Raw genomic sequence first — 57,671 nt, 5'->3', positions numbered from 1 at the left:
GTTGCCAGTATACCATCTGTTTCGGGTGGATGAACCTTCTCTTGCTCTGCGGGCTACTGCTTAATCATTATCTTTGCAGTCCAATGGACGAATTACTTATAAACTGGGAACAGAAGGCCCAGGAGCAGCAAAAGGCCAACAAGCAGTTCCTGCAGAAGCTGCAGACGAAAAGGGGAAGAGGTGTGGAGAAGCTATTGCCAGACCTGCATGATGAGGCTTTCAGTCATATTGATTGCCTGAAATGTGCCGGTTGCTGTAAAACGATCAGCCCCCGCTTTAAGATGCCCGATATCAAACGCATCGCCAAATATAAAGGCATGAAGGAATCCGCCTTTATTGACCAGTACCTGCGTATGGATGAAGACGGGGATTATGTGGTGAAATTCAGCCCCTGTCCCTTTCTTGATGCTGATAATTATTGCAGCATCTACGATGCCCGTCCAGGCGATTGTGAGAATTATCCCTACACCGACAGTTTTGATTTTATCAAGCGGCCCAACATCACTTACCTGAACAGCACGATCTGTCCTGCCGTATTTTATGTACTGGAAAGGTTGAAAAAGATCACGAAACTATAGCCGGTCATGGCTTCAGGTCCAGTTTACGCATGGCGGGCGAGATGATATAAGTGGTGATTACCACCCCCAATGTTACACATCCGCCGAATACCACAGAAGGCACCAACCCTATAAGGCGGGCGGCCAGACCGCTCTCGAAGGCGCCCAGTTCATTGGAAGATCCTACGAACATAGAGCTTACTGCTGCTACCCGTCCCCGCATGTCGTCAGGCGTTTTAAGCTGCAGGATGGTCTGACGGATGATCACACTGATGCCATCCAGCACGCCGCTGATCAGTAAGGCCAGGAAGGAGAGGACAAAACTCGTGGATAATCCAAATACAATAATACATAAGCCAAAACCGAAAACGGCCGCCAGTAGTTTAAGCCCCGGCTGATTGACCAGTGGCCTGTAAGCCAGGATGAACATAGTGGTCAGCGAACCGACAGCTACCGCCGCCCGCAGGAAACCGAATTCCAGCGAACCTACATGCAATACATCTGTCGCAAAGATGGGCAACATGGACACTGCACCCCCGAACAATACCGCAAACATATCCAGCGCCATTGCATTCAGTACTACTTTGGTCTTCCACACAAAACGCATCCCCTTTGTCAGTCCGTCAAAGAAACCTTCGCCCTGTGGTTTATAGTGAATAGGTTTAGGCTTGATCTTGATCAGGCTATACAGCGGCGCCAGGAAAACGCCTACTACGATGAGCATAGACCAATGAATACCAAACAGATATATGAAAAGGCCTCCCAGAGCCGGACCAGCCATCCCACCGATCTGCCAGGCGCTGCTACTCCAGGTAGAGCCATTGGCATACAGATTCCGGGGCACGATCAGCGCCAGCATAGAGAAGTTGGCGGGACTTAGAAAGGCTCTTGCAACACCTCCCAGAAATACCAGGAAGTAGATCATATTGAGTACCCATCGTATGGAAATGCCGGCTACCGCCCGGTCCCAGGTCAGCAGGAATAGCCCCAGACCCATAAGGATATAAGCAATTACACATAAAATCAATAAACCACGTTTCTCACGCTTGTCCACAATATGTCCGGCAAAAGGCGCCACCAGCACTGCCGGAATGACTTCCGCCAGCCCGATCAGACCCAGTGCAAAAGGATCATGCGTCAGTGCATTCACTTTCCACTCAATAATGGTGAACTGCATTGCTAATGCAAACACCATGGCAAAACGGATAACGAGATAATAGTTGAATTCTGGTAAACGTAGCGATGCGTAAGGGTCGTTCTTGATAGTAGTCTCCTGGTTCTCCACTGTGCAGTTTTTATGGCCGTCGCAAAAATAGAGAATTTGCCCGATTACCGGGTGCTCCAATCTGATAAACGGTAGTATAAAATCCCTCTAAGATGTTTATTTTTATGTAGCAAGTCCCCTCCGGAAATTGGTCTGGTTTTGGCATTTGTAAAGCTGCAAAATGTGGCAACCCGTTAAATGCGAGTTAATTGCATACTATGCTGCATCGCACTGTTTCTCAATCTTTTGTTAAAAGCAAATTGCCCTTCTGGTTGGATGGGCTATTTTATGCTATATTTGATGACGTTCAATTTTGGATTCTATGAGAAGAATGAAAGTGATTATACCAGTTGCACTGCTTACGATCTCAATGGGGGTTTTGGCTTTCAGCAAACTGCATAAAGAAGATCCTCCCGGCAGATACGAAGTGATCATGGGCCTGGTAGGACAAATACTAACCCAGGGGCACTATCAACCTAAGGAGATTAACGATACTTACTCCAAAGAAGTTTTCGATAAATATCTGAAGAGCCTGGACAGTGAAAAGAAGTTTTTCCTGAGGAGCGATATCAAAGGACTGGAGTCCGTATCTACCCACATCGACGATGAGCTGCAGGGCGCTCCGCTGGACTGTTTCAATGCCATCAATGCCATCATCAAACAGCGTGTTGCCGAAGCAGCTTCCATTTACCCGGAAATACTTTCCAAGCCATTTGACTTTACCAAAGATGAAAAGGTGACCCTGGATCCTGATAAGATCGATTATCCGGAAAATCTTGAGGAACGTAAAGAAGCCTGGAGAAAAGTACTGAAGTACCGCACGCTGGAAAAGCTGACGGAACTGCAGGAAACCCGCGATAAGCAGAAAGATAAAGCCGGCGAAAAGGTTAAAACCGATGCTGAACTGGAAGTTGAAGCCAGGGCTAAAGTAAAGACCGTATACGACCGTTATTTCGATCGTCTGAAGAACAGACAGGATGATAACGAGCGTTTCAGCATGTTCATAAATGCCATCACTACCACTATGGACCCACATACTGACTTCTTCCCGCCAGCTGAAAAGAGGGCTTTTGAAGAACAGATGGCCGGTAAGTTCTTTGGTATTGGCGCCCAGTTGAAAGAAGAAGATGGTAAGATCAAAATCGCCAGTATCGTAACAGGTAGCGCTAGCTGGAAAGATGGCCGTCTGAAAGCGAATGATGCTATTCTGAAGGTAGCGCAGGGCGATAAAGAACCAGTGGATATCACCGGTTACGCAGTAGAAGATGCCGTGAAACTGATCCGCGGTAATAAAGGATCTGTTGTAAAACTGACCGTGAAGAGTGTGGATGGTACCGTAAAAGTGATTGATATTACCCGCGATGAAGTAGTACTGGATGACACATTTGCAAAATCAGCCATTATCAATGGTCAGCATAAACTCGGTTACATCTACCTGCCTGAATTCTATGCAGATTTCAATGACAGGGACGGCGCCCGTTGTGCAGAAGACGTAGCCAAAGAGATCACCAAACTGAAAGCAGAAAATGTAGAGGGGATCATCCTCGATCTGCGTTTCAATGGTGGTGGCTCCCTGCAGGATGTTGTACAGATGGCAGGTCTGTTCATTCCGGAAGGTCCTATTGTACAGGTGAAATCCCGTAGCGGCGATCCAATGGTACTCCGCGACCGCGATAAAAGTGTACAGTATGGTGGCCCGCTGGCTATTATGGTCAACGAATACAGTGCTTCCGCTTCTGAGATCATGGCGGCTGCAATGCAGGACTATAAACGTGCCGTGATCATTGGTAGCAATACTTTCGGTAAAGGAACTGTACAGCGTATGCTGAACCTGGATGACTTCTACTCCAATAAGGAAATAGGCGCCCTGGGTGCTATTAAACTGACCCAGCAGAAGTTCTACCGGGCAAATGGTGGTTCTACCCAGCTGAAAGGTGTAGCTTCCGATATCCAGCTGCCGGATCCATATTATGAAGTGGCAGAACGTAAAGACGCCGATGCACTGGCATGGGACGAAATTCCGAAAGCTTCTTTCACACCATGGTACGATCCTGTTCCGGTGGACGCACTGAAAAAGAGCAGCGAAAAACGTGTTGCATCCAGTGAGGCGTTCAAGATGATGAATGACAATATCGTGACGCTGAAAAAGATGGAAAGCCAGGAGGCTTACTCTCTGAACCAGCAGACGTACAAAGCAGAACAGAAGACTAACAGTAATGCCCTGAAACGTTATGATTCAGTAAATGAAAAGGTGAAGGAACTGAACATCGTGAGCCTGAAAACAGACCTGGACAGGCTGGCCGCTGATTCCGCAAAACTGGCCCGTAACAAGGATTGGCTGAAATTCAGACAGAAAGATATCTACCTGGATGAAGCCGTAAATGTGATGAATGACCTGATTGCATTGTCTTATCCTAAATTACAGGGTAAACCTGCTAACAAATAATCATACGCCTTCAGTATAAAAGAAAAGGCGGTCTGTTTTAAACAGGCCGCCTTTTCTTTTTTATTAGTTGTCGGTGACTATTCTTATCTGATTATTCCATCTTGTCTTCCAGTAGCTTTATCAACGTTCTCAACTCATCCCTTTTATATCCTTCCTTCTCCTCCTGGAAACATTTCAGCAACTCTTCCAGCAGGAACTGTATAATTCTCCTGGTCGACTGTGGCTGATAGTAGGAGGGGGTCAGCGGAATGGACATCCGTTTCAGATATCCCTCAACGTCCTGGTGTGAATAGATCTGCCCCTGGATAGGGTCTATGAAGAAAAGTATCCGGTTATCCTCTGGTCTGGGCGTTTCGGTAAAGTCGTAGAAAGTATCGAAATAACCCAGTATAAATTGCCGTGGAATATTTACAGCGTATACCGGAAGGTCCAGCATGGCGCAAAGGCTCTGATATACGATACCATTAGTCAGCGGGTTACCCTTACGGGATTCTATCACCTGGTTGATGAAGAACTGGTTCTTACGTACATAAGCCACTTCTTCTCCTTTCAGTCCGAAGTAGTTATAGATCATGCTGTTCAGCACATTGATCTGCTCCAGCGGGGTAAGATAGTTATTCAGTTCCAGCCAGATATTCCTTTTGATCCTTTCAATTTCGGCTACGACATTACCGGGCTGCATATCCGGAAACTGGTATTGCGCTACCAGTATGGAGCCCTGCAGCAGGTCCGGTGATTCCGTCTTACCCCATAATTGCAGTGCCACCTGTAAATCTTTATAATGCACCCGGTGTATAAGCTGCTCGATCCTTTCCTGGATAGATTCATCGACCGTGTTTTCCCATAAGTTCTCAAGGTTGGGAATGATCTCTTTTCCAAACAGCAATATCTTGTTGGCAACAGTATCATACACCTCCTGGTCAGGATCATCCAACAGGTGGAACAAAGCATTTATTTCTTTGGTCTCGTGCATAAAATGAATGTACAGGTGTCCATTTATTCCGCCTTCTTCTTCCTCGGTGGTGCTTTCTTCTTTGGAGGATTGGCTTTGACATCTTCTATGATGGCTTTAGCTTCCTCCAGTGTTATGTCAGCGGCGGTGTCAATTTTTTCTTTTGGTATCTTATAATTCCTCAATCCCTGTTTTATATACGGTCCGTAGGGGCCTTTCAGTATCTGGATCTTCTCTTTTTCGAAAATTTTTATGGTACGCTCATCCTTAGCCGCTCTTTTTTCCACTATCAGCGGGGCTATTTCATCCAGCTCCACCGTGTATGGGTCCATTTCCTTTTTCAGGGAATAGAACTTCTTGTCATGTGCTGCATAAGGTCCGAACCTTCCAATGTTCACCAGTACATCTTCATCTTCAAACTTACCCAGGTTGCGTGGTAGTTTGAACAGTTCCATTGCTTCCTCTAAAGTAATAGTTTCTATACTTTGAGTGGACTTCATTTTTGCGAACTTCGGCTTCTCTTCGTCTTCCGCTTTACCGATCTGAATCATCGGGCCATAACGTCCCATACGCGCTACGATCGGTTTACCTGTTTCAGCATCGGTACCCAGCTGACGTTCGCCTTTCACTCTTTCCGCCTTTTCCAGCGTGTTCTCCACGTCTTTATGGAAGGGAGTGTAGAAGTCATTCAGCATCTTGTTCCAGATCTTCTTTCCGTGGGCCACTTCGTCAAATTCTCCTTCGATCTTTGCTGTGAAACCGTAGTCCATTACAGAACCAAAATACTGGTTCAGAAAGTCCGTTACGATCATACCCAGGTCAGTCGGGAACAGTTTTGATTTTTCAGCGCCTGTATTTTCCGTATCTGTAACCTTGGTGATCTTGTCAGCTTTCAGGCTCATGATGCGGAAGTCCCTCTTTATTCCTTCCTTATCGCGTTTCTCTACATAGCCACGTTTCTGAACAGTGGTAATGGTAGGAGCGTAGGTGGATGGACGTCCGATTCCCAGTTCTTCCAGTTTCTTTACCAGGCTGGCCTCTGTATAACGGGGTGCAGGACGGGTAAAACGTTCGGTAGCCTTCATTTCTTTCAGGTCAAGTACCTGCTTTACCGTTAATGGTGGTAAAGAGCCATCATCTTCATCCTCATCACTCAACTCTTCATCGTCTTTACCTTCCATATACACCTTCAGGAATCCGTCAAACTTCAATACTTCACCACTGGCTGTCAGCTCATCATGGTTGGTGGAGATGTCTATTTTGGCAATGGTCTTCTCCAGTTCTGCATCGCTCATCTGGCTGGCGATGGTACGCTTCCAGATCAGTTCATAGAGCTTTTTGGTATCACTGTCATCAACAGACGCATTTTCCATATAGGTAGGACGGATAGCCTCGTGCGCCTCCTGTGCTGATTCATTTTTGTTCTTGAACTTACGGTGCTGATGATATTTCTGCCCGTAGTTGGTGGTAATGGCGTTCTGAATATCTGCCAACGCCGTATCCGACAGGTTCACAGAGTCAGTACGCATATATGTGATTTTACCACTTTCATACAACTTCTGCGCCAGCAACATTGTTTTGGAAACGCTATAGCCCAATTTACGGCTGGCTTCCTGCTGGAGGGTAGAAGTGGTGAATGGGGCGGCAGGCGATTTCTTACCAGGTTTCACCTGTATATCCTTCACCGAATAGGCTGCGCCAATGCACTGCTGGAGGAACTTTTCAGCATCTTCAGCAGTCTTGAAACGGGTTGGTCCTTCAGCCTTAAAAGTAATATTTTTGCCTTGAAGATCTTTAGCAGTGAAGAAGGCTTCTACCTTAAAACTGCTAACGGCATTGAATGTATTGATCTCCCGCTCCCGCTCTACGATCAGTCTTACTGCGACAGATTGTACACGGCCTGCAGACAATGAATTCCGCATGCTCATTTTGCGCCAGAGCACAGGAGACAATTCAAAACCTACTATTCTGTCAAGAATACGCCTGGCCTGCTGGGCATTGACCAGGTTCATATCTAATAGACGGGGCTGTTGTACGGCTTTTTCGATGGCAGGCTTGGTAATTTCATGGAAAACGATACGTTTGGTGACCTCAGGATCAAGACCCAGTACCTCACATAAATGCCACGATATGGCCTCCCCCTCACGGTCCTCATCCGTTGCTAACCAAACTTCGTCAGTTTCCTTCGCAAGTTTCTTTAATTCCTTAACTACTTTCTCTTTATCCTCAGGTATTGTATACTTAGGTTTAAAGTTGTTGGGGATATCGATACCCATATCATCCTTCTCCAGATCACGGATGTGACCAAAGCAGGACTTTACCTCAAAGTCTTTGCCCAGTATCTTTTCAATCGTCTTAGCTTTCGCCGGAGACTCAACAATTACTAGATTTTTTGCCATGAATGCCGTCTTTATGAGCTACTAGATACGAAAATTCCGTATAAAAAATACAAATACGAATTTTGCAAGTATATAAAAGTAGGTCGAGAATAAAAAATAAGACTCTTTCAACGCATTGAAGGTAAATGTAATATTTTTGATAAAATCATTAAAAATGAACCGTTAACAGTTTAATACTTAAATTGCTGGATAAGAACGTTGCTAAACGCGAAGTTGCCTGACCATATAAAGATATGAGTGCAATACCTCCGCATCGCTTTTTCTGAAAACCGGTACACCATAATATATATTTAACCTTAGACTGAATGGATATAGTAATTATTGGCGCAGGGAATGTAGCGCATTGTTTTGGTCATTTATTGAAACTGCATGGTCACCAGATTCTGCAGGTGATCAGCCGTAAAAAGGAAAGCGCTGTTGAGCTGGCAGAATCATTGCATTCTACCGGCACAGACGATCTGCTGGACATTAATATGGAGGCAGACCTTTACCTGATGGCCGTAAGTGACGCCGCTATCCCTGAGCTGAACGACGAGCTGAGACTGGGAAAACGTTTTGTAGTTCATACTGCGGGAGCAGTACCCCTCGATGCCATTAAAAAGATCTCCCTCAATACGGGCGTGATCTACCCGCTGCAATCCCTCCGGAAGGAAGTCCGGAATTATCCTGCCATCCCGCTGCTGCTGGAAGCCGCCAACGATGAAGTGATGCGCAGGATAAAACCGGTAGCACAGAGTATAAGTTCTGATATTCAGGAAGTTAATTCGCATCAGCGCCTTCAGCTGCACCTGGCGGCTGTGCTGTGCAATAACTTCACCAATCACCTGATAGCCAGGGCCAAGCGCTATTGTGAAAAGGAAGGACTGGATTTTACTTTATTGCAACCTATTATAAAGGAGACCTTTGACCGGCTGGAGAAATTCCCTCCTGAATCCGTTCAGACAGGCCCGGCCGTTCGCAATGATGAAAACACTATGTCGCGCCACCGTGCCCTGCTGGAAAATGAGGAATACCTGAAACTGATCTACCAGGTCATGTCAGATAGTATTTATGATTTTCACCGCAGCTGACATATAAAAATCTGTGGTACTTTTGCCAAATTCAATCAGGAACTAAGGACCGGGAACCAGAGGTTTTAGAATATGCTGGCCCCTGATCCTTAGTTTATGGTTTCCTAATTTATTCTAAATGAACATTTTATCTCTTTTTAAACCTGTTTCCACCTTTGTATTTGATGTTGATGGCGTGTTGACCGATGGTACCGTGCAGTTGTTACCCAACGGGGAGCAGTCACGGAAGATGAATATCAGGGACGGATATGCATTACAACTGGCGGTGAAGAAGGGGTACCGGGTCGTGATTATCTCTGGCGGAAGATCTGAAAGTGTGGTCAGCCGTTTACAGGGCCTGGGGATAAAAGATATCTATACAGGCGTTTTAGACAAGCAGGAGAAATTACAGGATTATGTATTTGAAAACGACCTTCGCTGGGAAGAAATCATATTTATGGGAGATGATATCCCGGATTACCGGGCTATGCAACTGGTAGGCTTACCTGTATGTCCTGCTGACGCCGCTCCTGAAATCAAGAGTATCTGTCGGTATGTATCACCCATCAACGGGGGGAATGGCTGTGTGCGGGAGATCATTGAGAAAGTCCTGAAACTGAACGATCACTGGATGATGGATGAGGAAATCGCCAGCCGTTAATGGATGAGGCTACATTATATGTAACTGGAATTACTTTTACCGCAATTATTAAAGTATGAAATTGCTGATTGCCTTTATAAGGTTGATCCGATATCCAAACCTGATCTACATAGCACTGACCCAATTCCTGCTGCAATATTGTGTAGTAGCGCCGGTGCTGGAATATAACGGGGAAGGGCCTTCCCTTTCCTGGCCTTCTTTTTTCCTGTTGTCTCTTTCTACTGTATTGATAGCGGCCGCAGGGAATATCATTAATGACTATTTCGACATCAACATAGATATTATCAACAAACCTGAAAAGATGGTGCTTGATAAGATCATCAACCGCCGCTGGGCAATGGCCTGGCACACCATATTTAATATGGCGGGTGTGTCGATCGGTTTTATTGTAGCCTGGCAGATCGGTCAGATCTATCTGGGGCTCACCCAGGTGATCTGCTCCCTGATCCTCTGGTTCTATTCTACTTCCTTTAAGCGTCAGATCCTGATCGGTAATGTACTGATCTCTTTACTGACGGCCCTGGCTGTAGTGGTTGTAGGCTTTTATGAAAAGCAGATATATGAAAGCTTCGAAGCTATCATGTCGCCGGCAGGCAGAAAGCTGATACAGATCATCGGTGTATATGCCCTGTTTGCTTTCGTCATCTCCCTGGTGCGTGAAATAGTAAAAGATCTGGAAGACATGTTAGGCGACGCTAAAGACGGTTGCCGCACTATTCCCATTGTATGGGGAGTGGCACCCGCCAAACGCATCTGTTATATGCTGTTATTGGCCTTACAGATTTTGATCGTGCTGGTGGAAATAAGAATAGGCTTTATCGGATGGTGGCCGGCTATTATCTACCTGGTGCTGTTTGTACAGGTGCCCGCTTATTATATTTATACGCTGCTGAAAAAGGCCCATTTGCCGGAACACTATCACAGGATAAGTTCATTGGTGAAATGGCTGATGCTGACCGGCATCCTGTCTATGATCTTTTTTAAAATATTCCTCTGATGTATACCGGAAAACGTGTGATCCTGGCTTCGCAGTCGCCACGCAGAAAACAACTGCTGGAACAGGCAGGTATTCCTTTTGAAGTGAAAGTAGTGGATACGGCTGAGACCTTTCCAGCTGATATGGCCATTCCGGAAGTGCCCGTGTATATTGCCAGGCAGAAATCTGCAGCTGTAGCGGCTTTGTGTACTGCGGATGATATCATCATCACAGCAGATACCGTTGTTGTTTTAGATGATACTATTATAGGCAAGCCCAAAGACCGTGAAGATGCCATCCGCATCCTGTCAGCGCTGAGCGGCCGTATACACCGGGTTATCACAGGAGTGGTGATCAAACGGGAGCAGGAAGAATTGTCGTTCTCGAAAGAAACTGCTGTACATTTTAAACCGCTGACCACTGAACAGATCACCTACTATGTAGACACCTACAAGCCTTACGACAAGGCCGGTGCTTACGCTATCCAGGAGTGGATTGGAGCTGTGGGCATAGATCGTATTGATGGTTGTTTCTATAATGTGATGGGATTGCCTGTAAGCAATGTAGTGGAAGCGCTGGAATCTATCGCCGTTAAAAATAATTAATCAGGGATGACGTACAGTTATATTGTGCGTCATCTCCATCCAATTGATTTACTTTTTCTTCTTCTCTGTATTTTGTTTAACCCTGTACTCCACGATCCTTGTGATCAGCGCGAATGGTATAGGCTCATCCAATGGGAACTGTACAGAACCTTTTCCCTGCTTATACGCTGATAATTCTTTTTCAAACGCTTTAATACCTGTTGGTGCTGGGTAGAAACCAATATGATTTTTAAATGCCGCAAAATGCACCAGGTTGCCTTTCAGTACGAAAGTTGGTATGGCATATTTGATAGCTTCTGTTGCCTCCGGCGCAGCCTTATGAATAGTAGCGCGGATTTCCTGTAGCCGGGCCTGTATATCTTCGGGAAATTCAGCAATGTAGGTGTCAATGTCTGGAGCGGCGTTTTTCATGAGATGGGGTATTTAATGCAAATATACAAAGCACCGCTATTGGGAAAGACCTATAGACTTCAAAAAATAAGAGGGTATCAGAATGAACTGATACCCTCCGCGTATATGGCTGATTAATGAAGACTAACGTCCGAGTTCCTCTTCCAGCACCAGCAGGTTCACATCCTTGTTCTTCAGCCAGGCGGCGTTTTTCATCTTCTCAAGGTTGATGACACCTACTACATAGCTGTATGTAGCAGACTCATATTTCTCAGAGATGTTGTAGAAGTCTGCAAGATGTACCTGGTCAGCAGTGCGGTAACGCAGATATACTTTCAGTTGTACATCATTCGTAAAGGCTGGCTGATTGGATTGTTTGATCTTTTTATACTCGTAGCGGTAGTTATATAACAATGCAGAGATGTCTGACAACACAGCACTACCAGTAGCAGTACCGCCTGCACCTTTACCCACAAAGAACTGTTTATCGGTGAATGCGCTCTCCAGCAGGATACCATTGTATTCATTGTATACATCATACAACAGGTTATGCTCCCTGATAAGATGTGGCAGTACATATGCATTCACATGTCCGTTCTGCCTGCGGCAGTTACCGATCAGCTTAATGGTACAGTTACGTTGCTTTGCGAATTGTATATCAAAATCATTCAGATGATGGATACCATAGTTGAATACTTCTTCCGGTTTTACGAAAGTACCGAAGGCATGTAATAACAGGATCACGATCTTGAACTTAGGATCAAATCCTTCAATATCCAGGGTAGGATCTGTTTCTGCGAACCCTTTGTCCTGTGCCTGTTGCAGCGCAGCTTCAAAGCTCAGGTTCTCTTCAAATATCTTGGTGAGAATATAATTCGTAGAGCCGTTGCAGATGCCTTCCACAGCATTCAGCAGGTCATTGTCATAGTATTCTTCCAGGTTACGGATGATAGGAATACTTGCGCAGCTGGATGCTTCGTAGAGGAAAGGTACTTTGTTTTCTACCTGCAGCTGGTATAATGCCGGCAGGTTTTCCGCGATCATACGTTTGCTGGCGCTCACTACTGCCTTGCCATTACGCAGCGCTGTACTTACTATTTCAAATGCAGCTTCAGTGTCATTGATCAATTCTACCACTACATCAATGGTAGGATCATTGAGAATTTCATTTTTATCAGTGGTAAAGTAACTGGCGTCAATAGGACGCGATTTGTTGGGGTCTTTGATACATATCTTTTTGATACGGGCATTGATACCTTTAGTTCTGTTGAGTACCTCGTATAACCCTTGTCCCACACAACCAAATCCGAAAATACCTAAATTGATGATCTTGTTTTCCATGTTCTATACTTAGTGCTTATATACTTCCTTTAATGCAGCAGGTTGATAAAAAGCAAACTGCATTACTTGTAGTGAATAATTGATTTTGTTACTGTAGTACCGTGATCTGTTTCCCTGCAGGCAGGTTCAGTTTGTCCAATGCCTGTTTCAGATCGTTGATCAGATCTTCAGCATCCTCGATACCTACAGACAGGCGGATACAGGAATCCTGCAGTCCGGTCTTCTTCCGGAATTCTTCCGGGATGTTGCGGTGAGTCATTGTTGCCGGATGATCCAGCATACTTTTTACTCCTCCGAAGCTCTCCGCCAGTTTGAATAACTTGGTGCTGTTCACCACGCGGATAGCATTCTTTATGTTATCGCTCTTGAGAGAGAAGCTGACAAGTGCGCCGTATTGTTTCTGCTGTTTACGTGCGATATGATGATTTTTATGTGTGCTCAGTCCCGGGTAAAATACCTTATCCACGGCAGGATGTGTAGACAGCCAGGTGGCAACGGCCATCGCGTTACTGCATTGTTTATCCAGACGGAGGCAGAGGGTTTCAATGCCCCTGATAGTCAACCAGGCCTCAAAGGGACTGAGTATACTACCGGAAATGTTCTGGTTAAAGCGCAGCTGATCTGCCAATATTTTTGAATTCACTACTACCAGTCCGGCAATGACGTCGGTATGACCTGCCAGGTATTTGGTAGCGCTGTGTATCACAATATCGGCGCCCAATGGCATGGGCTGCTGTATCAATGGTGTACAGAGTGTATTGTCCACCACCAGCAATACATTATGCTGTTTAGCTATCTTGCTGATGGATTTGATATCAGATATGCGTAAAGTAGGATTGGTGGGAGATTCCAGCCATATCATCTTTGTGTTGGGAGTGATGGCCGCCAGTACTTTATCGGTATTGCTGGTATCTACGAAGTTTGCTTTGATGCCAAAGCGTTCAAACATGTGCTGGAACATCTGGAAAATACCGCCATAGGTATCTTCTACTGCCATGATCTCATCGCCGGTTTTCAACAGTTTCATCACTGCATCAATAGCAGCCATACCACTGGCGAAAGCAAAACCTGCATGCCCTTCTTCCAGGTTGCAGATGATGTTTTCCAGCACCTTGCGTGTAGGATTATTGGCACGGGAAAATTCAAATCCCTTGTTGATCCCCGGAGATTCCTGCACAAAAGTGGAGGTCTGGTAGATGGGAACGGAAATGGCGCCCGTCAATTCATCCACCGGGATGCTATGTAATAATTGAGTAGCTATTTTCAATCTTCAAAGCAATTATACTGTTATTATACCCTGGTTGGCATATGCACAATCAGACATTCTTTGGTCAATAACTACCAGAATAAAGGGCATAAAAAAAGCCCTTCCGTCGTTGGAAGAGCCTTCAGGTATTTTATTACGATGAATATCAATCTCTGCCAACTTATCTTCCCTCGGTTATCATATAACCGGGGCCGGAATTAGCACCTTTCCCTGCATTACTGCAGGTTGGTTGCTAAGGCATCGCAGGGCCAAGTCCCTCCGCCTTTCTGGATAAGTCATGTGTAAGAACTGGGTGCAAAGTTAAAGGTACTTTGATGAGATTTCCAAAAAGGAATATTTTTAATTTTTTGAACGTACTTGTTTTTTCATTAATTTGTTTCCCTTTGATTGATTTTTAATCACTCTGTTAACCAACCATTTATGACCATTGTGAACGTTGATCCGCTTCTCGCAGAAGAGCTATTTCAACACATCTGGCAGTTCCGCTTATTTACCCAATCCGGTCTTACAACACTGGAGGGCGAACCTTTACACATTGATCATCCCGGTCAGCACAACCGGCATGCAGGACCCGATTTTACTGCAGCACGCATCCGCATCGGGGATACATTATGGGCAGGCAATGTGGAACTGCACCTGAAGACGTCTGACTGGTTCCGGCATGGACATCAGTATAACCTGCAGTACCGTAATGTTATCCTGCATGTTGTATTTGAGCATGATATGCCGGAAGGGACGACGAGAGGTATTCCTATCCTGGAGCTGCAACATGCTATTCCCAAGTTACTGTTACAGCGATATGAGTCCCTGCGGCAGTCTGCAGCGCTTATACCCTGTGCCGGATCCCTGGCGGATGTACCGGAACTTGTCTGGATGGGTTGGAAAGACCGCCTGCTGGTGGAGCGGCTGGAGCAAAAGGCAGACCTGCTGAAGGCCTGGCTATTACAAACGCAGTACGATTGGGAGGAAGTATGCTTCCGTGCTATGGCCAGAGCGGCCGGTATGCCTGTGAACGGGGAAGTATTCCTGCATTTAGCCCAGTCCCTGCCCTATAAATTACTGCTTCGTCACCAGCATGACCTGTTCCGGTTGGAGTCATTGCTGTTCGGACAGGCAGGAATGCTGGATGAGATAGCCCCGGATCTTTATATGAAGGGACTACAGCGAGAGTACACTTACCTGCGGCACAAATATCGCCTTACACCATTAGATGCTCAGAACTGGAAATGGCTGCGGATGCGTCCTGCGTCTTTCCCAAGTATGAAGATCGCCTTCCTGGCCACACTGCTTCATAAGATCCCACACCTGTTCTCCCGGATGCTGGATGCCCCGGATGTAACCAGCCTGGAAAAAATGCTGCAGGTCCGGCCGTCCGATTACTGGCTGACGCATTACAGGTTTGGTAAACCCGTCAACCGGACGCAGTTGCCTGGTACCCGCGCCATACACAATATTCTGGTCAATACCGTATTGCCACTGTTATACCTGTATGGCAGGGAGAAGGGGGACAGCCGCTACCAGGAGAAGGCCATCAATTTTATGGGCCAGCTACCCGCCGAGGAAAATCATGTTATGACTGTTTGGAATACGTTGAATATCAAGGCAGATTCTGCCGGAGAAAGCCAGGCCCTATTACAGCTGAAACAATACTACTGTAATGAAAAACATTGTCTGAAGTGTGCTATCGGGACCAGGTTACTTCGGTCTGACCTTCAGGTCCACTTTTAGGCAGGGCAAAGGCAGGGCAAAGGCATGGCAAAGGCATGGTAAAGGCGTACTAACAATACGGAATCATCCGCGTCGATGAGCTTCGGAGGAACGATGTATTTGTAACCCGGATGCCACCCAGGGGAAAGGAATAGGGCGCCCGCCGGAATGGGAACTGATGCCACGGGAGTCGCGAACAGCCCGCCATTTTCCCATCACCGACGATCCTGTAACCATTTCCCTGTTACGGCGTTATATATACATGGGCGTGGGTTTACAGACAAAAACAAATTTACACATGACAGAAAAAACGTGTAGGTTTGTAACAGCAGGCATACCAATATAATGCCCCTTACGTTTATATAGCATAGCCCGGCGGCTATACTCCCTTAACTAAACAAATCTATACAGGTGAAAAGACTATACTCATCCTTGCTACTACTGGTCATGGCGGGTAGTTTGTATGCCCAGGAGTCAAAAACAACGGACGGACTTTCCAAAAAAGAACAACGGGAACAGCGGAAATTAAAACGCATTTCATTGTTCAAGCAACTGGAAGAAGGAGAGAACCTGTATCAGAGAGAATTCTCAGCAGGCGCCAGGATAAATACCGACGGCTGGACCGGGTTATTTGAATTAGGTTACCGGAAGAGCAGAACCAAGGTGAATTATTTTCAGATTGAATTTGGTGAGAAAAAGAACCCTAAGGAAGATAAAAAGGCCGGACAACCCAAAGGTGTTGACCCTTATGGATTTATCTATTCAGAGAAACCCTACATATATGGCAAGCAGAATAACTTCTACCAGGTAAAACTGGGGGTAGGACAGCAAAGGCTGATCGGTGGGAAAGCCAACAAAAATGGAGTGCTCGTGAACGCGATCTACTATGGTGGCCTTTCTGTGGGTATGCTGAAACCTTATTATCTCAATATCGTAGATCCCAATACCGAACAAGGAATACAGGTTAAATATGGCCAGAACCCCTTATATGATCAGGCATTCCTGGATAGGGCGTCTATTATAGGTGGAGCAGGCTTCGGCAAAGGCTGGGGAGAACTCAGCATCGTTCCCGGTGTACACGCAAAAACAGGTCTGCGGTTCGACTGGGCCCGTTTCAATGAGGTGGTAAGCGCCCTGGAAGTGGGTGTGAATGCGGAATATTATACCAAGGATATCAATATTATGATAGACCAGGGTAGCAAAAAATTCTTCTTCAATGCATATATAGCTCTTCAGTTTGGAAAGCGTTGGGATAAGAAATAGCTGAGAAGTATTAAATTTGTGTCCTAAAGAAAGGATCAGAGATGGAAGAAACACCGATTACAACCGCAACGCCATGCAGCACAGCACCTGCTGCCGCTGCTCCGAGAACTAAAAAACCGGACTGGCTGAGGGTTAAGTTGCCAATAGGAGAGAGTTATAAGCAGGTACGTAACCTGGTTGATACACATAAGTTACACACGATCTGTGAGAGCGGAAATTGCCCTAATATGGGTGAATGCTGGGGTGCCGGCACCGCCACTTTTATGATCCTGGGGAATATCTGTACCCGCAGCTGTGGTTTCTGCGCAGTAGCTACCGGCAGGCCGGAAGCTGTGGATTGGGATGAACCTCAACGGGTTGCAGAAGCGATTTACCTCATGAAAGTGAAACACGCTGTGATCACTTCTGTGGACAGAGATGAGCTGAAAGATGGTGGTTCCATCATCTGGGCTAATACAATTAAAGCAGTCAGGTCACTGAATCCGGATACCACAATGGAAACATTGATCCCTGACTTCAGAGGACAGTGGGAAAACCTCCAGCGCATCATTGATGTAGCCCCGGAAGTAGTATCCCACAACCTCGAAACAGTGGAACGCCTCACCAAACAGGTACGTATCCAGGCAAAATATCACCGCAGCCTGGAAGTGATCCGTCGCCTGAAAGATGGAGGCATGCGTACCAAAAGCGGTATCATGCTCGGTCTTGGTGAAACTAAAGAGGAAGTGGTACAGGCTATGCAAGACCTGTACGACAATGGATGTGATGTGGTGACACTCGGACAATACCTTCAACCTACCCCAAAACATCTGCCGGTTGTCCGTTTCGTTCACCCTGACGAGTTCGCAGAATTGCGTGAAATAGGATATAATATGGGCCTGGATTATGTCGAATCAGGACCATTGGTAAGATCCTCTTACCATGCAGAAAAACATATTCATAGTGGACGCACAGTGAAATAGAAGTTAAACTGTTGTTTAAATTTACATCAGTGGTAACATGTTTGTGATTGCGAGTCATTATCTTTGCCGTGCAATTACGGGACGGGCTAGCTATAATTCCCTTTAACAGGAATTATAGCTAGCCCGTCTGTCAGCTTTTATCCCAAAAATTGTAATCTACCGTTAACAACCTGAACCTACCTGTTTGCAGTTTGTGCATATGCTAAGCTGTGCCCGTCGTTTGCCGAGATTCACTTTAGCATCGAAATCCAAAATAGATCATTATATATACCGGACAATATCGTCGTTGTCCTCCGATTGGTGTAAAGAAGAATCTGATTGTCAAAACCTTTTATGAAAAGAGTATTTTATCTGACCGCCGTACTAAGTGCCGTGCTGTACAACGCACCGTCTTATGCGCAAAAGGTCTCCGATTCATTGCTTCCTCAGGCATCCCTACAGGCTTGCATTCAGTATGCGCTTAACCATCAGCCCGTTGTAAAACAGGCCAAACTGGATGAAGACATCACTGAATATACCATTAAAGGTAAGCTTGCGGACTGGTATCCTCAGGTTGGGCTGGACTACAACCTGTACCATTATCTGAAGATACCGACTTCCTATTTCAACGGTAACTATGCGCAGATTGGCGTAGCCAATACCTCTGCTGCACTGTTCCAGTGGAACCAGAACCTGTTTACCCGCGACCTCCTGCTGGCTGGCAGGACCGCCCGCGATGTCCGTAAGCAGGCCAAACAGAATACAGAAAGCTACCGGATCGATGTGGTGGCCAATGTAACCAAGGCTTATTTTGATCTCCTGCTTACACAGAAACAGGTCGATGTGCTGAATGAAGACATCACCCGCCTGGAACGCAGCCTGAAGGACGCCTATAACCAATACCAGGGAGGGCTGGTGGATAAGACCGACTACAAACGGGCTACCATCTCCCTCAACAATACCCGCGCTCAGAAGAAGACAGGAGAAGAGCAGCTGAAAGCCCGTGAGGCTTACCTGCGCCAGCTGATGGGATACCCAGTCTCCGGCCCATTACCACTGGTGTATGATACCGTCCAGATGGAAAAGAATATACAGCTGGATACGCTTGTTGCCGTGACTTATGAGAATAGGATAGAAATGCAGCTGCTGCAAACACAAAAGGTATTACAGGAAGCGGAACTGAAGTATAATAAATGGAGTTTCCTGCCTACTGTGTCAGCTTTTGCGAACTATAGTTTCAACTACCTGCACCCTGATTTTCCGAAATTATACAGCAACAACCTTCCAAGTTCCCAGATAGGGCTGAAGGTGTCCCTGCCTATCTTCCAGGGCTCTAAACGTATCTACAATATCCGCCAGTCGGAATTGCAGGTAAAACGTATAGACCTGGATGTGGAAAACCTGCGGAATCAGATCAACACCGAGTATACACAGGCGATGGCTACCTACAAGGGCAATTTTAACCAGTTTTTAGTGATGAAGGAGAATGTGGACCTTGCCCAGGAAGTGTACAACCTCATCGAACTGCAATACCGGGAAGGCGTGAAAACCTATCTTGAGGTGATCACTGCTCAAACCGACCTCCGCTCAGCGCAGCTCAACTATTATAACGCGATGTACACTGTACTGTCGAGCAAGGTAGATCTGCAGCGCGCACTGGGAACAATAATAACTAACTACTAATAAGGAAACTGGCCAGGCCTCCAGCCTGGTCATTGAAAGGACAAATATTTTCAGATGAAAACAAAGCAACACATTCTCCTCATTGGCGCTACAGGCTTATTTTACCTGGCTTCCTGTAAAGGCCCGGCTCAGAAAGCAGCCATGGTATTGCCTCCTACACCGGTAAGCGTTGTCCCTGCTGCTATGGGCACCGCTATCTATTACGATAAATATCCCGCTACTGTAGTGGCACTGAACCAGGTAGAACTGCGTGCACAGGTAACAGGATATATCACCGGCATTTTCTTTAAAGAAGGTGAAGTGGTACAGAAGGGAAAACCGCTCTATGAAATAGACCGCCGTAAATACGAAGCATCTTACCGTCAGGCAGAAGCAAGCATTGCCCAGGCAAAAGCTAATCTTACCAAGGCGCAGAAAGATGCAGACCGTTACCATAAACTGGCAGAGCAGGACGCGATTGCCCGTCAGACACTGGATAACGCGGATGCCGCACTGGATGTAAGCCGTAGCCAGCTGGCCGCAGCAGAAGCATCATTGCTGGCTGCACGTACAGATCTCGACTACTCCATTATAAAAGCGCCTTTCACCGGCCGTATAGGTATTTCACAGGTGAAACTGGGTGCACAGGTAAGTGCCGGAACCACATTGCTGAATACAATGTCTTCCGAAAACCCTATCGCAGTTGATTTCGTGGTAAATGAAAATGATATCCCACGCTTTTCTGCGCTGCAGGGTAAAACAGTAGGCGCCGGTGATTCTACCTTCCGCCTGCAGCTGCCTAATGGACAAGCTTATTCTGAACCAGGCCGTATCGCTGTCATTGACCGTGGTGTGGATAACCTGACAGCTACCATTAAAGTACGTATCGAATTCAATAACCCTAAGGGCGAACTGAAAGAAGGTATGAGCAGTGTAATGAACGTCCTGAACGATCAGTCAGGCGAGCGCGTAATCATTCCTTACAAATCAGTGGTGGAACAGATGGGTGAATTCTTCGTATTCATTGCGAAAGATACAGTTGCCGAGCAGCGTAAAGTACATCTCGGTCCCCGTATGAGAGACAGGATCGTAGTAATGGACGGTGTACAACAGGGTGACCTGATTGTAACCGAAGGTCTGAACCGTTTGCGTGATGGTGGTAAGATCGATACCACGACGGTGAAGAAAGCTCCGGATGCTGCCGCAGCCAAGAAATAGATAACAGTTTGAGTTTGAATCAATAGAAGAAGAAACATGATTGCAAATACTTTTATACGCAGACCGGTTACCGCAATAGTTATATCTGTTGTGCTGGTGCTGGTAGGGTTGCTGGCCATGAACAGCCTGCCGATCGGTCAGTACCCGGAAATTTCTCCTCCCACTGTACAGGTAACCGGTACCTATATCGGTGCGGATGCCCAGACAGTTGAGCAGACAACGGCCACTCCTGTGGAAGTACAGGTGAACGGTACGCCCGGTATGACCTATATGACCAGTAATAGTACCAACAGCGGAGCCATGAGCTTGACTGTTAACTTTGAGGTAGGTACAGATATCAATATCGCGGCACTGGACGTCCAGAACCGTGTGGGTATCGCACAGCCAACCCTGCCTCAGGAGGTACAACGTCTGGGTCTTACAGTAAGAAAGCGTAACCCCAGTATCCTCATGCTGGTGGCTTTATACTCTCCTAACGGAACACACGACGTAACATTCCTCGATAACTATACCAACGTATACATCAAAGACGCCTTGCTGCGTGCGAAAGGTGTGGGTGATATCTTCACCCGTGCTGACGACTTCAGTATGCGTATATGGCTGAAACCCGACAAGCTGGCTCAGATGGGTGTAACAGCTGAGGAAGTAAGAGCGGCCATCACCGAGCAGAATGCGCAGATCTCTGCAGGTACCGTAGGTGCTCCTCCGCAGAAAACCGGACAAACATATGAGTATACCATTTTCGTAAAAGGCCGTCTCATTACTGCCGAGGAATTTGGTAACATCATTATCAAAACCCGCCCGGAAGATGGTGCAGTGGTGTACCTGAAAGATGTAGCCCGCGTACAGCTGGGTAAATTCAGCTATAGCAACAACTCATACGTGGATGGTAAGAGAGCTTCCTACCTGCTGGTATACCAGGCTCCGGGTAGTAACGCGATCGAGACTGCGGAAGCCGTGTATGAAACCATGGCTCAGCTGAAAAAAACCTTCCCTAAAGATGTGGACTATGTGGTACCATTCGAATCAGTTTCTGTAATCGAGGTATCCATCCACGAAGTAGTGGAAACACTGCTGGAAGCCCTGGCGCTGGTGGTAGTCGTGGTATTCCTCTTCCTGCAAAGCTGGAGGGCTACCATTATCCCGGTACTGGCGATCCCGGTGTCTATTATTGCAACGTTCATCTTCTTCATACCACTCGGATTTACCATCAACACCCTGACCCTGTTCGGTTTCGTGCTGGCCATCGGTATAGTGGTGGATGACGCCATCGTGGTGGTGGAGGCCGTCCAGCATAATATGGACCATGAGCAGATGACGCCTAAGGAAGCTACCTATGCGGCAATGCAGGAGATATCCGGACCGGTAATAGCCATTGCGCTGATCCTGGCTGCGGTATTCGTACCGGTAGGATTTATACCAGGTATCGTAGGTCGTCTGTACCAACAGTTTGCGATCACTATCGCGATCTCCGTACTGATCTCCGCTTTTGTGGCACTGTCACTTACACCAGCCTTATGTACGCTGATCCTGAGACCAATGCACCTGGATAAGGATTCCAAGGGTCTGAATAAATTCTTCTTCAAGTTCAATACATGGTTTAGTCATGTAACCAGCCGTTATTCACTGGGTGTGAAGAAAAGTATCCGCGGAGCGCGTTATGTGCTGATACTCCTGATCTGTATCGTGGTAGGTACTGTGATGTTATTCAGGGGCAAGCCGACAGGCTTTATCCCTACGGAAGATGATGGCCGTATATACATCACTTTTGACCTGCCGGAATCAGCTTCTACTGAGCGTACTATATCGGTAATGACACAGATGATGCATTCGCTGGATAGTGTAAAAGCGATCGGGCACTACGCCGCCCTCGGAGGTTTGAACGTAGTAAGCTTCGCAACCAAATCCAACAGTGGTACCATCTTCTGTCAGCTGAAACCATGGGATGAGCGGAAGGATAAATCACAGCAGATATTTGCGCTTGTAGCACAGTTGCAGGCAAGACTGTCAAGATTTAAAGAGGCCAATGTGGTAGTAATTCCTCCTCCGGCTATCCCGGGTCTGGGTTCTACAGCAGGTTTCTCCTTCATCCTTCAGCAGAGAGCCGGTGGTGGTGACATTAAAGAATTTGAAGGCGTATTGCAGAAGTTCACAATGGCTATCAACCAGCGTCCTGAAATAGCAAGGGCGTTCTCCTTCTTTACTGCGCGTACTCCTGGCTACCAGTTGGAGATAGACCGTGAAAAAGCCAAGAAAATGGGAGTGCAGATATCGTCTATCGCTACTGCGTTACAGACATATCTGGGTAGTGCCTATGTGAATGACTTCACTATATACGGACGTAACTTCCGTGTAGTAACACAGGCTGACTCCACTTACCGCGGCGATATCAAGGACCTGTCCCAATATTTTGTACGTAACTCTTCCGGTACTATGGTGCCGCTGAGCTCACTGACATCATATAAAGTGATAGAAAGCGCTCCGGTAATCTCCCACTATAACCTGTTCCGCTCCGCGGAAATAAACGGTAGCCCTGCTCCGGGGTATAGTAGTGGTGACGCTATCAAGGCGCTGCAGGAAGTGGCCGCACAGGTACTGCCTGAAGGTTATGGATATGAGTTCTCCGGTTTGAGCCGTGAGGAGCTCCTGTCAGGTTCGAAGACGGTTTACATCTTCGCCCTGTCTATTGTATTCGTATTCCTCTTCCTGGCAGCCCTTTATGAAAGCTGGACCGTACCGTTCTCCGTACTGCTGGCCGTACCTATCGGGGCCTTTGGTGCGATCACGACGCTGACCTTCCTGCCCGGCATCACTAACAACGTATACGCACAGATCGGTCTGATTACGCTGATCGGTTTGTCGGCAAAGAACGCGATCCTGATCGTGGAATTTGCGAAAGAGCGTGTGGACAGGGGGATGGAACTGGTAACAGCGACGGTGGAAGCGGCCAAGCTGCGTCTGCGTCCTATCATCATGACCTCTCTGGCCTTCCTGTTAGGCATTATGCCGCTGGTAATAGCCAGTGGTGCAGGTGCGGAATCACGTAAAACAATGGGTTGGACAGTGTTGGGAGGTATGTTTACCGCTACCTTCCTGGCCATCTTTATTGTACCGGTATTGTTTGTAACAATCACCCGCCTGGCTTACGGTAAAGAAAAACTGAAAGCTATGCAGGAAAATTATAAAGCAATGCAGCATCACGATGTATAAACGGAAAACTATTGCATAGAAAAGAAAAGGCGTCCGCTTTTAGCGGGCGCCTTTATTTATTTAGTACTGTTTTGGGCTTTATTTCATGGTCATGGCAAAGAAGATCACTGATGCCAGAATAGATGCGGCGATCATTACCAACAGGGCAATGAGCAATATCTTCCAGCCTACATGTACTCTCATCTGGTGAGGAGGAGGTGCAACATTTTCGAAATGGACATCTTTTCTTTTTGCATACCAGGTAGAAGTAGCAACAGGCGATCCGGTTTCCGACGCAATCTGTTGCATGACTGCTGTTTTCAGGTGAGCAGGGGGCAGTGCTGCTTCTTTGAAAGCCAGACGTTCAAGTTTACGTTCCACTTCCTCCTTTTCGGTCTGTATTTCCGGAAAAATATCCAGATAGAATTCGTATTCGGATTCTTCTTCCGGTGTAGCAAATCCGAGAAGTACTTTTTCCAGATTTCCATCTGATATGTAGCGCTCGTAGTCCATAGTTGTTATGAGGGTATTTTCTCAAGTTAACGCATCCGCCTCTGGCGGATGGAGAAATATGCTTATTTATCCGTTCTGCTAATTTGGTGAAAAACTCAGAGAAAAAGTTATCCAAACTAGCGAAATGGTTAACAGTAGTAAAAAATATAAAAACCGGTCTGAAAAGAGGTTTTCAGACCGGTTTTTCATTGACTGGTATTATTTTAATTAGTTTTTTTCTTGTTGAACAAGTTACCGAGGGTATTCTTTACAGCCTGTCCTGCCTGTTTGCCAGCATCCTGTAAGGGCGCTGATTTAGTACCGGTAGTATCTTTCTGGCCGGTCAGCTGCTTGGTAATTTCATTCTTTACACCTGCAATGGCGTTGTTCTTTACAGACGTGAGGGTATCCTTCAGCGCTGTTTTCACTGTATCCACCTTATTCTTTACAAGTGTGGATGCCTGATCTTTCAGGTTGTTCAGTGTGCCTGAAGCAGTTTCCTGCAGGTCTGTCTTGTATGTTGGTTTCATGATATTACCACCCAGCAATACATTCAGGTGAACGCTGTCGCTGATATTAACAGGAATACCTTTACTGCTTGCTTTTGATGCCAGACCGGTGATCAGGGCATCACCCTGTTTGCCGATCATGCTGCGTGGGAGGGTCATCTGCAGCGTATAGTCCAGTGATTGGTCGAAGCCATGGGAACCGCCTACAAGCATGCTGATATTGCTGAAGTTTACTTTGAACGGATTTACCTTCACGCGGCCATTTTCAAAAGCGAAATAGGTCTTGAGATCCTTCAGTGAAAGATTTTTCAGCTGGCTCACATTCAGTGTATTGGCCAGTTGCTCCACCGGCGCAAATTTCTGCAGCGCACCTTCCAGTACCAGCAGGTTACCGTCGCCGGTCAGGCTGCTTAACAGTGGCATCATATTCTGTCCCAGTTTACCGGAAAGTTCCAGCTGGGAATTGATCTTACCATTCAGGAATTTAGCCACCGGCATGAGAGCCTGTACGGTATTGAAGGCGTTGAAAGCCTGCTGAACGTCTACATTCTGCACATTATAGGACATGTTGATGTCCGGGTTGGTTTTACTGTTTTTGGTACTATAGCTACCATTCACTTCCATAGCACCCTGTAAAGCGTTTGCTTTGATCTGCTGCATGGAAACGGTTTCATCTTTCAGTAACAGGTTACCTGACAGGTTGGACATATCCAGCTTATCGTAATGTACTTTATCTACCTGTGCCTGTAGTGCGAAGTTCAGGTTGGCCGGAACAGCGAAAGGAGCGCTGGCTGTATCAGCAGGTGTTGCTGCAGCAGTTGTTTCGGTTGTGCCCATCCATTTGTCCAGGTTCACTTCATCAGCTTTAACGGCCAGTTTACCATCCAGCGGCTGATTTTTCAGCACGTAGGCCAGCATATTATTCACTTCACCATTCGCCTGGAAATTAGTACCCAGGTATTGTCCGTCGAACTTAGACACAGTCACATTCTTCGGGTTGAACTGCATGGAAAGGGTGTTCACCTTTACACCATCAGGATAATCCTTGCTGCGGTACAACAGGTTGCTTACCAGGACGTTTCCTGCTGCGTAGAATTTATCATAAGCCTGTTTCTCAATAGCGCTCATATTTCCTTTTGCGCTGATATCTGCATCCACAAGACCACTCAGCGCTGTGCCATCTTCCAGTTTCACGAACTGCGATACTTTGGAGAGATCCAGTTTACCCTTTGCTGCACCGTCCACATACATATCGGAGATCGGCGTTTTCACCAGCAGGCGCATATCCAGCGGGGTATTGTCCATTTCCACGTGCGCAGAAGGCATGTCAACAACGGTATGATCGGGAACGCCATCCGGGTTCTTTACATTCAGTTTTACCTGGATATTCTTTACTGGTTTAGGCAGATCAGGATATTGGAAGAAACCATCCTTTACTGCCAGGTTAAGGCCAAAAGCAGGCATCTGGGTAGCGCTGTAGGTACCTTTTACGTAACCGTCAAAAGCAGCAGTACCCTCAGTTTTGATCTTGTCAAAATCCTGCATGAAAATAGCCGGTACAAGAGAGAGGATGTCCTTGAATTTGGTAGACGGCGCCTTCATGGAAAGGTCCATGCCGTAAGTGCTGTCGTTCACCAGTTTAAAGAAGCCCTGGAAAGCCAGTTCCAGGTTATTCAGTGTAGCCTTTCCTTTCTGGAAGGTGTAGGTGCTGGTTTTGTTATCTACCTGTATATCAGCGTCCATTGTTGTTTTGGTACGCAGCAGGTAGGGGATGAGACCATAACGGAAGGTAATACCTTCAGCCTGGGTGTTGGTCTGCAGGGTGAAAAGGTCCTGTGTAAAGTCTCCTTTTCCCTGATGATCAAGCCCTTCTATGAGTAATGCCATATCGCCTTCCTGGTCGTCATAACGGATAGTGGCATCTTCGATACTATATTTCTGAAGGTTCAGGGCGAATTTAGAGGAGGCGGTATCTGCCGGAGTCGCCTGTGCGGTATCCGGCTTCATGATATCCCAGTTCACCAGTCCCTGTTTATTGATAATTGCGTGTACTCTTGGTTCCTGGACACTTACGTTGTAAATATCCATTTTATCTCCCTTGATAACGCTCATAAGGTTCAGCGCAAGGTCGATCTTCTTTACTGCAAACAGTGTATCGCCGGCAAAGGGAGCACGGTTCACAACGCTCAGGTCTTCCAATGCTACGGCCAGTCTGGGGAAATGTCTTATCAGGCTGATATCCACGTCTTTAAAGTCGACGTCTGCAACGAGTTGCTTGTTCAGCTCCGTCTTAACGAGAGACATGATCTTGCCTTTGAAGAAGTATGGGATGGCAATTGCTGCTATAACCAATACCAGCAAGAAGATTCCTACGATTTTGAGGATTTTTTTGAACATGTTTTAGATAAATGTTTTTTACTATGTATGAAGGTAGCAAGGAAAACCCGTATTCGGAAGTTGATTTAGGTTAAATTTACCCCCTGAAAATAATATATTCTTGATTATGACGCCGGAACGTAGGGAAAGGTTACTATCCGTATTAAATAAAAGACAGGCAGGGTTGACCGTAGTACTGGAAAATGTCCAGGATCCGCATAACATTTCAGCTGTAATGCGTACCTGTGATGCCGTGGGTATCCAGGAGATTTATGTCCTGAACAACAAAATCGCCCGGCATAAGAAATGGGGCGCCAAGAGTTCTTCCAGCGCTGCCAAATGGCTGACCATCCACCAGTTCTCCGATACGGCGGAATGTGTAGCCGCACTCAGGCAAAAATATGATAAGATCTATACCACCCATCTTGCTGCAGATGCTGTTGGCCTGTACGAAATTGATTTTACTGGTTCAGTAGCCCTGGTGTTTGGGAATGAACATGAGGGCGTGAGTGAGGAGATCCGTGCACAGGCAGATGGGAATTTTATTATTCCACAAGTAGGGATTATTAAGTCGTTAAATATATCTGTAGCGTGTGCCGTGAGTATTTATGAGGCATTGAGGCAAAGGACGATTGCAGGGTGTTATGAAAAGAGGAATCTGCCGGATGGGCAGTTTGAGGAGCTACTGGAGAAGTGGGGATTTGAGGAAGAAGAATAAACATCGATAACTATCATATATTCATAATAATAAAGGCGCTTATGCATGATGCATAAGCGCCTTTATTATTATGAATATATCTTATCTGGCAACTGTTTCGGCTTGTACAATAGCCAGCTTCGCCCGTTTTACTTCTTCGAGGTAAGGTTTCCTGTGAGTTTCCATAAATTGTTTCTTGGCATCGCGGAGGGAACTTACACCACCTATAAATTTGAGGGTCCTGATGTAATACCATGCGAGATCTATCTGCCCTGTTAAGAAACCTGATCTTGCACTTGCGGGATAGAGGTGATGGTTATTATGCCATTCTCCTGCAACGATTCCCGGCCACCACTGGTTAATGGACCTGTCTTTTGTATTGTAGTCAAACCCGGGTACCTGTTTATCCTCTCCCTTGGCATGCCCTTCGTAGTTAAAAGTTCTTACACCTACGCCCCATACACACGCGCCGGCCAGCAGTGCTGCTACCAGGTAAAACCCGCCAATAACGTAGAAAACAGCGATCCAAAACGCCCAGTTTGCAAATGTAGTAATGACCGTCCTTAGGGGGTGTGCTATAGATCCCCATTTAAGATAGCTGGTATAGCTATTGGCTTTTACACCTGTATGGCTTAACATGGCCGCTACTTTATTGTAGTCTTCTTCACTTAAGTTTTTAGCTATAGGCTGATGGTTGGCATCTGCCAGGAAGCAGTATAAAAAGCCTCCTTCTGCATTATAAGGATCACCCGGTTCATCTGACAATGCATGATGCACATGATGCGATACAATATAAACTTCTTCTGCCAGCATCTTAATGACGAGGTTAGCCGTAAGAAAGCGCCAGAATTTATTGCTGAACTGGTAAGCCTGATGGGTACCATAGCGATGATACCAGACAGTGCCGTGTGTTCCTATGAAGATCATCCCATACACGAAAGCGGCCAGTAAGTACCAGATGTTAAAATCCTGTACTTGCATCACAGTAAAAATAATTACGAACGGAGCAAGAAGAAGGATACAGAGCCAGGAGAAAAACGGTAGCCAGTTTTTACGTGAAGCCGCAATATTAGTTCTGCGGAAAAATTCGATAAGCAGTTGTTTAACAGTTGGCTTCACAAGTAAACCATTGCTGTCTTTCCAGCCATAGCTGGGAACAGCCAATACATTTTCTATAAATGACATACTTTTCAAAATAAACAGTTGTAAATGATTTTCATAGGATCCATCAAAAGGAAAAAAGGAGACTAATGTGAGAGCTATAAAGGAAAGAAGAATAGTTATACTAAAGAGTAAAAAAATAATTCAAATGCAAGATGCTCTAATCATTGAATCTGACTCAAGATAAGGTATATATTGGGAATCTATGTGTTAAAGTTATCAAAAATGAGTAATAGAACAGACAAGGCCGGTGGTTGGATACTGCTTTGGGGACAGTTTATGGCATTTCTGCTTTTTGGGTACTAAATCTTTATCCCACTCTTTTCCTGCATTTCCTCAAATATATGCTGGATACAAACCTTTACAATAGCCTCTATCTCATCTTTCGTTAAAACTTCCGGATATTTTTTAGTGATGAGGATCAGGCCTTTGTAGCTAACAATGTATTCATATTTTTCGAATTGCACGTTGATCAAAGATTCTATGGAGAACGATGTGTCCCCATTGCGCTTGAAGTCGATAAGTGAATATTGCAGAGAAAGACTATGAATCAGATCTTTATTGTGACTGGCCTCAAATTCAAGTATAAAAGCAGGGAACCCTGATACAGCGTTATATGCAGTTTCATTGAATAACTTTCTGTTGATGACAGGTGTTTCCTGTGTTTTCCAGAAGAGGTCATTAAACTGTTCATGCTGATATTTAAATAGTAGAAATAGTTGTCCTATTGAATTCGCATATAGCTGATTGATATCAATACTGTCACGATTGGTAGTTTCAGATTTTTTATTTTTCAAATGCTTCCTCCAGATATCAATTTGCTTTTGCAAATCGTCATTTTCTAATACTGATTGTCCTTTTGCTGCATCTATGTTTAAATTGAGGCTCCAGATTAGTTGCTGAGAAATATATTCTACCAGAGGTCCCGGATCGCCGGCATCAGCCTCGCCTAACGTCCGTAAATAATTTTTCTTATCAGCAGACTTAATCACCACAGGAGGCAGATTATGCTTCAACAAAACATAATTCATCAACAATCTCGACAACCTCCCATTACCATCATCAAAAGGATGAATTCGCACAAAATTATAATGTAACATCGCTGCCAATACAACGGGATGCATCTCATTCTTTTCCTCTTCTTCCCGCAGCCATGTCATTAGTTCTCCCATCTTTATGGGTGTCTCTTCAGGAGATGCATAGTGGAAGATCTCACCGTTTGGCAAGCGTACTGAATTAGGATATTCTTTATAGTTCCCCACTTTGATCTCACGTCGTGTGTACTGCCCATCCGGTGTAACAGCCTCTTTCCAGAATGGGCGTACTAATAACAATGAATGCAGATTTTTAATAACAGTCTCATTAAGTGGCCTTTCATGATCAGCAGCTAATGCTCTTATCAGCTCATAAGCAACATCATGGCCTTTCATTTCCTCATATTCTCTTAGCTCATGATTGCCTGTTGTTCTGTCGAAGATTAGTAATAACTCAGTTTCGCCATATGTAAGCGTATTACCTTCCAGATGATTGGAGTTATAGTTGAATTCCAGCCTGAACTTTTTGTCAAGCCTTTGCTGGTATTCAGTTTTCATGGGGAGAAGTTGTCGTAACTGTTCTGTAAGTTGCGTTACTTTTTCAACACTGGATGTCATCTGCCATAATTTGTTTAAAATTAGTCAAATGAGATAAGCCAGAAAAATCCATTCTACTCAATCCCATAGAGTACTCATTCATTCTATTCACTATTATCCTTAAATTACTACTGATATACCCTAAATGTTAACTCAAAACCCAATCTCCATGAAAGCACTATCCATGTCCTTACTTTTCGTTTTGGCATCATTGGTATTTTCATCATTTAAGCCGTTGCCTGCGGCCATGACTACAAGCACAGCGAAACCCGCTGCTGATGGCACACTCGTTGGCTACCAGATCGATGGTACATCGTATGCCTATTTCATTTCGGCTGATCTTTCTGCCACTTCTCCTTATCCGATCACGCAGATCTCCGTGTCCCGTTTATCGAATGGGGAATCATTACAGGTAGCAGGATTTTCCGGAAGTGTTGTACATGCACAGTTTACGCATTACAGCATTAGTGGAACGGCTACGGTGACATTCGTCGACAATGGCACAACGGTGACAAAAAATCTGACAGGATTTATTGAAGGTGGCATCATTGAATAAGCCTTCAAAGTTGTAAAAAGAAAAAAGCCGCCTCAACTGAGACGGCTTTTCTTATAATGATGTTTGTTATTTCATCATGCACTGCAGGTTACACAACCTTCTTCCATGGTACATACTGCACCTTCCACAAACTCAACTTCATCCAGTTTGGAATCAACAGTTGCTTTAGCACCTTTCACGTCAGCTTTCTTTTCCACCATTGGTTCCATCTGCTGACCACCTTGTTTTTCAACGGTGAACTGTACTGCCTGTGCAGCAGCCTGAGTACGCAGGTAGTACATACCTGTTTTCAGACCTTTCTTCCATGCGTAGAAGTGCATAGAGGTCAGTTTAGCTGCAGATGGAGTGTCAACGAACAGGTTTAGTGACTGAGACTGGCAGATGAATGCACCACGGTCTGCCGCCATATCGATGATAGTACGTTGTTTGATCTCCCATACTGTTTTGTACAGATCTTTGATCTGAGTTGGGATTTCAGGAATATGCTGAATAGATCCGTTGGAAGTAATGATCTTGTTCTTCATATCATTATCCCACAGGCCCAGTTCTACCAGGTCTTTCAGCAGGTGTTTATTTACTACTACGAACTCACCGCTCAGTACGCGACGGGTGTAGATGTTTGAAGTGTACGGCTCGAAACATTCGTTGTTACCCAGGATCTGTGAAGTAGATGCTGTAGGCATTGGTGCCAGCAACAGGGAGTTGCGGATACCATGTTTCCTGATCTCAGCTTTCAGTGCCGTCCAGTCCCAGCGTGAAGATGGTGTTACGCCCCACATATCGAACTGCAGGATACCTTTGGAGGCAGGTGAACCTTCGTAGGTTTCATAAGCGCCATCTTTTATAGCCAGGTCTTTGGATGCATTCAATGCAGCAAAGTAGATGGTTTCAAAGATCTCACTGTTCAGTTGCTTAGCTTCTTCACTTTCGAACGGATAACGCATCAGGATGAAGGCATCCGCCAGACCCTGTACACCCAGACCGATAGGACGGTGACGCAGGTTGCTGTTACGCGCTTCGTCAACAGGATAGAAGTTGTTATCGATGATGCGGTTCAGGTTCAGCGAAGCCTGATATGTTACTTCATATAATTTCTCATGATCGAATTTACCATCTATCACGAAGCGTGGTAATGCCAGTGAAGCCAGGTTACATACAGCCACTTCATTTGCATCGGTATATTCGATGATCTCTGTACACAGGTTGGAACTCTTGATAGTACCCAGGTTCTGTTGATTGGATTTGCGGTTGGCAGAATCTTTATACAGCAGATAAGGAGTACCGGTTTCGATCTGTGCATCCAGGATAGCAAACCACAGGTCCTGTGCTTTTACTGTTCTACGTGCACGGTTTTCTTTCTCATATTGTGTGTAGAGCTTCTCGAAAGCTTCTCCCCAACATTCATGCAGTCCTGGTGCTTCATGAGGACAGAACAGGCTCCAGTCGCCATTTTCTTCCACACGTTTCATGAACAGGTCAGGCATCCACAGTGCAAAGAAAAGGTCTCTTGCACGCATCTCTTCCTTACCATGGTTCTTACGCAGATCGAGGAATTCGAATACGTCCGCATGCCATGGTTCCAGGTAGATCGCGAAAGCACCTTTACGTTTACCACCGCCCTGGTCTACATAACGTGCGGTATCGTTAAATACGCGCAGCATTGGGATGATACCGTTGGAAGTGCCGTTGGTACCGCTGATGTAAGAGCCTGTAGCACGGATATTATGAATGCTCAGACCAATACCACCAGCGCTCTGGGAGATCTTCGCAGTTTGTTTCAATGTATCGTAGATACCCTCGATGCTATCATCCTGCATGGTGAGCAGGAAGCAGCTGGACATCTGAGGTTTAGGTGTACCAGCGTTGAAGAGGGTAGGTGTAGCGTGTGTGAACCAGCGCTCACTCATCAGGTTGTATGTCTTGATAGCAGAGTCGATATCTGTTTTGTGGATACCAACAGCCACACGCATGAACATGTGCTGCGGACGTTCTGCTACTTTACCATCCACTTTCAGCAGATAAGAGCGCTCCAGTGTTTTGAAACCGAAATAATCGAAAGCAAAATCACGGTCATAGATGATGCTTGAATCCAGGATCTCAGCATTCTTTCTGATGATCTCATATACATCGTCAGCAATCAATGGAGCAGGTTTACCTACTTTAGGATCGATGTATTCATACAGCGTCTTCATTGTTTTAGAAAATGATTTCACTGTATTTTTATGGAGATTGCTCACCGCAATGCGCGATGCAAGCAAGGCATAGTCAGGATGTTTTGTAGTAAGCGACGCTGCAGTTTCGGCAGCAAGATTATCAAGCTCGCTGGTAGTCACTCCATCATATAAACCCTGTATCACTTTCTTAGCTACATCTATGGCGTCTACGTATTCCGCATTCAGTCCGTAGCAGAGCTTTTCGACACGAGCAGTAATCTTGTCAAACTTAACAGCTTCTTTGTGGCCGTCGCGCTTAATTACAAACATGGGCAGGTGAATTTAAGAGGTTGAGTAATATGAATTATGGTTAGCTGGCAAATTGTGCAGTAAACTGCAATTATTATGCCTTTATTAGAAATCTTCGTCCAGGCTGAATGTTTGTGTATCCTTGCCAGACATTACACCCGCTTTCTGGTAATCGCCCACTCTCTTTTCAAAGAAGTTGGTCTTACCCTGCAGGGAGATCATTTCCATAAAGTCAAACGGATTTGCCGTGTTATATATTTTAGCATAGCCCAGTTCACTTAACCAGCGGTCAGCAACAAACTCGATGTATTCAGACATCAATTTGCTGTTCATGCCGATCAGCGCTACCGGTAATGCTTCTGTAATAAATTCTTTTTCGATGGAAACTGCATCACGGATGAGGGTATGTACCTGCTCCTGTGGCAGTTTATTTTCCAGCATGCTATATAGCAGACAGGCAAACTCACAGTGCAAACCTTCATCACGGCTGATCAGCTCATTGGAGAAGGTCAGTCCCGGCATTAATCCTCTTTTCTTCAGCCAGAAGATAGAGCAGAAACTACCACTGAAGAAGATACCTTCCACAGCTGCGAAAGCTACCAGGCGCTCAGCGAAGTTGCCATTCTCGATCCAGCGCAGCGCCCATTCTGCTTTTCTCTTTACAGCAGGCACGGTTTCGATGGCATGGAACAGACGATCCTTTTCTACCGGATCCTTTACATAAGTATCTATTAATAATGCGTACGTTTCCGAGTGGATGTTTTCCATCATGATCTGGAAACCATAGAAGCAACGTGCTTCAGGTAACTGTACCTCACTCATGAAGTTAACAGCAAGGTTCTCGTTCACAATACCATCACTTGCTGCAAAAAAAGCTAATACGTGTGTAATGAAATGACGTTCTCCATCATTGAGGTTATTCCAGTCCTTCATATCTGCACTCAGATCAATCTCCTCTGCTGTCCAGAAACTTGCCTCATGTTGCTTGTACTTCTCCCATACCTTCGGATAGTTGATAGGCAGCAGTACAAATCTGTCTTTGTTTTCCTTTAAAAGCAGTTCATTCTCTAAATTCATCACTCAGTAAATTTTATATGGTTAACGTATACAGATAGAAAGGACATGACAGAGATATTATTCTCACGTTATTATAATATTATACCCTTTCGTGATACCCTTTGATACGTGCATGTTCCGACCGAATTTCATGTGCCTGCTGGTTGGAATTCCTGCCTGGCTACCGGGGTGTTCGTATAAATCCCTGGAGACTTAACAATCGCGCCGTGAACTGATACAAATGTACACATCAATGAAAACCCACCCTTTTTTAGTTTTTAACAGCCTGTGGAAAAACAGCTGATGAATTTCGAAGACATACTATGATAGCGCACTCAGGCGAAACGGAAATATTGATAAATACATAATCCCCAACTTCCGTGCACAAACTCATATAAGTAACGGTTTTGGGCTGAAAGTTTTGTTAAATCCGCTATCTAAATTGACTTTCAGCCATTTATTGCACATATTTACAAATAAATCATATTTCTCTGATGGCATCTCATGTATTAAGTCTCCGCCATATTATAAAATCTTATCATGATACAGTGGTGCTGGATATCCCCAATCTCGAACTGGACTATGGGGTGTATTGGTTATTAGGAGGGAACGGGGCCGGTAAAACCACCTCCATGAAAGTCATGGCCGGATTGATACCCTTCCGGGGAGATATCCTGCTGGAGAATGGCATCAGCTGTAATAAACAACCTGTGCAATACCGCCGCCTGGTGAATTACGCTGAGGCCGAGCCGCTGTACCCCGGGTTTGTGACTGGTAGCGACCTGGTATCCCTGTATGTGAAAACCAAGGGGAAGGGCTATAAAGATGTACAGGAAGTGATTGATCTGCTGGGAGTTGCATCCTTTATCCATCAGCCTGTGAGCAGCTACTCCAGTGGTATGTTGAAAAAGGTCTCCCTGCTGCTGGCCTTTACTGGCAAACCTAAGGTGATCCTGCTGGACGAACCTTTAATTACACTTGATACACAATCACTTCCACTGTTATACACATTGGTGGATGAATTTTACCAGCAATACGGCGTCACTTTTTGTATCACCTCCCATCAGCCGGTAACTGCCGGATCGATCCATCTGAAAGTGGAAGGAAAAAATATTGTGAAGGTCTAACTACTTATCCCCGATGGCTTTATCCAAGATATTCACAATACGCTATTATGCGAAAAACACAGGATTTTTCCTGGTGATATTCTATTTCTTTTTTGGTATTGTTCCCGGTGGACAATTACTTTCCTATCACCAAACGCTCATAAAAGGCTTTACCGGTAATATGGACTTCCTGGCCCTGGTATGCCTGGCCTGGTTGTTATATAACCTGAAATGCATTGCGTTTGTCGTTAATGTATTATCCACAAAAGAACATACTTTCCTCTACGGCACCCTGGGAGTGCTGGAAGGTCCGACTAAATGGCGTACCTGGCTATGGCTGCATATAACCCTCTATGCACCCGTATTGATATATAGCTGTATTGCTGCGGCGATAGCCATACAGTTACATTTTTATCCCTCAGCTGTTATTATGGGCCTGTTTGATATCGTCATGATCCTTGCACCGCTATGGCTCTATGATCATAAGATGAAACATCCCGGTACGGTATCGTTCCTGGCCAGGTGGCAGCAATGGCTGAACAGGACTATCAGAAAGCCTGTCTGGTCATTGTATGGCTATGACCTGTTGAATAACAATATGAAGTCCCTGGCGATCGCGAAAGTGGTATCAGGCCTGGTGGTCATTGCTACCTGTTCGCTGATGGGGAAAGCATATGACGAGCGTTTCATACTGGTAGGGTTCCTGGTATGTATCTTATCCCAGGTGATACTGATATACAATCACAGGCGATTTGATGATCTTTATCTCTCCCTGCTGCCACAGTTACCTGTACCGGTGTGGAAAAGATACCTGCAGACTGGCTTACTGTATTTAGTACTGTTACTACCGGAAAGCATTCTGCTGGCGTATAAAGTATGGCAACAGGCAGCGCCGGCGCATATCATCATGCTGGTAGCTACCGGTGTATCGGTTCTAATGCTGTTACGCAGCTTATTGTATTTTCCACGTATGGACCAGGACAAATATTTCCGCTGGGTGCTGATCATCATCGTAAGCCTGCTTTTTCTGGGACTGGCGCGTTTATATTGGTACGGAATTATCCTGCTCCAGGTGCCTGCCTTTACTATTTTTTACAATAGGTATTACCGTTATGAGGCTCCCCTGGAAAAGGTGGATTAGGCCCTCACTTTCAAAGTGAAAATATGGGTATATTCGTCCGGAGATCGTAAACAGGGGCACAGGACACAAACATATTTTAACCATTGACTATGGGTTTTTTATCAAAAATCTTTGGTAGACGCAACGATGCCGGTACTGAAGAGCAGTTGCCGGTTGTGCACATAGCTGATGATGATGAACGTATGAACTGGGCTATCGAAAAAGCCAATGCTACTTTACATTATTTCCAAACCTGCCTGCTGGAGCCGGATCCGGAGCAGCAATACTTTTCCGTAAAGGTGCTGATCGACGATGGTGTGAACCGCGAACACCTCTGGCTGATCTCTCCCAGCTTTGATGAAGAAGGTAACCTGTATGGAATAGTTGGGAATAGGCCGGTCTATGTCAATTCTGTTTCGGTCGATCAGAAGATCGGTATCGATCCCCGTTTTATTTCCGATTGGATGATCATTGAAGACGGACGGCTGATAGGAGGGTATACTATCCGCGCCATCCGCGATGGCCGGCCTGTGCATGAACGGCCTGAATTTGACCGGCAGGTGGGCTTATACATTGATGAGGGCATTGATTACTTTGTACACGATTTTTCCACGCCTGAAGGAGCCATTCTATGCCTGGAAGATGCCTACGATGAACAGGATATAGAAAAGGCCATTGCCTGTAAGAACTTTGAAGAGGAAGCCAGATTGCTGTTACTGAAAATGAATGACAGATACAGCGGAAGGGAAGTATTAGAAACTACTGCCGACATTTTACGCGCATCATTCATCAAAAGTCTTAAAAATGATGGATTCCCGGTTTTTAAAGACCTGCGCCGCGCTTACCCTTATCGTAAAAAGATCACGGACAATCTTTACCTGATCACAGAAGTCTGCATTTTCCCTGATGGAAAAAAAAGCAGGCAGGAGATCTACACGTTTAAAGGTGAAGATGGTTGGAGAGTACTAAATATAGTAGAATAAAATATACAGGTCCAAATAATCCATGTCATGATGAAGAAGATCCTAAGTCAGAGCTTTTTGTTTTTATTCGTTGCTTTTACAGCAGTTGCACAACAACCATTGAATGTGGGTGTAGTTGGTTTATCGCACGACCACGTACACCTGCTGATGCATCAATGGAAAAAAGGCCAGGTAACTATTGCAGGTATTGCCGAAGCAGATGCTCAACTGATAGCGCGTTATAAAAAAAGCTATCAGCTGCCTGATTCCCTTTTTTACCCTGATCTGAATGCCCTGCTGGCGCATAAACACCCTGATGCAGTATTGGGTTATAATCCGGTGGCAGAACATATTAACATCGTAGAAGCCTGCGCGCCTAAAGGCATCCCGGTGATGGTGGAAAAACCACTGGCCACCACGGTAGCCCAGGCGGAAAGAATGGCGGCGCTGGCAAGGAAGCATCATATTCCCCTGCTGACCAACTTCGAAACTACCTGGTACAATACCAACCAATATGTGTATGATATGGTGAAAAAACAGGATGCTATCGGTCCTGTGCGTAAAATGGTGGTGCACGACGGTCATGAAGGTCCGCGGGAAATAGGTTGCAGCGAAGACTTCCTGCGTTGGCTGACTGACCCTGTAAAGAACGGGGGAGGAGCGCTGATGGACTTCGGCTGTTATGGCGCTAACCTGATGACCTGGCTGATGGATGGCAAAGCGCCGATCGCCGTTACAGCGGTAGCCCGCCACATTAAACCATCTGTGTATCCCAAGGTGGAAGACGACGCGACCATCCTGCTGGAATATCCTGAGGCTACCGGTATCATAGAGGCGTCCTGGAACTGGCCGTTCAGCATCAAAGACTGGGAGGTTTTTGGTAAATCAGGTTACCTCCATGCATTGAATCCCAGCGACCTGCAACAGCGTAAAAAGAGTGAATATCAGCCGGTTAAAGTGCCGGAAGCAGCCTATACCGACAATATTACGTATCTTGCAGCTGTGCTGAATGGTACCCTGAAGCCCGGAAATGATCTGTCTTCTCTGGAAAACAACCTGATCGTTGTCCGCATTCTGGAAGCTGCCCGTACTTCTGTAAAGGAGGGAAAGCGCATTGTTCTTAAGTAAAGAAGATACCTGGAGCGGGATTTTCCGTCGTTCTCCGGCATCTGTCCTTATCCGGATTTTCAATGGATAACTCATTGCATTCCGGCTCCGGGGAGCCGCGTGTTTGCAGCCCCGGGTTACGAACATGCAACTGCAGGAGGAGCTGGCTTAATGAGCGAGCCTGAGAGAACAAGCAGAGAAGAAGCAGAGAAGACGGAGAGAACAAGCAGAGAAGAAGCAGAGAAGACGGAGAGAACAAGCACGCTTGCAGGCTAACGACGAACAAGGGACGAAGAAGCGACGAAGAAGCGTCGAACAAATGTTTTCTTTAATAATAAACAGCCACACCGTTGTCGCGAGCAACCGTGTGGCTGTTTGATAATATTACTATCCACCGTAACACTATTAATAAACACCTATGTCCAACACATCACAGCAAACCCGGTCTGCCAAAGACCGCGCCTGGATCATTACCCTAACTATCCTTTTCGGCGTAATGGCCATCCTCCTTTTTTACACTATCATCTGCATCTGGCCCTCCGGTTATGTGAGCAGTAAAGATCCCTTCAAGCTCTTCGGAAGTGTCTATACCATTACCGCTGAACACCGTTTCCTGTTGTTGATGGTACTGGGCGGAGCCCTGGGCGCTAATGTCCACCTCATTATCTCCTTCACCGCTTTTGTGGGTAACCGCACATTTGTGACCACCTGGATACCCTGGTACCTGTTAAGACCATTGATCGGAGCCGGTATGGCGATGTTTTTTTATATGTTGCTGAGAGGAGGTATCCTGACCTACAGTCCGCCGGTAGCGCCAGAATTGCCTGAAAATAATCAGACTACGGAAACCGTTTCCACACCGGCTGTTACAGAAGGAGAGGTGAGCGCCAGTGCTGTACCGGAAGAATCTACCACTCATGGTGCTACTACACAGGATTCCACAGCTGTGGACTCCGCTGCTACAGCTTCCGATTCCACCGCGGCAATACCTGCTGCGGAAAAGAGCGAGGCTACGGAACAGCGTGACAGTGTGCCGCTAAACCCTTATGGAATGATGGCTATAGCCTGCCTGGTAGGCCTGTTCTCTAAAGAAGCATCTGAGAAACTGGAAGAAGTGTTTAAAACCTTGTTCAACGTCAAGGAAAAAGTGCAGTATAAAGATCCGCTGCCGGCCGATAAGAATGGCAATGGGAATGGCAATGAGCAGGTAAGTGAGCAGACAGATGCTGCTGACACAGACCTGGGTGACCAAAAGACGGAACCAACTGAAGGGGTATAAGTCCTGATACAGATATGTTTCGATATAGTCCCGTACAAGCTTCGTTTCTCCTATGTCCAACTTACGTTCATCTTACGTTCAAAGACCTAGGATGAACGTAAGATAGACATAGGAGAAACGAAGCTTGATACTAGTCAAAACGATATCAGGACATCATTATATTCTCTTTTCTTTACGTACAAATTTCCGGTGGATGATCTCCTGCACCGGTATTCCCTCAATCTTACTCTCCAGCCAGGAAATAATATCCAGGTACAGGAAGGACCGCCTTTCGTAAGGGTTCTGAGACAGCTGTACCAGTCTCTCCTTGAGGTCGGCAAAGGCGCTGCGCAGGGCTTTGGGATGCGCGTAGATATTCCGCCGTAAGAATTTTAATATTTCCTCCATCATCTGGCCAAGGTCTTTGTTCTTGGCGATGAAATGGTAAACAGATTTGATCAGGTATTCCACCAGGCTGTAGTTTTCCAGCTCATAATGGGCTATCAGGTGAAGAATGCGCGCAAAGCATTGAATATCAGCACGCAGGTTGCCTATCCGCAGGTGGATGATCTTATTCAGATAATCGATTGCCTTGTTATTATCCCCGCTGCCGAAGTACAGGCAGGCTATTTTGTAGTAGAACAACAGTACCCTGTGCTGGTCTATCTTCAGCTGATGCTCGGCGATCTCTGTTTCCAGCTGCGGCACGAGGGATAATCCATCACTGAAAGTTCCTTCCAGGAAGTAACGGTTAATACGCGCCGTATATACATACACAAACGCAGAGGTCTTGGTATTCTCATTGAAGCTTTCCTGGTTCTCTGCAATGAAGGTTTCCAGCTCATCCAGGTCCCGCATGAACTTTTCATGGTTCATGGTATAAAAAAGGGCAGTCAGCAGGTTGTGCATAGCCTTGATGTACAGTTCCACATCGGTCCGCTGCAGGGAAGGGTATTCCTTGAACAGGTCCACCCATTTCTGGGTGTAGCGGTAGAACATGACAAAGTCCTGGAGGATGTAATAATACCAGCTATAGGCCTGGTAAAGGTGGATCTTCTCGTAGAAGCTCATATCGTTGCCACAGTTGGCCGGTAATTCCTGTTCGAAGAACATTTTTACCATGGCGGCATCTTTGGCATCCCGGGCATGACCTAGTTTCAGGTACAGGCCGTACATCCGGAGGGCCAGCGTGGAAAGACGGCTGATATTGCTGAGGCGGTGTTCTATCTGGCGGGACTCGGCGCTCAGTTCGTCAGCCCGGTTCTCCAGGCTGCGGGTAATGTGCCGGCTCTCGATCTGTTTTTCAAATTCTATAATTTCATAGCTTAGCATGACCTCTTCCTGCTCAATTGCCATGGCTTTGGCCCGGGAAAGGATCTTAAGGCTCTGATTATAAAGCCCTTTACTGTACAATACACGCGCATAATCCAGCTGCTCCCGCAGGTCTATCAGTGGATCTTTCTGCTTGTACAACAGGCGGAGGCTGGTAAGCAGTTGCTTATAAAGGTGAGCTTTAACATTACTAAGCTGTTGCTTTTTGATAGCGGGTATCTTCTTGAGGATCAATTCTTCATCATACTCCTTTAATTTGTCCAGCGTGTTGAAAAGTTGAATGAAGAGAACGTCCTCCTTAGTGTTATTTTTATTAAAAGCAAGTTGAAAATTACGCTTTTCAGCTTTTGTGAGTGTTTTAATTAATATAAAGAGGGCGTCGTGCTGGTTGTTGGACATCGTTAATAATGTGTTATAATTGACTGACAATCAAAAATATAATCGATGTCAGGCCTAGTTATATATCGTAATTAAGTCAAATTTAGCTATGTGGTAATTAACATTGACTATTAGCTTTGAAGGTACAAACAAACTAGGAAGCACAAAATTATCAATTTCGCCGGTGTCAGTGTCTGATGATCTTAACACAAGGCGTTTCAAAATGTAAAATTACGGATGGGAAAAACATTATTTGACAAGATCTGGGACAGCCATGTGGTGGTTAGCAAAGCCGGTTTTCCGGATGCAGTATACATCAACACGCATTTTATTCATGAAGTGACCAGTCCTCAGGCCTTTGACGGACTGCGCAAAAGGGGCATTCCGGTTTTCCGTACTGCTAAAACCAGGGCTACGGCAGACCATAATGTACCTACCATCGACCAGCACCTGCCTATTAAAGAGGCCCTGAGCCGCAAACAGGTAGAAATGCTGACCACCAACACCAAAGAGTTCGGCGTGGAACTGTACGGTCTGGGACATCCTTACCAGGGTATTGTACACGTGATCGGGCCCGAACTGGGTATTACCCTGCCGGGAATGACCATCGTATGCGGCGACAGCCATACCAGTACACACGGCGCTTTTGGCGCAATTGCCTTCGGTATCGGTACTTCCGAGGTAGAACAGGTCCTGGCTACCCAGTGTATCCTGCAATACCGTCCAAAACGCATGAAGATCGAGGTGAATGGCAAACTGAAGAAAGGCGTGGTGTCCAAGGATATTATCCTGTACATCATCTCTAAAATATCCGCTTCCGGTGCTACCGGCTACTTTGTGGAATATGCCGGCGAGGCTATCCGCAGCCTGAGCATGGAAGCCCGTATGACCATCTGTAACATGAGCATCGAAATGGGTGCCCGCGGTGGTCTGATCGCTCCTGACGAAACTACTTTCGAATATATTAAAGGCCGTGAGTTTGCGCCAAAAGGTGCAGAATGGGATAAGGCGCTGGCTTACTGGAAGACGCTGTACACCGATGCAGATGCTACTTTCGACGAAGTGCTGACCTTTGACGCGGCTGATATCGAGCCGATGATCACCTACGGTACTAACCCGGGCATGGGTATCGGCGTAACCCAGCATATTCCTACGCTGGAAAGCATGGAAGAAAAGGAAAAGCCATCCTTCAAAAAATCCCTGGATTATATGGGCCTGGAACCAGGCGCCGGACTGCTGGGTAAAAAGGTGGATTATGTGTTCATCGGCAGCTGTACCAACTCCCGCATCGAAGACCTCCGTATGGTGGCTGACTTCGTAAAGGGAAAGAAAAAGGCTGATGATGTGGTGGTATGGATCGTACCTGGTTCCAAGCAGGTAGAAGCACAGGCGAAGAAAGAAGGAATCGACAAAATATTTGAAGCAGCAGGCTTCAGCTTACGTCAACCAGGTTGCTCTGCATGCCTGGGCATGAACGAAGACAAGGTACCTGCCGGCATGTATTGCATCTCTACATCCAACCGTAACTTCGAAGGCCGTCAGGGACCCAATGCCCGCACCTTCCTGGCCAGCCCGTTGTCAGCAGCTGCAGCAGCCATCACCGGTAAAGTAACAGATGTAAGAGAACTGGTATAATCAATTGAAAATGTCCTGGAACGCAGAATTATATAAGGAAAAGCACGCTTTTGTATTCGAATACGGCAATAGCCTGATCGAATGGCTGCAACCGAAGGAAGGGGAGAGTATCCTGGACCTGGGTTGTGGTACCGGCGAGCTGACATCCCAGATAGCAGCTTCCGGCGCCAAAGTAACGGGACTGGATGCTTCATCTTCTATGATCGCCAGTGCGCAGGAGCATTACCCGGATATCACCTTCAAAGTGGGGGATGCTACTAACTTCTCCCTGCCTGAAACCTTCGATGCTGTGTTCACAAACGCTACCCTGCACTGGATACGCCAGCAGGAAAAGGCGCTGGACCGCATCTGGCAGCACCTGAAACCCGGAGGGCGGCTGGTACTGGAAATGGGAGGTAAAGGGAATGTGGACGACATCCTGGGAGCGCTGGAAAAAGCCCTGCATAACAGGGGCTACAGCTACAAACCTTTCTGGTATTTCCCTTCTGTAGGAGAATATACTTCCCTGCTGGAAGAATATGGATTCAGCGTGAAGCAGGTACTTTTCTTTGACCGTGAAACTGAATTGGCAGACCCTGACAATGCTATTGTAGAATGGCTGCAGATGTTCGGGACATACTTCCTTGAACAGGTGCCGGAAAATGACAGACTGCCCGTTCTGCAGGATGCACAGGAAGCCTTACGCGCTACCAACTTCCGCAATGGCAAATGGTCTGTGATGTACAGGCGCTTACGTGTAAAAGCAGAAAAAATTAATTCGGATCTTTAACTTGTAAAATGAAAGACCTTCCTGGGAAGGCTATTAAATAATGAGTAAGACTTTTCAACATCTGGTTTCCACCGCAGTTCCTATTGCGATAGAAAATATTGATACTGATCAGATCATCCCTGCCCGCTTCCTGAAAGCAACAACAAGGGACGGCTTTGGAGAAAATCTCTTCCGTGACTGGCGTTATGAGAGCAACAATGAGCCTAAAAAGGACTTTGTGCTGAACAATCCCATCTACAAAGGTGAGATCCTGGTAGCAGGTAAGAACTTTGGCTGTGGTTCCTCCCGTGAGCATGCAGCGTGGGCTATCGGCGACTATGGTTTCAAAGTAGTGATCAGCAGCTTCTTTGCAGATATCTTCAAGAACAATGCACTGAACAACTTTATCCTGCCTATCCAGGTGACTGACGAGTTCCTGGACAAGATTTTCAGCGCTATCGAAAAAGATCCTGCTGCCAAACTGGAAGTAGACCTGGAAAAGCAGACACTTAAGATCGCTGCTACCGGTGAAGAAGCACGTTTCGACATCAATCCTTACAAAAAGACTTGCCTGATCAACGGCTACGATGATATTGACTACCTGCTGAGCCTTCGTAAAGAAATCGAATCCTACGAAGCCAGCCGTGAGTTTAATTTTTAACATTTTACTTCAGCCGTTTCGCCGTACTTTTCGAAGGCACGGCAGGCCGCTGTGGTGTGCAATGAAGTAAAACATCAATCCTAATCAACTGTAAACTAAATGGGCGTAGACAAAAAGATACTGGTAATTCCCGGTGATGGTATCGGACAAGAGGTGACTGCCTGGGGTCAAAAAGTACTGGAAACAATTGCTGAAAATTACAAGCACAACTTTGTTTTTGAAGAAGGCATAATGGGGCATGTTGCAATCGAAGCTACCGGTAACCCACTGCCTGACGAAACACTGGATAAAGCCCGCAAATGTGATGCGATCCTCTTTGGTGCTATCGGTCATGCCAAATATGACAATGACCCTACACTGAAAGTACGCCCTGAGCAGGGATTGCTGAAGATCCGCAAGGAACTGGGCTTATATGCCAATCTGCGGCCTATTAAGTTGTTTGATGAACTGCTGGAAGCATCCAGCATTAAGCCGGAAATACTCCGCGGAGCGGATATCCTGTTCTTCCGTGAGCTGACCGGTGATGTATACTTTGGTGAAAAGAAACGTTCGGAAGATCGTAATACTGCTTCTGACCTGATGATCTATCATCGTTATGAAGTAGAACGTATTGCCCGTAAAGCATATGAAGCTGCCCGCACCCGCCGTAAAAAGCTGTGCTCAGTAGATAAAGCGAATGTACTGGAAGCCAGCCGCCTGTGGCGCGAGGTGGTACAGGAAATCGCTAAGGAATATCCTGACGTGGAAACAGAACATATGTTCATCGATAACGCTGCCATGCAGCTGGTGAAAGATCCTAAACGTTTTGATGTGGTACTGACAGCTAACCTGTTTGGAGACATCTTAACCGACGAGGCTTCACAGATCGCTGGTTCCATGGGGATGCTGGCGTCTGCTTCTGTAGGCGACAGTACAGGTTTCTATGAGCCTATCCACGGTTCCGCGCATGACATTGCAGGTAAAGGCATTGCCAACCCGCTGGCGTCTATCCTGTCTGCTGCACTGATGCTGGATATTTCTTTCGGACTGAAAACAGAATCACTGCGTGTGATCAAGGCTGTAGAAGCAACATTGAAACAAGGCTTCCGTACCATGGATATTGCTAACAAGCATACGGAAAATCACTTCGTGATGGGTACAGATGCAATGGGTGCAAAAGTGCTGGAGAACTTAAATTAATTCTGCCAACGCAATTGCCAACTAAAGTAAATTATCCAATAACACAATTAATTTAAGATGAGCGATAAAAATCGTGTATACGTCTTCGATACTACTCTCCGTGATGGTGAACAGGTGCCTGGCTGCCAGCTGACAACTGTTGAAAAGATCGAGGTAGCTAAAGAACTGGAAGCGCTGGGAGTAGATGTTATTGAAGCCGGGTTCCCTATCTCCAGTCCCGGTGATTTCCAGAGTGTGGTTGAAATCTCCAAAGCGGTAAGCGAGCCGGTTATCTGTGCGCTGACCCGTGCCAATACGATGGATATTGATGCTGCCGCTGAAGCGCTCCGTTTTGCTAAACGTAAACGTATCCATACTGGTATCGGTGCTTCCGATATGCATATCAAATACAAATTCAACAGTACCCGCGAAGACATCCTGAAACGCGCTGTAGATGCTGTGAAGTATGCCCGTAAGTATGTAGATGATATTGAATTCTATGCAGAAGATGCAGGCCGTGCTGACAATGAATACCTGGCAAAAATGATCGAAGCAGTGATTGCTGCAGGTGCTACCGTAGTGAACATTCCTGATACGAATGGTTACTGCCTGCCTGACCAGTATGGTGCTAAGATCAAATACCTGATGGACAATGTATCCAACATTGATAAGGCTATCATCTCCGTGCATTGCCATAATGACCTGGGTCTGGCTACTGCCAATACCATTGCTGGTGTTATGAACGGCGCACGCCAGGTAGAATGTACTATCAATGGTATCGGTGAACGTGCCGGTAACACTTCCCTGGAAGAAGTGGCTATGATCCTGAAAACACATCATTCACTGGGCTACCACACAGGTATCAATTCAAAACGTATCTATGGTATCAGCAACATGGTTGAGACCATGATGCGTATGCCTGTACAGGCTAATAAGGCTATCATAGGCCGTAATGCTTTCGCACACAGCTCCGGTATTCACCAGGATGGCGTGCTGAAACACCGTGAAAACTACGAAATCCTGAATCCTGAAGATGTAGGTATCCCATCCAATTCAATCATCCTGACTGCACGTAGCGGCCGTCATGCATTGAAACATCACCTGGAGCGCCTGGGTTATAAACTGGATAAAATAAACCTGGATGAAGTATATCAGCGCTTCCTTGTAATGGCCGATCAGAAGAAAGACATCAATGATGCTGATCTGCAGGAACTGATGGGCGATGGCGACGATAAGAACTATGATGATAAAGCGATCAAGGTAACATTGCTGCAGGTAGTATGCGGAGATCCGCTACGCCCAATGGCAACTGTGAAACTGAAGATCAACGGTGAAGAGAAAGAAGCCAGCTCCGCAGGTAATGGTCCTGTAGATGCCGCTATCAATGCTATTCACGAGATCATCAAAGATCAGATTGATATTGACGAGTTCAACATCCAGTCTATGCGTGGTGGTAGTAAAGATGTGAGCAAAGTGAACATGCGTGTGAAACACAATGGCCAGGCTTACTATGGCTATGGTTATTCTACCGACATCGTGAATGCTTCTATGCATGCGTATGTAGATGCATTGAACAAGATCTATTAAGCAACATTGATATGAATGAAAGGTCCTGTCGACAGACAGGGCCTTTTTTATTTGATGTCTTTAAAAGCAATATTCATCAGGGGATAAAGCTTGTAATCTTTCAGATAATAGTGCCACCATTCTGTAGGCAGTGGCGCAAACCCATATCGTTCCATTGTACTGCGTAATAATGTTCTGTTGGCCGCTATCGCGGAATCGGGTTCGGCATAGTCATGATGTGCTTTTACGGTGAAGTCATCGTAAGCGCTGGGCATAGGAACCGGTTTGCCGGTACGCAGGTCCACAATAGTCAGATCGACTGCCACACCACGGTTATGTCCTGAGCCTACATGTGGGTCTGCCGCATAACGGTCGTCTGGTACAATTTCCCACATCATCTCTGTTACACTATAAGGCCGGTAACCGTCAAATATCAGCAATCCCAATCCTTTTTTATTCAATTCCAGCTGTACCGCCTTTAGTGCTTTGGCGGCGGGCAAACGCAGGTATACAGCGGCATAGGGGTACAATACCTTGTGTGTGAAATTGTCGGCGGTAGCATAGCGGATGTCCTTGCGGATACCGGGGATATAGCTCATGATATTGACGAATGCCTGGTTGCTGTCGGCAGATACCAGTTCTTTATACAGCGCGTCGGTATTTACCACTGCCAACCCGTATTTATTTAAGGGGATCTTTTGTGCATATGCTGAGTAAATATTGTTTGTCAGTATGACATATAAGAACAAAATAGCAGCCTTTAAGAAAGTTCGGTAATTGATTTTCAACCTTTTTTTATTTAAATATTCATAAATATGGTAATAAAGTACAAATTACTGGTAAAAAAGGATAGCTTTTGCCTTCTTAAAAGGGTTATTTTAGAACCCTTAAATCAGACAAATTATGAACCTGTTTAGATTAGACAACAAAGTGGCTGTGATCACCGGCGGTGGCAGCGGCATAGGACAGGCAATTGCGAAGGTATTTGCAGCGCAGGGTGCTAATGTGCACATCCTTGAGCTGAACGAGGACGGAGGTAAGCAGACAGCGGCAGACATTGCTGCGGCAGGAGGGAAGGCACAGGTACATGGCTGCAATGTAGCGCAGCAAGCGTCTGTGACTGAGACAATGGACAAGATCATTGCTGCTGCGGGCCGTATCGACATCCTGGTGAACTGTGCAGGCATAGCACACGTTGGTAAGCTGGAAACCACTACGGAAGAAGATCTGGACAGGATATATAATGTGAATGTGAAAGGTACATACAACTCTATGTTTGCGGTGATAAAACAAATGAAGGAACAGAAAAGCGGTGTGATCCTGAACGTGGCGTCTATCGCGTCCAGCGTGGGTATCCCCGACAGGTTCGCCTATTCCATGAGTAAGGGAGCGGTACTGACCATGACCCTTTCAGTAGCGAAAGACTATATACAGGATGGCATCCGTTGTAACTGTGTGTCTCCTGCACGTGTACATACACCTTTCGTTGACGGATTTATAGCGAAGAACTACCCCGGTAAAGAAAAGGAAATGTTTGATAAACTGTCTAAGACACAACCGATCGGACGTATGGCAAAACCGGATGAGGTGGGCACGCTGGCCTTGTTCCTGTGTGCTGAGGAAGCGGGTTTCATCACAGGTTGCGACTATCCGCTGGATGGAGGATTTATCAGGCTGAATAATTAAGAATTTGCAAAAAGTAATTTACGAATGAGGGATTAGTTATATTCGTAATTCACATTTTTAATACTTCATTCGAAAATTAATGCACAATTCCATGAAAGCTTGGCCATTATTACTTTCAGCAACCTTATTCTTTGCCTGTGGTCCACATCCCGAGCCGACATCCAACGAGGCAGAAGATACTTCCTCTGCAGGAGAGGCCTTTGAACCGGTAGCACCGGCAGGAAAGGTCACCGTATCTTTTCCGGTAACCGATACCACTGAGATCAAGATCCTTTTTGAGCTGAATGGCCAGACAAAAGAGAAAAGTTTTGAACTGCCGCTGGCAAAAGATGTTGAAGAGAAGGATTTGTACCGCCTGGTATGGGATAAGCCGAATAGCTGTTATATTGGTGTGTTGAAGCAAAACCGTACTACCCGTTATTATCACGCCAGTGTGGATGACAAGGGGTACCTGCAGATCAACCACGTAGGAACGCCTCCCGCAGGTGTATGGCAATATGCGGAAAACAGGAAGGGATTAGGAAAAGTGAGTGTGTCAGCAAAAGCGAAACTGGAAGATACCTATAAGAAGAATTTACAATCAGGCAGGATCATCGCAGACTTTATTGTAAGGGTAATACCGCTGGCGTCTAAAGATTCCGTGCATATTTATGCTGAATTCGGCGGCGCCAACAGGACCATCTCCCAGGCCGTACCAGCAGGTTACAAGGCAGGTGTGCTTGCTTCAGCAGATAAACCGGCTGAATGTTTTATAGCATTGGAGAGAGATGGCAAACTGCTCAATACCGTAGAGATAAAGGTAGATGGCGGACATTTAGAGATCAATAATTTAAGATAATAGCATGTGCTGCGTAGCAGCCATTATATAGCAAAAAGCATAAACAGTAATTTTTTATATGAAACTGATCAGATTTGGTTTACCGGGTGCAGAAAAGCCGGGTATTGTAACAGAAGCAGGTACATTCGATGTAAGTGCATTTGGAGAAGACTTCGGCGAAAAGTTCTTTGAGACAGATGGTTTACAACGCCTGGCTGCATGGTGGGAAAAGAACAGCGGCAGTTGTGCACAGGTACCTGCCGGCACACGTCTGGGATCCTGCGTACAAAGGCCTTCCAAGATCATCTGCATAGGACTGAACTATGCTGACCACGCAAGGGAAACCAATGCGCAGATACCTGCGGAGCCTATCGTATTCTTTAAGAGCACTTCTTCCCTGGTAGGACCTAACGATAATCTGATCATTCCGCGTAATAGTGAGAAAACTGACTGGGAAGTAGAACTGGCTGTTGTGATCGGTAAAAAAGCCAGCTATGTGGATGAGAAAGATGCGCTGGATTATGTAGCCGGTTATTCATTGCACAATGATTACAGCGAACGCGCTTTCCAGCTGGAACGTGGCGGACAGTGGGTAAAAGGAAAGAGCAATGATACCTTTGCTCCCCTGGGCCCATGGCTGGTAACCAAAGATGAAGTAAAAGATATCAATAACCTGCGCCTCTGGCTGACCGTAAATGGCAAGACCATGCAGGACGGTACTACTGCCAACCTGATCTTCAAAATACCTTTCCTGGTATCTTACCTGAGCCAGTTCATGACACTGCTCCCGGGAGATGTGATCTCTACCGGTACACCGGCAGGTGTGGGACTGGGTATGAACCCACAGGTATATCTGAAACCAGGCGATGTGATCGAATTGGGTATTGATGGATTGGGCAGCTCCAAACAAACGGCTGTCGCGTATAAATAAACACTATGAAACGTTACTGCCTTGCATTGGACCTGGTGAATGATCCGGCTCTGATAGCAGAATATGAAGCCTACCATCGTGAGGTATGGCCGGAGATAAAAAAGAGTATCACTGATAGCGGTATCACCAATATGGAGATATACCGTATCATGGACCGTCTCTTTATGATCATGGAAGTGAATGACAGTTTCTCCTTTGAAGCGAAAGGAGCGGCAGATGCTGCTAATCCTAAGGTACAGGAATGGGAGCAGCTGATGTGGAAGTATCAGCAGGCCCTGCCCGTAGCGAAGCCCGGAGAGAAATGGCTGATGATGGACAGGATCTTTTCACTACACTGATGAAGCGGAATAGCAGTAAGGAAGTATAGCTTTATAGCCACTGAGCTAAACGTTATGAAATAATGATTATAGACGCACACCAGCATTTCTGGCAATATCACCCTGTAAAGGACGCCTGGATCACTGACGATATGAAAGTGATCCAGGAGGATTTTCTGCCACATCATTTGCAGCCTGTGTTGCAGGAGAATGGTGTGGACGGTTGTGTAGCTGTACAGGCAGATCAGTCGGAAACAGAAACCGATTTTCTGCTTGATCTGGCCGCTCAACACAATTTCATTAAAGGTGTAGTAGGATGGGTCGATCTTCGTGCAGATAACCTGTCGGAAAGACTGGAACACTTCAGTCGCTTTGAAAAGCTGAAAGGTTTCAGGCATATTGTACAGGGCGAGCCTGATCCGGCCTTTATACTCGGGAATGATTTCTGTGAAGGAATCCGGGCATTATCAAAATACGATTTTACCTACGACATACTGGTGTATCCTGTACAATTACCCGCTGTTGCGGCTTTTGTACAGCTGTTTCCCCGTCAGCGGCTGGTCATAGATCATATGGCCAAACCCTATTTTAAAACGGGAGATATCAGCGCCTGGGAAACGCATATGCGTGCGATTGCACAACATCCGCATGTTTACTGCAAATTAAGCGGGCTGGTAACAGAGGCCGACTGGCAAAAGTGGGACGCCGCGCATTTCGCACCTTTCCTGGATGTAGTGCTGGAAGCCTTCGGGCCGGAACGCCTGATGTTCGGTTCTGACTGGCCGGTATGTAAACTGGCAGCCAGTTATGCAGAAGTAAAAGGGATTGTTACTGATTATATCAGCCGCCTTTCAGCAGATGAAAAGGCCGGTATCATGGGCGGAAACGCTGTCAGGTTCTACGGTCTGTAGTACCTCGATCAATTAAAACAATTTAAACGATTCACATGGATCTGGGATTAAAAGATAAAGTATTTATAGTTACAGGTGGCGCAAAAGGCATTGGTGAGGCAATCTCCAAACTGATCGCTGCAGAAGGCGGTATTACCGTAATCGCAGGCAGAAGTACAGAAGATAACAATAAAACAGTAGCCGCTATCACTGCTGCCGGTGGCAAAGCCGTTCAGGTGACCGCAGAACTGGGAGAAGCAGCAGCCTGTAAAAAGGTGATCGATTTTACCGTAGAAAAATACGGCCGCATCGATGGGTTAGTGAATAACGCTGGTGTGAATGATGGTGTAGGTCTGGAAAGCGGTAGTCCTGAGAAGTTCATGGCTTCATTGCAGAAGAACATCTCTCACTACTATAACCTGGCGCACTTTGCATTGCCTCACCTGAAAGCTACGAAGGGTAATATCCTGAATATCGGTTCCAAAGTAGCAGATACAGGCCAGGGGAACACATCCGGTTATGCAGCCTCCAAAGGCGGTATCAATGCACTGACCCGCGAATGGGCAGTAGAGCTGATACCTTATGGCATCCGCGTTAATACGGTGATACCTGCGGAAGTATGGACGCCACTGTATGAAACCTGGATCAACTCTTTACCGAATCCACAGGAGAAACTGGCTGCTATTGTAGCCAAGATCCCGTTTGAAAAACGTATGACCACTTCAGAGGAGATCGCTAACATGACCGTGTTCCTCCTGTCAAATAATGTATCATCCCATACCACTGGACAGATCGTATATGTAGATGGTGGTTATACACATCTGGACAGGTCTATCAGCTAGTTGCCAACAGCAATTTTCATCATATAAATTTTACATATGGCCGGAGCCGCAATGCCCACTTCCACAGTTAAGGCAAACACCGATACAAAAAAGAGTTACCTGTTCCCATTCATACTGGTAACCAGTTTATTTTTTCTCTGGGCGCTGATCCACAATATGAGCCCTATCCTTATTCCACACCTGAAAAAGGCCTGCCAGTTGTCAGATATGCAGTCTGCATTTATTGACTCTGCAGTCTTTGCGGCTTATTTCCTGATGGCATTGCCGGCAGGAGCGGTCATGAAGAAGTTTGGTTATAAGGCGGGTATCATCCTCGGATTGGGCCTGTATGCATTGGGCGCTTTTTTGTTTATCCCGGCCGCCAGCACGCGTGAATACAGCTTCTTCCTGGGAGCGCTGTTTATCATTGCTACTGGTCTGACATTCCTGGAAACAGCAGCTAATCCTTATGTATCCGTATTGGGCAGCCCGGAAACAGCTACCACCCGCCTGAACCTGGCACAGTCATTCAATGGTGTGGGTGCGATGATAGCGCCGATATTAGGCGCAAAGTTCATCCTCTCCGGAACAGAACTGAGCAAGGAACAGATCAAGGCTATGTCGCCTGATGCATTGCAGCAATACCTTGTCGGCGAGGCCAGCACCGTAAAGATCCCGTATCTCGTGATTGGTGTCATCGTATTGCTGGTCGCAGCACTGTTTGTGATCACCAAAATGCCTGAGGTAACAGAACAGGAAGATAAGAGCATAGATGCCACTGCAGATGAAAAAGGCAGCATCTTCAGACACCGTCACCTGATTGCCGCAGTAGTGGCGATGTTCTTCTATATCGGTGGACAGGTAGGAGTAAATGCATTCTTTATCCGCTTTGCAAAATATACAGCAGGAATAGGAGAAAAAGAAGCCGCGGTATTGTTAGGTTCTGTGGCAGGCTTAGGCTTCATGGTAGGACGTTTCTTTGGTACTTTCCTGATGCGTACTTTCAAACCACAAACCTTATTAACACTGTATGGGGCTATCAACGTGGGATTGATCCTGATCGCGATGACCACGAAAGGACAGATAGCAGTATGGACCGTACTGGCAGTACCGTTCTTTATGTCTATCATGTTCCCGACTATCTTCTCATTGGGTATTAAAGGCCTGGGAGGAGATACGAAGTTCGGATCATCACTGATCATTATGTCTATCGTAGGGGGAGCAGTTTTCCCTCCATTGATGGGACTGATCTCTGATAATTCCAATATCCAGATGGCGTATATCCTGCCACTGATCTGCTTTGCGGTGGTGGTATGGTTTGGGACGAAAGGGTATAAGCTGGATAAAGCACACTAATAAACGATCAAATAGTTTAGAATGGAGGGTGTCAGCAATGGCGCCCTCTTTGTTTTTTATAGTGTATGGAAGAGATTTATTCATTTCCTACCCCAAACTGTCTCCCATCGCTCAAATTCAGATGGGCTAACCCAGTAACGAGCGAAATTTCCTTTATGCAATGACAATAGCTCGGTATCTATAGTCTCTATGAACTTTTCCTGATCATTTGCAGGTAGTGTTTGCGCTTTGTCAGTTATCAGCTTTCCAGCTTTGTCCGGAGGTATTGCATTAGATAGAATTTCTGCCATAACTGCTTTGATCTCATCACGATATTTCAGCCGGAAAGGATCGGGGTCACCTAATGACTGGCGTAATGCTGCATATCTAAGAGATGAACGTTCGTATGCCCAAAAATATACATCCTTTAGTAATTCTATCCGGTTTAATTCATAAACTGCTAATGTCCCTTTGAGGTATAAGTCTTCAGGAACATCAACAAAAGCCAGAGGAGCAAGATTGCGTTTATTTAGTGGAATATTTGCTGCTAATCTTGATACACGTTTATTAACATCATCAAATGGTTGCAAATAGGGCAATTGCACCATAATGAAAAATGCCTGTTCAAACGGATCTTCTATCTCAGTAGCTTTTGCAAGCAGTATTTCCAGCATTTCTTCTATCTGCTGAGGTATCCCCAGAGGTGTAAAAACAGAATTTGTAATACCCACACCATAATAGCGTAGCCTTCCAGATGCATTAGGATCAGGTAAAAGGTTACTCGAAAGCAAGGCATGCAAACTGGTGATAGTATAACGGTTAAAACCGATTTCGTCGGCTGAACGCACAATGAATTCAATAGCATCTTTATGATTGAGGATCATTTGCGCTTCCTTCACTGTTTTGTTATCAGCAATCCTGCCTTTTGAGAGGAGTTGCTGCGTATCTAAAAGGCTATAAGTATTTCCCTCTAACCGGCTGGAGTTCCAAGATAGATCTATGAGAAGCCTTTGTAGTATTTCCTTTGCATAAGTGCCTGCTGGTTGATCAAGCCTTACAGTCTTCCCTAATTCAGCAAGTTTTTGTTTTTCTTTTTCACTTAAATAACTGTCGATATTCGGACGGTAAGAAGTCAGAAATTCTCTGCTATAACCAACCGGGCGACGATGCGTAGTTGGGACTGAAAGCATTCCCAGTATTTTTTTGCTCGCAGTTGATAAAGGAATAGAATCAGACTCCTCAACTTTGGATTGAGACACCCAGATTTCCTGATTGAGATGATAAAGAGTTGCCCTGCTTCTACCTGATTTAAATACTAATCGTTCTTCGCTTAATTTATCCAGCCGTCTTTGTAACGTACGATGCTCTATATCAAGTCCGGAGACTTCTTTAATTGTTTCAATAGAAGCTCCTTCCTTAAACAGCTCGAGAGTTTTTAGGATTTTATCGAGCTCCTGTTTGATATTATACTGGCTTTTTTTCATTACAGCACTTATTACGCTTACCCAACTAAGATACGATTTTATGTCACGAAAACAGGAGTATATGTCGCGAAAACAAGCTTTTGTGTCACGAAAGCCATTTTTATGTCGCGCAAATGCATTTTGTGTCACGAAAAAAGGCTTCCAGACACTAAATCCGAAAGCCTTTACACCAAAAATCGAAAGCCTTTTCACCTCACTTCGCCAACACTACCAGCGGCTTTCCTTTCTCCACAACATACGTCGCCAATTCTTTCGCCTCACCCTCACCCACATTCTTCACTGCATGTTTCACCCCGTAAGGAATAAACAACACATCACCTGCTTTCAGTGTTACCGGCGGTTTCCCTTCAAGTCTATACTCCAACACACCTTCAGTCACATAAATAATCTCTTCTCCCGGATGGCTGTGTTTAGGTGCTGTCACACCTGCCTTAAAGTCGACGAGCACCTGAACAGTTTCCCATCCGGGGATGCTGAGATCATGTTGCTGAAGATCAGTGCGGCCCAGGCCCTGTAACTGCGCTTTGGCGGAACCAGGTATGATCAATGCGGCCATCATAACTACTGTAACTACTGCACTTGCGAGGATATGTTGCTGCTTCATTGTAGAAAGTTTTAATTGTACAGTAAAGGTATAGCCGGCATACAGCCCTGACCAGTACCATTTCGTAGGGTGGACAACATTTACCGTGAAACGGTCATTCTGATACTTAAAAACAATAAAGGCCTCTGGATTTTGTCCGGAGGCCTTCAAAAGATGTGTTAATAAACTATTTCTTCACCGCAATGATAATCCCCGTTGCCCACACCATTTTCGTGAGTAGCAGGTCTTCTCTTGCTTCGAGGTCTTTTATCAGCTGTGTTGCTTTTTCCTGATGTCCTTCCGGCCAGTTAGGTTGTGGCAGCATATCATCGATAATGTAAAGCCCTCCTTTATTGAGCATCGTCAGTGCTTCCTCCAGCATCAGGTATTTACCATGCCAGGTATCTGCAAAGATGTAATCAAACTTCCTGCGTCTGTTTTCCTTCAGCCACTCGCCGCCATCGGCGTGTACGAGCTTTAAGCGCTTGTCGTCGCTTAAGAACTGCCTGGCGATATCCAGGAATTCTTCTGCATTATCTACAGAAATGAGGGTACTTTCCTTATCCATTCCGTCCAGTATCCAGGACGTGGACAGGCCGGTGCCTGTGCCCAGTTCAAGAAAGCTGCCATAGGGTTTGGATGCCGCCAGCGTGCGGAGCAGGGAGCAGGTCAGCGGGTCGGAGGCCATACTAAATCCGGAAGCGTTCGTTGCGTCGGCGATGTACTGGTAGTGTACGGGGAATTGCTGTAATATGTCTTCTGTCATGGGTTATAGTGTTAAATCGTCTTTCAACAAGGTAATAAAAAAAATCGCTTACTTTCGGTATTATGAATCGCCTGTTATTATTGATATTCCTGTTGATGGGTACGGGCACGGCTGCACAGCAGGTGCAGCTGGAGATCAGTCATGTGTTGGCCAGCCAGCCCATGCAGCTGCAGACGGCTGTGT

49 protein-coding genes and 1 riboswitch (1 of these 50 only partly in view) are annotated in these 57,671 nt (G+C 45.9%); of the genes, 32 read left to right on the top strand and 17 right to left on the bottom strand.

Annotated elements, in window-relative coordinates; translation table 11 throughout:
- Positions 1–83: 83 nt before the first annotated feature.
- Positions 84–578 (top strand): YkgJ family cysteine cluster protein, encoded by a 495-nt coding sequence (locus tag F3I09_RS25760; RefSeq protein ID WP_149697933.1) that lies wholly within the window; start codon positions 84–86, stop codon positions 576–578.
- A 4-nt stretch (positions 579–582) separates the two neighbouring features.
- Here the strand turns inward: F3I09_RS25760 and F3I09_RS25755 are convergent, their stop codons facing one another.
- On the bottom strand, positions 583–1,842 hold the full coding sequence (locus F3I09_RS25755) for an MFS transporter (RefSeq protein ID WP_149697932.1): 1,260 nt from the start codon (positions 1,840–1,842) through the stop codon (positions 583–585).
- A gap of 301 nt (positions 1,843–2,143) precedes the next feature.
- On the opposite strand from F3I09_RS25755, the gene F3I09_RS25750 reads away from it, so the two are divergent.
- Positions 2,144–4,267: a carboxy terminal-processing peptidase gene (locus tag F3I09_RS25750; RefSeq protein WP_149697931.1), complete on the top strand. Its 2,124-nt coding sequence runs from the start codon at positions 2,144–2,146 to the stop codon at positions 4,265–4,267.
- Positions 4,268–4,358: 91 nt separating this feature from the next.
- Here the strand turns inward: F3I09_RS25750 and F3I09_RS25745 are convergent, their stop codons facing one another.
- Entirely contained in the window at positions 4,359–5,240 is an 882-nt protein-coding gene (locus tag F3I09_RS25745) for a transglutaminase-like domain-containing protein (RefSeq protein ID WP_149697930.1), read from the bottom strand.
- A gap of 23 nt (positions 5,241–5,263) precedes the next feature.
- Positions 5,264–7,618 carry a type I DNA topoisomerase gene (gene topA, locus F3I09_RS25740; RefSeq protein ID WP_149697929.1) on the bottom strand — a complete coding sequence of 785 codons (2,355 nt, stop codon included), beginning with the start codon at positions 7,616–7,618 and terminating at the stop codon, positions 5,264–5,266.
- A 305-nt stretch (positions 7,619–7,923) separates the two neighbouring features.
- On the opposite strand from topA, the gene F3I09_RS25735 reads away from it, so the two are divergent.
- The 4 genes from F3I09_RS25735 (at position 7,924) to F3I09_RS25720 (ending at position 10,909) form a co-directional block, all read left to right on the top strand.
- Positions 7,924–8,688 (top strand): Rossmann-like and DUF2520 domain-containing protein, encoded by a 765-nt coding sequence (locus tag F3I09_RS25735; protein ID WP_149697928.1) that lies wholly within the window; start codon positions 7,924–7,926, stop codon positions 8,686–8,688.
- A gap of 118 nt (positions 8,689–8,806) precedes the next feature.
- Positions 8,807–9,328, top strand: coding sequence for an HAD family hydrolase (locus F3I09_RS25730; RefSeq protein ID WP_149697927.1), 522 nt, complete (start codon positions 8,807–8,809; stop codon positions 9,326–9,328).
- Between the two features lie 55 nt (positions 9,329–9,383).
- Positions 9,384–10,325, top strand: a complete 942-nt coding sequence (locus tag F3I09_RS25725; RefSeq protein WP_149697926.1) for a geranylgeranylglycerol-phosphate geranylgeranyltransferase — start codon at positions 9,384–9,386, stop codon at positions 10,323–10,325.
- Positions 10,325–10,909 carry a nucleoside triphosphate pyrophosphatase gene (locus F3I09_RS25720; protein ID WP_149697925.1) on the top strand — a complete coding sequence of 195 codons (585 nt, stop codon included), beginning with the start codon at positions 10,325–10,327 and terminating at the stop codon, positions 10,907–10,909. The genes F3I09_RS25725 and F3I09_RS25720 overlap by 1 nt, the downstream gene beginning before the upstream one ends.
- 48 nt (positions 10,910–10,957) lie before the next feature.
- Here the strand turns inward: F3I09_RS25720 and F3I09_RS25715 are convergent, their stop codons facing one another.
- From F3I09_RS25715 to F3I09_RS25705, 3 genes are all read right to left on the bottom strand, one after another.
- Positions 10,958–11,320 (bottom strand): iron chaperone, encoded by a 363-nt coding sequence (locus F3I09_RS25715; RefSeq protein ID WP_149697924.1) that lies wholly within the window; start codon positions 11,318–11,320, stop codon positions 10,958–10,960.
- Between the two features lie 123 nt (positions 11,321–11,443).
- Positions 11,444–12,640, bottom strand: coding sequence for a homoserine dehydrogenase (locus F3I09_RS25710; protein ID WP_149697923.1), 1,197 nt, complete (start codon positions 12,638–12,640; stop codon positions 11,444–11,446).
- Positions 12,641–12,728: 88 nt separating this feature from the next.
- Positions 12,729–13,907 carry a PLP-dependent aspartate aminotransferase family protein gene (locus F3I09_RS25705; RefSeq protein WP_149697922.1) on the bottom strand — a complete coding sequence of 393 codons (1,179 nt, stop codon included), beginning with the start codon at positions 13,905–13,907 and terminating at the stop codon, positions 12,729–12,731.
- A 157-nt stretch (positions 13,908–14,064) separates the two neighbouring features.
- A riboswitch (SAM riboswitch) is annotated at positions 14,065–14,184 on the bottom strand.
- 143 nt (positions 14,185–14,327) lie between these two features.
- Between F3I09_RS25705 and F3I09_RS25700 the strand changes: the two genes are divergently transcribed.
- The 6 genes from F3I09_RS25700 to F3I09_RS25675 all read left to right on the top strand — a co-directional run bounded on the left by F3I09_RS25700 (position 14,328) and on the right by F3I09_RS25675 (position 23,908).
- Positions 14,328–15,635, top strand: a complete 1,308-nt coding sequence (locus F3I09_RS25700) for a DUF2851 family protein (protein WP_149697921.1) — start codon at positions 14,328–14,330, stop codon at positions 15,633–15,635.
- 390 nt (positions 15,636–16,025) lie between these two features.
- Complete coding sequence (locus F3I09_RS25695; protein WP_149697920.1) at positions 16,026–16,877, top strand: hypothetical protein; 852 nt, start codon at positions 16,026–16,028, stop codon at positions 16,875–16,877.
- 41 nt (positions 16,878–16,918) lie between these two features.
- Entirely contained in the window at positions 16,919–17,839 is a 921-nt protein-coding gene (lipA, locus tag F3I09_RS25690) for a lipoyl synthase (RefSeq protein ID WP_223233388.1), read from the top strand.
- A gap of 333 nt (positions 17,840–18,172) precedes the next feature.
- Positions 18,173–19,501 (top strand): TolC family protein, encoded by a 1,329-nt coding sequence (locus F3I09_RS25685; protein ID WP_149697919.1) that lies wholly within the window; start codon positions 18,173–18,175, stop codon positions 19,499–19,501.
- 54 nt (positions 19,502–19,555) lie between these two features.
- Entirely contained in the window at positions 19,556–20,698 is a 1,143-nt protein-coding gene (locus F3I09_RS25680) for an efflux RND transporter periplasmic adaptor subunit (RefSeq protein ID WP_149697918.1), read from the top strand.
- A 36-nt stretch (positions 20,699–20,734) separates the two neighbouring features.
- Positions 20,735–23,908 (top strand): efflux RND transporter permease subunit, encoded by a 3,174-nt coding sequence (locus F3I09_RS25675; protein WP_149697917.1) that lies wholly within the window; start codon positions 20,735–20,737, stop codon positions 23,906–23,908.
- Between the two features lie 78 nt (positions 23,909–23,986).
- Here F3I09_RS25675 and F3I09_RS25670 read toward each other — a convergent pair whose 3' ends face one another.
- Together F3I09_RS25670 and F3I09_RS25665 are read right to left on the bottom strand one after the other, a co-directional pair.
- Complete coding sequence (locus F3I09_RS25670; protein WP_149697916.1) at positions 23,987–24,400, bottom strand: hypothetical protein; 414 nt, start codon at positions 24,398–24,400, stop codon at positions 23,987–23,989.
- A 203-nt stretch (positions 24,401–24,603) separates the two neighbouring features.
- The gene (locus tag F3I09_RS25665) at positions 24,604–27,285 is read right to left on the bottom strand and encodes an AsmA-like C-terminal region-containing protein (protein WP_149697915.1); all 2,682 of its coding nucleotides are present in this window, start codon (positions 27,283–27,285) and stop codon (positions 24,604–24,606) included.
- Positions 27,286–27,391: 106 nt separating this feature from the next.
- On the opposite strand from F3I09_RS25665, the gene F3I09_RS25660 reads away from it, so the two are divergent.
- A complete protein-coding gene (locus F3I09_RS25660) occupies positions 27,392–27,982 on the top strand; it encodes an RNA methyltransferase (RefSeq protein ID WP_149697914.1) in 591 nt (196 codons plus the stop codon).
- Positions 27,983–28,063: 81 nt separating this feature from the next.
- Here the strand turns inward: F3I09_RS25660 and F3I09_RS25655 are convergent, their stop codons facing one another.
- Both F3I09_RS25655 and F3I09_RS25650 read right to left on the bottom strand, forming a co-directional pair.
- Complete coding sequence (locus tag F3I09_RS25655; RefSeq protein ID WP_149697913.1) at positions 28,064–29,146, bottom strand: fatty acid desaturase; 1,083 nt, start codon at positions 29,144–29,146, stop codon at positions 28,064–28,066.
- 278 nt (positions 29,147–29,424) lie between these two features.
- Complete coding sequence (locus tag F3I09_RS25650) at positions 29,425–30,714, bottom strand: Fic family protein (RefSeq protein ID WP_223233387.1); 1,290 nt, start codon at positions 30,712–30,714, stop codon at positions 29,425–29,427.
- 208 nt (positions 30,715–30,922) lie between these two features.
- On the opposite strand from F3I09_RS25650, the gene F3I09_RS25645 reads away from it, so the two are divergent.
- Complete coding sequence (locus F3I09_RS25645) at positions 30,923–31,309, top strand: hypothetical protein (RefSeq protein WP_149697911.1); 387 nt, start codon at positions 30,923–30,925, stop codon at positions 31,307–31,309.
- A 74-nt stretch (positions 31,310–31,383) separates the two neighbouring features.
- Here F3I09_RS25645 and F3I09_RS25640 read toward each other — a convergent pair whose 3' ends face one another.
- Positions 31,384–33,792: a ribonucleoside-diphosphate reductase subunit alpha gene (locus F3I09_RS25640; protein WP_149697910.1), complete on the bottom strand. Its 2,409-nt coding sequence runs from the start codon at positions 33,790–33,792 to the stop codon at positions 31,384–31,386.
- Positions 33,793–33,876: 84 nt separating this feature from the next.
- Positions 33,877–34,848 carry a ribonucleoside-diphosphate reductase small subunit gene (locus F3I09_RS25635; protein ID WP_149697909.1) on the bottom strand — a complete coding sequence of 324 codons (972 nt, stop codon included), beginning with the start codon at positions 34,846–34,848 and terminating at the stop codon, positions 33,877–33,879.
- Between the two features lie 473 nt (positions 34,849–35,321).
- Between F3I09_RS25635 and F3I09_RS25630 the strand changes: the two genes are divergently transcribed.
- From F3I09_RS25630 to F3I09_RS25610, 5 genes are all read left to right on the top strand, one after another.
- Entirely contained in the window at positions 35,322–35,954 is a 633-nt protein-coding gene (locus tag F3I09_RS25630) for an ABC transporter ATP-binding protein (RefSeq protein ID WP_149697908.1), read from the top strand.
- A gap of 13 nt (positions 35,955–35,967) precedes the next feature.
- Positions 35,968–37,074, top strand: a complete 1,107-nt coding sequence (locus tag F3I09_RS25625) for a hypothetical protein (RefSeq protein WP_149697907.1) — start codon at positions 35,968–35,970, stop codon at positions 37,072–37,074.
- A gap of 89 nt (positions 37,075–37,163) precedes the next feature.
- Entirely contained in the window at positions 37,164–38,036 is an 873-nt protein-coding gene (locus F3I09_RS25620) for a DUF2314 domain-containing protein (RefSeq protein ID WP_149697906.1), read from the top strand.
- A gap of 27 nt (positions 38,037–38,063) precedes the next feature.
- Entirely contained in the window at positions 38,064–39,143 is a 1,080-nt protein-coding gene (locus tag F3I09_RS25615; protein WP_188133959.1) for a Gfo/Idh/MocA family protein, read from the top strand.
- Between the two features lie 397 nt (positions 39,144–39,540).
- Entirely contained in the window at positions 39,541–40,401 is an 861-nt protein-coding gene (locus tag F3I09_RS25610) for a hypothetical protein (protein ID WP_149697905.1), read from the top strand.
- Between the two features lie 156 nt (positions 40,402–40,557).
- On the opposite strand, the gene F3I09_RS25605 is transcribed toward F3I09_RS25610, so the two are convergent.
- The gene (locus F3I09_RS25605) at positions 40,558–42,111 is read right to left on the bottom strand and encodes a hypothetical protein (RefSeq protein ID WP_149697904.1); all 1,554 of its coding nucleotides are present in this window, start codon (positions 42,109–42,111) and stop codon (positions 40,558–40,560) included.
- Between the two features lie 216 nt (positions 42,112–42,327).
- Between F3I09_RS25605 and leuC the strand changes: the two genes are divergently transcribed.
- The 5 genes from leuC (at position 42,328) to F3I09_RS25580 (ending at position 47,879) form a co-directional block, all read left to right on the top strand.
- Complete coding sequence (gene leuC, locus F3I09_RS25600; RefSeq protein WP_149697903.1) at positions 42,328–43,725, top strand: 3-isopropylmalate dehydratase large subunit; 1,398 nt, start codon at positions 42,328–42,330, stop codon at positions 43,723–43,725.
- A 10-nt stretch (positions 43,726–43,735) separates the two neighbouring features.
- Positions 43,736–44,494 (top strand): class I SAM-dependent methyltransferase, encoded by a 759-nt coding sequence (locus F3I09_RS25595; RefSeq protein ID WP_149697902.1) that lies wholly within the window; start codon positions 43,736–43,738, stop codon positions 44,492–44,494.
- Positions 44,495–44,534: 40 nt separating this feature from the next.
- Positions 44,535–45,134, top strand: coding sequence for a 3-isopropylmalate dehydratase small subunit (gene leuD / locus F3I09_RS25590; RefSeq protein WP_149697901.1), 600 nt, complete (start codon positions 44,535–44,537; stop codon positions 45,132–45,134).
- Positions 45,135–45,233: 99 nt separating this feature from the next.
- The gene (gene leuB / locus F3I09_RS25585) at positions 45,234–46,313 is read left to right on the top strand and encodes a 3-isopropylmalate dehydrogenase (protein WP_149697900.1); all 1,080 of its coding nucleotides are present in this window, start codon (positions 45,234–45,236) and stop codon (positions 46,311–46,313) included.
- Positions 46,314–46,370: 57 nt separating this feature from the next.
- Positions 46,371–47,879 (top strand): 2-isopropylmalate synthase, encoded by a 1,509-nt coding sequence (locus F3I09_RS25580; RefSeq protein WP_149697899.1) that lies wholly within the window; start codon positions 46,371–46,373, stop codon positions 47,877–47,879.
- Positions 47,880–47,926: 47 nt separating this feature from the next.
- On the opposite strand, the gene F3I09_RS25575 is transcribed toward F3I09_RS25580, so the two are convergent.
- Positions 47,927–48,526 (bottom strand): M15 family metallopeptidase, encoded by a 600-nt coding sequence (locus F3I09_RS25575; protein WP_223233392.1) that lies wholly within the window; start codon positions 48,524–48,526, stop codon positions 47,927–47,929.
- A gap of 235 nt (positions 48,527–48,761) precedes the next feature.
- Here F3I09_RS25575 and F3I09_RS25570 point away from each other — a divergent pair, with 235 nt between their 5' ends.
- The 7 genes from F3I09_RS25570 to fucP all read left to right on the top strand — a co-directional run bounded on the left by F3I09_RS25570 (position 48,762) and on the right by fucP (position 54,676).
- Positions 48,762–49,544: an SDR family NAD(P)-dependent oxidoreductase gene (locus F3I09_RS25570; RefSeq protein WP_223233386.1), complete on the top strand. Its 783-nt coding sequence runs from the start codon at positions 48,762–48,764 to the stop codon at positions 49,542–49,544.
- Between the two features lie 91 nt (positions 49,545–49,635).
- Positions 49,636–50,382 (top strand): hypothetical protein, encoded by a 747-nt coding sequence (locus F3I09_RS25565; RefSeq protein WP_149697897.1) that lies wholly within the window; start codon positions 49,636–49,638, stop codon positions 50,380–50,382.
- A gap of 58 nt (positions 50,383–50,440) precedes the next feature.
- Positions 50,441–51,292, top strand: a complete 852-nt coding sequence (locus F3I09_RS25560) for a fumarylacetoacetate hydrolase family protein (protein WP_149697896.1) — start codon at positions 50,441–50,443, stop codon at positions 51,290–51,292.
- A 5-nt stretch (positions 51,293–51,297) separates the two neighbouring features.
- Positions 51,298–51,630, top strand: a complete 333-nt coding sequence (locus F3I09_RS25555) for an L-rhamnose mutarotase (RefSeq protein WP_149697895.1) — start codon at positions 51,298–51,300, stop codon at positions 51,628–51,630.
- A 62-nt stretch (positions 51,631–51,692) separates the two neighbouring features.
- Positions 51,693–52,520, top strand: coding sequence for an amidohydrolase (locus F3I09_RS25550; protein WP_149697894.1), 828 nt, complete (start codon positions 51,693–51,695; stop codon positions 52,518–52,520).
- A gap of 35 nt (positions 52,521–52,555) precedes the next feature.
- Positions 52,556–53,341, top strand: coding sequence for an SDR family oxidoreductase (locus F3I09_RS25545; RefSeq protein WP_149697893.1), 786 nt, complete (start codon positions 52,556–52,558; stop codon positions 53,339–53,341).
- Between the two features lie 36 nt (positions 53,342–53,377).
- Entirely contained in the window at positions 53,378–54,676 is a 1,299-nt protein-coding gene (gene fucP, locus F3I09_RS25540; RefSeq protein WP_149697892.1) for an L-fucose:H+ symporter permease, read from the top strand.
- Between the two features lie 80 nt (positions 54,677–54,756).
- On the opposite strand, the gene F3I09_RS25535 is transcribed toward fucP, so the two are convergent.
- The 3 genes from F3I09_RS25535 to F3I09_RS25525 all read right to left on the bottom strand — a co-directional run bounded on the left by F3I09_RS25535 (position 54,757) and on the right by F3I09_RS25525 (position 57,488).
- A complete protein-coding gene (locus F3I09_RS25535; RefSeq protein WP_149697891.1) occupies positions 54,757–56,139 on the bottom strand; it encodes a Fic family protein in 1,383 nt (460 codons plus the stop codon).
- A gap of 193 nt (positions 56,140–56,332) precedes the next feature.
- Complete coding sequence (locus F3I09_RS25530; protein WP_149697890.1) at positions 56,333–56,743, bottom strand: cupin domain-containing protein; 411 nt, start codon at positions 56,741–56,743, stop codon at positions 56,333–56,335.
- 166 nt (positions 56,744–56,909) lie between these two features.
- Complete coding sequence (locus F3I09_RS25525) at positions 56,910–57,488, bottom strand: O-methyltransferase (RefSeq protein ID WP_149697889.1); 579 nt, start codon at positions 57,486–57,488, stop codon at positions 56,910–56,912.
- Positions 57,489–57,550: 62 nt separating this feature from the next.
- On the opposite strand from F3I09_RS25525, the gene F3I09_RS25520 reads away from it, so the two are divergent.
- Positions 57,551–57,671 carry the 5' portion of an MbnP family protein gene (locus F3I09_RS25520; protein ID WP_149697888.1) on the top strand. The gene runs 605 nt beyond the window's last position, so the window shows 121 of its 726 coding nt (coding positions 1–121); its start codon is at positions 57,551–57,553; its stop codon lies beyond the right edge, outside the window.

This window comes from Chitinophaga sp. CF418 (genome assembly GCF_900142925.1).
Taxonomy (GTDB): domain Bacteria; phylum Bacteroidota; class Bacteroidia; order Chitinophagales; family Chitinophagaceae; genus Chitinophaga.
Note: the sequence above shows the minus strand (reverse complement) of the source record. Positions and strands in the feature narration are given on the sequence as shown.

Bases quoted from the DNA above. Each gene is read 5' to 3' on its own strand.
- F3I09_RS25670 (WP_149697916.1), bottom strand. From the start codon at position 24,400: ATGGACTACGAGCGCTACATATCAGATGGAAATCTGGAAAAAGTACTT.
- fucP (WP_149697892.1), top strand. From the start codon at position 53,378: ATGGCCGGAGCCGCAATGCCCACTTCCACAGTTAAGGCAAACACCGAT.
- F3I09_RS25720 (WP_149697925.1), top strand. From the start codon at position 10,325: ATGTATACCGGAAAACGTGTGATCCTGGCTTCGCAGTCGCCACGCAGA.
- F3I09_RS25620 (WP_149697906.1), top strand. From the start codon at position 37,164: ATGGGTTTTTTATCAAAAATCTTTGGTAGACGCAACGATGCCGGTACT.
- F3I09_RS25610 (WP_149697905.1), top strand. From the start codon at position 39,541: ATGTCCAACACATCACAGCAAACCCGGTCTGCCAAAGACCGCGCCTGG.
- F3I09_RS25535 (WP_149697891.1), bottom strand. From the start codon at position 56,139: ATGAAAAAAAGCCAGTATAATATCAAACAGGAGCTCGATAAAATCCTA.
- F3I09_RS25675 (WP_149697917.1), top strand. From the start codon at position 20,735: ATGATTGCAAATACTTTTATACGCAGACCGGTTACCGCAATAGTTATA.
- F3I09_RS25715 (WP_149697924.1), bottom strand. From the start codon at position 11,320: ATGAAAAACGCCGCTCCAGACATTGACACCTACATTGCTGAATTTCCC.
- F3I09_RS25680 (WP_149697918.1), top strand. From the start codon at position 19,556: ATGAAAACAAAGCAACACATTCTCCTCATTGGCGCTACAGGCTTATTT.
- F3I09_RS25725 (WP_149697926.1), top strand. From the start codon at position 9,384: ATGAAATTGCTGATTGCCTTTATAAGGTTGATCCGATATCCAAACCTG.
- leuB (WP_149697900.1), top strand. From the start codon at position 45,234: ATGGGCGTAGACAAAAAGATACTGGTAATTCCCGGTGATGGTATCGGA.
- F3I09_RS25595 (WP_149697902.1), top strand. From the start codon at position 43,736: ATGTCCTGGAACGCAGAATTATATAAGGAAAAGCACGCTTTTGTATTC.
- F3I09_RS25660 (WP_149697914.1), top strand. From the start codon at position 27,392: ATGACGCCGGAACGTAGGGAAAGGTTACTATCCGTATTAAATAAAAGA.
- F3I09_RS25745 (WP_149697930.1), bottom strand. From the start codon at position 5,240: ATGCACGAGACCAAAGAAATAAATGCTTTGTTCCACCTGTTGGATGAT.
- F3I09_RS25555 (WP_149697895.1), top strand. From the start codon at position 51,298: ATGAAACGTTACTGCCTTGCATTGGACCTGGTGAATGATCCGGCTCTG.
- F3I09_RS25730 (WP_149697927.1), top strand. From the start codon at position 8,807: ATGAACATTTTATCTCTTTTTAAACCTGTTTCCACCTTTGTATTTGAT.
- F3I09_RS25750 (WP_149697931.1), top strand. From the start codon at position 2,144: ATGAGAAGAATGAAAGTGATTATACCAGTTGCACTGCTTACGATCTCA.
- F3I09_RS25625 (WP_149697907.1), top strand. From the start codon at position 35,968: ATGGCTTTATCCAAGATATTCACAATACGCTATTATGCGAAAAACACA.
- F3I09_RS25630 (WP_149697908.1), top strand. From the start codon at position 35,322: ATGGCATCTCATGTATTAAGTCTCCGCCATATTATAAAATCTTATCAT.
- lipA (WP_223233388.1), top strand. From the start codon at position 16,919: ATGGAAGAAACACCGATTACAACCGCAACGCCATGCAGCACAGCACCT.
- leuD (WP_149697901.1), top strand. From the start codon at position 44,535: ATGAGTAAGACTTTTCAACATCTGGTTTCCACCGCAGTTCCTATTGCG.
- F3I09_RS25735 (WP_149697928.1), top strand. From the start codon at position 7,924: ATGGATATAGTAATTATTGGCGCAGGGAATGTAGCGCATTGTTTTGGT.
- F3I09_RS25545 (WP_149697893.1), top strand. From the start codon at position 52,556: ATGGATCTGGGATTAAAAGATAAAGTATTTATAGTTACAGGTGGCGCA.
- F3I09_RS25565 (WP_149697897.1), top strand. From the start codon at position 49,636: ATGAAAGCTTGGCCATTATTACTTTCAGCAACCTTATTCTTTGCCTGT.
- F3I09_RS25605 (WP_149697904.1), bottom strand. From the start codon at position 42,111: ATGTCCAACAACCAGCACGACGCCCTCTTTATATTAATTAAAACACTC.
- leuC (WP_149697903.1), top strand. From the start codon at position 42,328: ATGGGAAAAACATTATTTGACAAGATCTGGGACAGCCATGTGGTGGTT.
- F3I09_RS25710 (WP_149697923.1), bottom strand. From the start codon at position 12,640: ATGGAAAACAAGATCATCAATTTAGGTATTTTCGGATTTGGTTGTGTG.
- F3I09_RS25530 (WP_149697890.1), bottom strand. From the start codon at position 56,743: ATGAAGCAGCAACATATCCTCGCAAGTGCAGTAGTTACAGTAGTTATG.
- F3I09_RS25655 (WP_149697913.1), bottom strand. From the start codon at position 29,146: ATGTCATTTATAGAAAATGTATTGGCTGTTCCCAGCTATGGCTGGAAA.
- topA (WP_149697929.1), bottom strand. From the start codon at position 7,618: ATGGCAAAAAATCTAGTAATTGTTGAGTCTCCGGCGAAAGCTAAGACG.
- F3I09_RS25560 (WP_149697896.1), top strand. From the start codon at position 50,441: ATGAAACTGATCAGATTTGGTTTACCGGGTGCAGAAAAGCCGGGTATT.
- F3I09_RS25760 (WP_149697933.1), top strand. From the start codon at position 84: ATGGACGAATTACTTATAAACTGGGAACAGAAGGCCCAGGAGCAGCAA.
- F3I09_RS25665 (WP_149697915.1), bottom strand. From the start codon at position 27,285: ATGTTCAAAAAAATCCTCAAAATCGTAGGAATCTTCTTGCTGGTATTG.
- F3I09_RS25580 (WP_149697899.1), top strand. From the start codon at position 46,371: ATGAGCGATAAAAATCGTGTATACGTCTTCGATACTACTCTCCGTGAT.
- F3I09_RS25525 (WP_149697889.1), bottom strand. From the start codon at position 57,488: ATGACAGAAGACATATTACAGCAATTCCCCGTACACTACCAGTACATC.
- F3I09_RS25700 (WP_149697921.1), top strand. From the start codon at position 14,328: ATGACCATTGTGAACGTTGATCCGCTTCTCGCAGAAGAGCTATTTCAA.
- F3I09_RS25550 (WP_149697894.1), top strand. From the start codon at position 51,693: ATGATTATAGACGCACACCAGCATTTCTGGCAATATCACCCTGTAAAG.
- F3I09_RS25685 (WP_149697919.1), top strand. From the start codon at position 18,173: ATGAAAAGAGTATTTTATCTGACCGCCGTACTAAGTGCCGTGCTGTAC.
- F3I09_RS25645 (WP_149697911.1), top strand. From the start codon at position 30,923: ATGAAAGCACTATCCATGTCCTTACTTTTCGTTTTGGCATCATTGGTA.
- F3I09_RS25615 (WP_188133959.1), top strand. From the start codon at position 38,064: ATGATGAAGAAGATCCTAAGTCAGAGCTTTTTGTTTTTATTCGTTGCT.
- F3I09_RS25635 (WP_149697909.1), bottom strand. From the start codon at position 34,848: ATGAATTTAGAGAATGAACTGCTTTTAAAGGAAAACAAAGACAGATTT.
- F3I09_RS25650 (WP_223233387.1), bottom strand. From the start codon at position 30,714: ATGAAAACTGAATACCAGCAAAGGCTTGACAAAAAGTTCAGGCTGGAA.
- F3I09_RS25640 (WP_149697910.1), bottom strand. From the start codon at position 33,792: ATGTTTGTAATTAAGCGCGACGGCCACAAAGAAGCTGTTAAGTTTGAC.
- F3I09_RS25570 (WP_223233386.1), top strand. From the start codon at position 48,762: ATGAACCTGTTTAGATTAGACAACAAAGTGGCTGTGATCACCGGCGGT.